This window comes from bacterium, from assembly GCA_028821235.1.
In the GTDB taxonomy this organism is placed as follows: domain Bacteria; phylum Actinomycetota; class Acidimicrobiia; order Spongiisociales; family Spongiisociaceae; genus Spongiisocius.
Genome location: JAPPGV010000120.1, coordinates 1 through 56,479 on the forward strand (window position 1 = coordinate 1; position 56,479 = coordinate 56,479).

Consider the following 56,479-nt stretch of genomic DNA (forward strand, 5'->3'; position numbering starts at 1 on the left):
CCGAACCCGCCAACTCGCCCCGTCCCCGACTTGACAACCGTAGGAGCATCCTTGGATATGGCATGAGACCGCTCCTTCCGGGTCAGCACACCACCAACTCAAGTATCCCCTCCCACTCCGGAAAACTGGGGTATCCCCTCCGCGCTTGTCATCTACCTAGATGGGTAAACCCTCCGAGAAGACCATCCTCATCTCCTAAGTGATCATGGGATCGCGTGGGTGTAGGCTGTCGTATGACGAGAGGGTTGATGGTTCGGACTCGCAGTTATGTTGGTGAGCTTGTCCCGCCGATACAGGCCTTGGAGTTCTATCTGCAAAGGGGCGGGACCACGATCCTGAAGGCGGCTTTCAACTATTCGTTCTTCGTGGATCCCACCCGAGTGAGACAGCGGACTCCCTATTTCCCGGACCGGGCTCGGTTCAGCCGAAAGTTCTACCGGGGCAAAGGTCGTGGCGATGAGGCTACCTGGGAGGGGCGGACCGTCATCCTTGGTGACAACGCCTACGCTCAGCAGGCCTGGCAGAGGTACAGCGGCCGGAGTATCTACCGTGGCTCTGGGTACAGCGTTCGCCACATCTGGGGTCATCCATGGAACCCCGACGCATTCACAGCCGGGTGGAACCTCTGCTACATGCCGTTCTGGGCAGGCATGTTGACAGAGAGACAGCACCCTCATCCAGAGCTGCAACAGGCCGTACGCCAAGCTTCTTGGGACTTGTTCTTCCGGAACGATCCTGTATGCGAACCTCCGGAGTTCGTGTCAGACCCCGGAGTTGAACTGGATTCTCTCCTAGGGGATCAGCCGCTACTCCTTCTCACAGACGAAACCGACACCAGACCCTCCACCCGTAGACCCTCGCCGGACTCTCCTACACAAGATGTCTGGGACGGGGTGAAGCGCATCAGGACTCACACACATCAGAGTTGGTCGAACATCTGCAAAGCTGTCCTAGCGCTCCAAGAAAAACCACATCCACAGTTCGGGACTCCGAACGTGGAAGCCAGTTCCAAGAGCACCGTCCGACGCATTCAACGCGAGACAGGTCTCAGCTTGGCACAGCTCGAAGCGCTCCTGAAGAAGCAGGCCGTCTGGAAGTGAGCCAGATCAGGATCCGGCCACTCCTCATTTCCTTGCGGGCGATCCGCCTCATCCACCACGGTCTTGTGGAAAGCGAGACCAGTGACATGAGGACCGAGACAGGGCATCCGGCAAATAGGCACGCCGCAGATGGCTGACAGCGGCCTAGTCACCGTCATGGTGTGGCTGTTCATCATAGGCTTCGTAATCTATGCGATAGGCGGGCTGGCTGCCATCATCGGCGGGTGGGCATCTGCAATGAGAGCACTTAGCAAGGATCAACCAAGAAAGGCGAGGACACCTGACCGTCCGAGAACTCACAACAACCCAACTGGCCCGGGAACGCCCGCTCCGCAGCGTCAGGACGACCCCAATCTCCCTCAGACTGCCCCCTCGCTGCCATCCGACTCTCCTACGCTGGATGCCTGGGAGGGAGTAAAGCGGATCAGGACCCGCGCACATCAGAGTTGGTCGAACATCTGCAAAGCTGTCCTAGCGCTCCAAGAAAAACCACATCCACAGTTCGGGACTCCGAACGTGGAAGCCAGTTCCAAGAGCACCGTCCGACGTATCCTGCGCGAGACAGGCCTCAGCCTGGCACAGCTCGAATGGCTCCTGAAGAAACAGGCCGTCTGGAAGTGAGCCGACCCCCGATTGCCTCCCGCCCGACACTCGCAACGTGCCCACCTATCGCACAACCAGCCAAACCCCCGAGACTGCCACGAACCAACTCGACTGGGCGTTCGCGTCACGCCGCTTCCACCGTAACGTCAAAGTGCCCGTCCTCAACGAAGTCGACGAATGGGGACCGAGCGACCAATGCCGGCTACTCATCGAAATCGTCGGCGACTAGCCGTACTGTCCAGGGACGTTCCTGGTCAGCGTGAGTGCCGTGTGCGTCGCCATATCCAGCGCATCACGCCGACACAGGTCACAACCAGCGTCGCCACGAACAGCGCGGTCTTGACCGCGGTGAACACCGTGGCCGGCCATGCCAGCGGAGACGGCGCGCCGTTATGGCTTAGGGCCAGTAACGCGACGGTGATGTTCTCCAGCCCGTCCGCCAGGGCGACTGCCAGCGGCAGCAGGTACAGCGGCGCTCCGCCTCGGAACAGCCGGAACAGCAGGACTGCGAGCAGCAGGCCGTAGGAGGCCGGGAAGACAATGTCGATGGTGAGTGCGGTCGTCGCGTAGACGGCCCTTGCGCTCGCGTCGAGCCGGTCGAGGGCCTCGAACAGGGTTGCCGCTTCGTCCGGCGTGTACCAGCCCCGACTGTCCAGCAGGTCCAGTCCCGCCAGCCGCGCCTGGCGCCAAGCGAGACCACCCACGCACCCGACGACGCCGACCGAAGCTGCGACCGATATTCGCCAGGTCGCGCATCGCTCCACTGCCACGCCGATCGATGACGCCAGGCCCCGTCCCAGCCGACCTCCTGGCACGCCGTCGGGCATCCCTACGGCTCGGTTCTATCCACCGTGCGGGCGGTCCACCATCCTGCTACCAGGCCAGGCCTAGAGCGGCTGTGAGGAAACCGGTGAAGGGCGCGGCTACCCGGCAGGTGTCGGTGTAGAGGTCGATGAAGTCCGGGGCACACGTTTCCTCTTCCGAGAAGCTGGTGGTGGCCACGAACGACTTCAGCTTCAGGTAGTCGATCAGGGGATGGTCGGGGTCGAAGCCCCTCGGGGCGCGCTTCAGCGACTCGCCTTCAAGCGTGAAGGTGGAGGCGAAGTCCGGCTCCTCCACGATCCGAAGCCATTCATCCGGGTCCTCGACGATGGCCTCCCGGATCTTTCCGGCTGTGGCCGCGTTCGGCCTCCATATGCCGGCGCCGGCGAACACCGTGCCGGGTTCGAGGTGCAGGTAGAGCCCCGGCCCGTGTACATCCCGCCCAGCCTCGTGGCGGAAGTGGACACCGGCATTGGTCTTGTAAGGGGTTTTGTCCTTCGAGAAGCGGACGTCGCGGTAAATGCGGAACACCGACCCGCCGGACCTCCGGGCGTCGGCCACCATATGGGGGCTGATGCTCTCGAGCGGATCCTCGAAGTCGGTCACGAACCCGAGGAGGGGATCCTGGACGTCGGTCCGGTATCGCTGCCTGTTGGCCTGGAACCAGTCGCGCCGGTTGTTGACAGCCAGTTCCTCCAGGAAGTCGAACAGGGCCGGCGTGAAGTGGGACATGATGCTTCACGCTAGCGCTGGCCGGAGCAAGCTCATGATCCGGTCCAACACGGAGAAGGGAACTGTTCTCAGCGCTGCTCGGCGACGCCTGCAATGCAAGGGCGATGAGTTCAGAGGGTTTCACCCAGGAGTCGTCGCTCGACCGTTGTGTCGACTCCGCGAGCCTGTTTCCACTCCAGCCGTTGTTCGTTGTCACGGGGCGGAATACCGCGTTCGGCCAACCGTCGGGCGCCATCGGCCATCCTGGCCTGCGCCTCGGCGAGCGTGAGAACGGCCGGATCAGAGACCACCAACTCCACTCCCAGAGCGCGTGCTATCCGCGCCAGTGTGGAATACCTCGCATCCACCTTCCCCGCCTCGATACGGGACAGGTTCGGTTGCGCGATGCCAGTCATGGCCGAAAGCTGGGAATGGGTGATTCCCTTGGCCAACCGGGTCTCTCGTAACTGGTTGTACATGGTACTCCAATATAGCGCATGTGATATAACAGCCAGGCGGCTTGACGAACCCTGACGGACTCAGGAGGCCGACCAGGAGCGGATGCGTTCTACAGTGATCGCTATGGCGGGGCCGGGAGGGGGTTGGTCGGCATACACGGGATACTTCTCCGCCAGGATCTCGAGGGCGGTATCGCGGAGGGGGCCGTCGATCACGATCCGGGCCACCCCGTCCAGCCGGATCCACCAGAGCCGGTCCCAGTCGTCCTCGTAGTGATCCACCAGCACGGACACTTGCGGGTTGCTCTCGATGTTGCGGATCCGGCGCAGGCGCAGGGTGGTCTTCGGCTTGGCGTCAATAGCGGTGTAGATGAGGCCCTCCCGGTATGCGAACACGATGGGAACCAAGTGGGGCCGGCCGGCCCCATGGGTGGTTCCAAGAGTGGCCGACCGGGCATCGGAGAGGCGCTGCTTTATCCCTTCCGGTGAGAGGCGCATTGTTCCACCGGCCTTCGTGTAGAGGAAACCGTCCCCGAACAGTTTGCTGCGGCTCTCCGCACCCGGCAATTCCGTTTCCGGACTGCTCCCGAGTCGCTATCGTTCCCCCTTAGTCGTCACGGAGGCGGGAGAGGGTGTCCGAGGAATTCTTGTGGAAGGGCCGGCTCGGCCCGATGAACCTCCAGATTTCGGACACCACGTTCCGTCCTTCCACCATCTCGGCCTTGATCGCTCGCGAGCTTCGTATCCAGGAGGGCGAGGTGGCCATCGATGTCGGATGCGGATCGGGGGTGCTGTCGATCATCGCCGCCAAGCTCGGCGCCCGCCACGTACACGCCATCGACAAGAGCCCGGACGTGATCGAGGTGGGCCGCGCCAACGCCGAAGCCAACGACGTGGCCGATCGCATCACGTTCTACCAGGGCGACCTGTTCGAGCCCCTTGCCGACGATGTTCGAGCAGACGTGATCATCGGCGATGTGTCCGGTATCCCCGACACCCTGGCGGATGAGAGCGGATGGTTCCCGACCAGGGGCGGGGGCGGCACCCGGGGGAGCGAGCTTCCCATTCGCATGCTCGAGGAGGCAAGGCGCCGACTGAGCGCCGGCGGGCGCCTATTCCTGCCGACCGGATCCCTGCAGGATGAATCCTCCATCATCGAGGCCGCCAGGCGTCTCTACACCAAGGTGAGGAAGCTCACCGAGCGGGCCATACCCCTCCCGAGCAAGCTCGCCACCAGCCAGGTGCTTTCCGAGTTGGTGGAGCGCGGAGTGGTCCGGGTCAGCACCCGCGGCTCGCGGTCCATCTGGGAGGCCCGGGTGTGGGAGGTCTCGGGCGTCGCCTGAGGTCGTGGGCTCCCCGCCGGCCGCCGGTACCGGTCTCCCCCGCACGGTTGTCCGGCCGGCATCATGAGCCTCCGTGTCGGTGAGATCCTTGCCGCAATCGACCGGCGAGCGCCGTTCTCCTCCGCCGCCGAATGGGACGCGGTGGGTCTCCAGATCGGCGATCCGGAGCGGGAGGTCTCGACCATGGCGGTGGTCCATGAGCTCACCGGCAGGATCCTGGATGGGATCCTCTCATCCGGGGCGGAGCTGGTGGTCACCTATCACCCGCTGCTATTCCGCCCCCTCAGCTCGGTGACCGCCGTGCCCGGTGCGGAGGGACGGGTACTCGCCCTCGCGGAAGGGCGGGTGGCCGTCATTTCGGTCCACACCAACTGGGACGCGGCTGCCGGGGGAAGTTCGGATTCGCTGGCCGCTGCCCTGGAGATCCGGGACCCGGAGGGCTTCGCCTCCTCGATGACCGGCGCCGGGCACGAGATCTGGTTGGGCCGCTTCGGATCCTTCGGTGGCTCGGTGGGGGATCTTGCCGACCTCGTGCAAGCACGGCTCGGCGCCCGGCCCCGCCTCTCAGGCCCGCTCGACCGGGTCGTGCGCCGTGTGGCGGTGCTGCCCGGCTCTGGTGGCTCCCGAGTCGAGGACGCCGCCTGCGCCGGCGCTGATGCCTACGTCACCGGCGACGTCTCGCATCATGAGGCTCGGCGGGCGGCAGACTCGGGGATGGTGATGGTGGATGCAGGGCATGCCCCCACGGAGCGTCCCGGGGTACGAGCGCTCTACGATCTGGTGGCCGGAATAGCGCACATGCCCGTCGAATTGGTCGGGGGCGACGACAATCCGTGGGGACTCTGATGGAACGGCTGACCAGCTTCTCGGATCTGCTCGAACTGCAACAGGTGGATTCGCTCATCGACAAGCTACGGATTGACCGCCGCACGCTGCCCGAACTGGCCGAGCTCCGGGAGGCTGCGGTGGAGGCCGCGGCCACTGCCGCCGCCCACTCGGATGTGAACGACCGGCTGCGGGCCGTCGAGAGATCCACGGCCCGTGTCGAGGACGAGCTCACCATGACGGAGCAACGCGTTCGGGAGCAGGAGCGGCGCCTCTTCGCAGGGGCCATGAGCGCCCGGGAGGCAGACCATCTGCGCCATGAGGTCGGCAACCTCCGCAAACGGGTCTCCGTGATGGAGGACGAGTTGCTCGAGTTGCTCGAAGAGCGCGAGCGCCTGGACGCGGAAGAGGAGGCGGCGAGAGAGACGGCTACGGAGGCATCGGGGGTCGAGCGCCGCTTGGCAGCCCGGGTCGCCGAGCTCGAGGCGGCAATCGACGCGTCGCTGGCGCGGTACCGGCAACGGCAGGCCGAAATCGCGCCTGAGATCGACCGGGGGCTGCTCCGGAAGTACGTTCAGCTGAGGAAGCGTCGGGGTGGGGTGGTCGTAGGGGAGGTGGACGGAAGGGTCTGCGGCGCCTGCCATCTTCAGATGTCGGTGGCCGAGTACGAAGAGGTGGCGTCGGACAGCATCCCCCAATGCATCCACTGCGCCGCCATCCTGTGCCTCTGAAGCTCTGCTAGCGGGGCGATGATCTTCTGGCACCTGGGCGGAGCTGTATTCCTTTTCCGGCTGGCTTTCAAGGACTCTGACGCGGACCTCCGCTTCCTGGCGATCGGAGCGCTCCTGCCCGACGCAATCGAGTGGATGGCGGGCTGGTGGGTTCCGGCTGAGGGGATGGGTGCAGGCCGGCTCATCGGCCACTCTGTCGCGTTTTGCCTCGGATTGCTGGTGGCGGCCCTGGTGCTCACTAGCCGCCGCAGCCGGGGCCGGAAGCGGGCTGTGGTGGTGGCGGCCGGAGCGATCATGCACCTGGTGCTGGACCTGGGGTGGATCGACCCGCAGCTGCTGCTGTGGCCCATGCTGGGCTACGAGCTTCCCACCGGTATCGAATCCGATTGGTCGGGACTGGCGAGCTTGTCCAGCGCCGACCTGCTACCGATCGGCCAGGAGATCGTCGCGATCGCCTACCTGGCGTGGCTGGCTCGGAAGGCTCGGCTCGGCGACCCCAGGCGTCGTTCTCTGCTGTGGAGGTCGGGGACGCTCCGCACTTAGAAGTGCTGGACCGAGGTGTTCCGAGCGGCGGAGCCGCTCTTCAAGTGCGGCTGTCGCTGGGCTCCGCGGCGGCCTCGGGATCGGCCACTTTCGCGATCAGCGAGTGCGCCTGCTCGGTCAGGCCGCCGAGGTCTCGCAGCGTCATGTTCTCGGTCGAGATCGGATCCAGGATCGTCACGGTTACATGTCCCGGACGGATGATCTTTGACCCCGGGCTCCAGGCCTGGCGGCTGCCCGTGATCGCGGTGGGCACGATGGGCACGCCCAGGTTGCGGGCGATGGCGAAGGCCCCCTTCTTGAACGGCAACATCGCACCGTCGCGTGATCGGGTGCCTTCCGGATAGATCATGAGGGAGCGTCCTAGGGCCATGTTTCGGGCAGCGCCCCGGTTGACGGCCTGGTGGGTGGCCCGGCCGGCGCCCCGGTCGACCTCCACGATCCCCATCCTGCGCATGGCCGTTCCGAAGACGGGGATCTTGAACAGCTCCTGCTTGGCCAGGAAGCGGATCGGAACCGGCAAGGCTGCGAAGTGGGCGAAGATGTCGAAGGCCGACTGATGGTTGGAGATCACCACGTACGCCTGTTTCGGGTCAATACGTTCCAAGCCCTCCACGGTGAGCTTCACGCCGGCGGCCCGGCACCACGTCCGGCCCCAGAAGCCGGGGACCCGCTCCAGCAGTCCCCCAGGGGGTCTAAACAGGGTGTGCAGGATGACCACCACCGCGCAGAACGCGGTAAGGGGAATGCCGACGGCGAAGGTCAAGCTCGATCGGAGGCCGCGGGCCAGTGTTCCCATGGCCGGGCAGGTTACCTGGCGCGGCGGCCCGATCCCCGGTCAGGGGGGCATAGCTGATCCCGGAGGCGAGAGAACAGCTAACTTCACCCGGATGGAACCTCCTTGTTTCCAGGAGTTGCCGCCGGGCCGCGCCGGACCGCCTTCGACTTCCCGAGGCATCCGGCCTGCAAGGCCACGATGAGGAACCGGGAGTCTCATGGCGCGCCGCCTCCGCCGTCCGGTGGGGGTAAGGAGGAGTTTCGGCGCTGGGCTCGGCGGATACGCCGGCCGGGCATCCCTGATGATGAGGCCGCCGCGGCCGTCGACGGGATCGTCGAGTGGTTGGCCGGGGCCGGAATTCCGGCCGGGAGCGTGGTCATGTACCTCCCGCTCCCCGACGAGGTCGACGTGACGGCGGTACCGGACCGGGTGAGCCGGACGTTCGCGGTCACCCGCACCCCGCCCAGCGGGCCCCTGACCCTCCACCCGGTGGACGCGCCCCGCGAGCGGCACCGGTTCGGGTTCGAGCAGCCGGTGGCCACTGCTCCCCTCGTCGATCCGTCGACCGTGGCGGTGGTGCTCACGCCGGGCCTGGCGTTCGGGCCGGATGGCGAGCGTCTGGGCCGCGGCGGCGGCTATTACGACCGGTTCCTGCTGACGGTGCCCGAAGGCGCGGCGAGGGTCGGAGTGACGGTCTCGGCGCTGGTGGTCGACGGACTTCCCACCGATTCCCACGATGTGCCGATGACCCACCTGGCGACTGAGAATGGAGTCAGACCGGTCGGTTGCCACCTAGGGGGCTAGGTCGGCGGGCGGGCCGGTTCGATAATGTCTACGATTGCCGCATGACCGATCCCGCCTACTCCGTCCGATGCCGCGAATACGCCGAGGCCATCTGGGAACTAGAGGAAGCCGGCATTCCGGTTCTCCAGGCCCGCATCGCGCGCTGGCTGGGAGTGAGTCCGGCGAGTGTGTCCGAGATGGTCCGCCGGATGACGGCGGAGGGCCTGGTCGAGGTCTCTGACGAGGTTCGTCTCACCGAGGAGGGTCGCCACCTCGCCGCGGTCGTGGTGCGCAGGCACCGCCTCGCCGAGAGGTTTCTCTCCGAGGTGCTGAAGCTTCCATGGGCGAAGGTGCACGAGGAGGCCGAGGTGTGGGAGACCATGATCTCGGACGACGTCGAGAAGGCCATGTGGGCCGCCATGGATGATCCGAAGACCTGTCCGCACGGCAATCCCATTCCGGGCGCCGGCTACCAGCCTCCCCGGATGAAGCCGATCGCCGAAATGGAGAGGGGCGAGACGCTGGCTCTGGAGCGGATCTCGGAGGAGCTGGAGCTCGATGCGGAGATGATGCGGTTTCTCGACGAGAACCACATCCGGCCGGACGCCCGGATCAGCCTGGTACAGAAGGACCCCTATGGGGGTATCACCGTAGAAGTGCTTGATCAGCCGGTCGGCATCAGCGTCTTCGCCTCGGAACGGCTGTTCGTAGCCATCGATTAGTTGCTAGTTGCTAGTTGCTAGTTGCTAGTTGCTAGTTGCTGTTAGATGATATTGATCCCTGATGGCAGTGGTCGGCCTGTGAAGTTGCTTGGCGTGTTCTGCTTGCCTTCGGCGGTCCCGTCGCTGCGTTTCGCTCCTTGACAGACCGCTGCGGGTACGCCTTCGTCAGCGGGCCTTGCGAAGAGGCCGCCGGCCGGCGCACATCACAGCGCCAATTCACTAGTAGTCATAAGAACGTATACAGTTAGATCCTGTCATCCGTTCCATCTGAGAGTTGAATACCGGTCCAAAAACAACGCGGAAGACCCAGAACGCGGAAAATTCGTCAGTGAAGCCGGATCATCTCTCCACCGGTGGAGATACTCTTGGACGCGAGCATCGTTTGCCGTTGCGAAGCCAGTGTGGGAGAGCATCTGTGTATGGAAACGATCCTTTCGACTCGGGACTGCACCGGCGTATGGAGACACACATCCGGCAGGAGTTCGAGGTAGCCGAGTCCGAGGCGATGATCCTGGCGGCCCGCCAGAAGAGAATGCCCGACGTGGCGTGGGAGGCTTCCCAAGCGGGTCGTATGGTGCGCATCCTGGTCGGTAGGCGCCGTCTGGACGGCCTGCCCGTGTACGTCCGTAACGACCTAATGACCATGGAGACGCGGAACGGGCGGGCCGAGGTCTGCCTGCCAGGTGTGGATGCTCTGGCGGTGTTGCCGACAATTGGCGAAGGGCAGCCCGAGAGCCATACGGTTGAGACCTTTCTCGCCCGGATAGGCATGCTCCAGCTCATCGAAGCGGACTTCGAGGTGGTTTGCCGGGGCGGAGAATCCGGCTTCACAGGGAAGATCGAGTGGGTGGCGAGGGATCATGTTGCGATGAGCACCGCGGTCGGGCGGATCCATGTTGCCCTCGACCGGGTGGCCTATGTGATGCGGCGCACCAAGCCGAGATAGAGGGGTCACAGCACCGCCTCTCAACCTTCCGACAAGAGGCCGGACCGGCCGGATAGGAAACACTCCGAACCCTTCATTGTTCTTGGAATTCGATGCTTCTGTCGGTTTATTCATAATCATTCATACTTATTTAAAGTGCTAAAAATTATTTCAACACCATCGCATCCTCTGAAACTATGGGATATAGTCATCCCGCTACGGCTGACAGCAGAGGAGGAGTGTGAACATGGTCGACCCCGGAACACCACCATGGACGGCGGTGACCCCACGGCGTCCGACGAGCCGCAGGCGGAATCCCTTCAGTCGCCTCTCCTTCGGCCACGCGGTGATGATCACCGCCGGCCTGCTGGCGTTCCTGCTCAATGTGCTGATCCTCCGGGACGAGGGAGAAGGGGTCGAAGTCCCCGTGGCCGCCCATGCCATACCGGCCGGCAGCCGGTTGGGCACAGCCGATGTCTCCTACCGGTACGTGGATGCCGACGGCCCGTTCGTGGATCGCGCGCTCTCCCGGGAACGCCTCGCCAACCTCTTCGGGCAGGTGGTGGTACGCGATGTGGAAGCGGGCGGCCCGCTGATGGCGGACGACCTGAGGCCGGTCGCCGCTCCGGACGGGCAGCGGGCGATGAGCATTCCGATCTCGCCTGATCGAGCCGTCGGCGCGGCCCTCCATGTCGGTGATCGCATCGACGTGGTGCTGGTCCAGGGGAGTAGGAGCCGCTTCGTAGCCTCCGGCATCGAAGTCCTGGCCGTGACAGCCGCCGGTCGGGGCCTGTCCGGGTCAGGCTTCGGTCTGACCGTGTCGGTGAGTCCGGTGCAGGCCCTCCTGCTCTCCTCGGCCCTCGACTCCGGCTCGATCCACCTGCTCAGATCGACCGGTCTTCCCGCCTACCGTGGCTATCCGGCCATCCGGGAATCCCGGCTGCCCGCGCTCGGGCCGGGCTCGTGATCGGATTCGAGCCCGTCATCGCCATCGCCGGGTCGCAACGGGGTTGGGCCTCCGAGCTGGTGCGGTTCCTCAGCGATTTCGGCGGTGCCCGCCTCAAGGGAACGGTGCTCACCGCAACGGAGGCGCTGCAGACGGAATACGAGGTCCTGCTGATTGACGACATCACCAGCTTCCTGAGCCCGCGTCTGGTAGATCGGATCCAGAAGGCAGGCCGCAAAGTGGTGGGAATCTTCGACCCCGACTCGGGCGAACTGGGCAGGGAACGCCTCCTGGCGCTCGGTGTGGACGGCATGGCTCCGGCCGGCGGCGGCCCGGAGACGATCCTGGAGATAGTCGCCACCGTGGCCTTCGACGGCCTGCCTCGATCACGTGTGGGGGCCGCCACGATCCGCGAGCAGACTCGGTTGGGCCGTATCACGATGGTTGCCGGCGGTGACGTGGCCGCTGACGTGGCCGTCATACTGGCGGGAGCGTTCCAAGCCCGCCAGCGTGTAGCGATGGTGATCGAGGTGGACACCATCACCCCGATGCTTGCGCAGCGGTTTTCCCTACCAATCGTTCCGAATCTGCTGACGGCCCTCGACGCCCATCTGTTGCTCCGTGGTGACGTGAGGGATTCATTCTTGGCCGGGCCCTACGGTGTAACGCTTCTGACCGGCCTGCCCGACCCCACCGACTGGCACACGGTTCAGGCGGAGGAGATGGTGGACCTGGTCGAGACCATCTCGGCGCTGCAAGACGAGGTGATCCTCAAGGCCTCTCCGTATCTGGAGGAACCTGGTCCGGCCAAGGCCCGTGAAGGGCGCTTCGATGTGAGCCGGGCCTTGCTCGGACTGGCGGGGGAGGTGGTTTGCCTGGCCGAGCCCACCCCGGTCGGGTTGTCGAGAACCCTTGCCTGGTCCGCCAGGGCACGCACCATCACGGCTGCGCCTCTACACATCGTGTTCGAGTCCCGCGCCCTCACCAAGTTCCAGCGGGGCGAGCTGAGCGATGAGCTACTGAGGAGCCTCGTTCCCGACTCCATAACCTGGCTACCGGTCGACACCGGTCTGGATCGCGCCGTGTGGAACGGAACGCCCGCGCCGAAGGGTTCCTTCATCAGGACCGTGGAAAAGCTCGGCGGCGCCATGGTGAGCAGTGGCGACCGGGAAGCGTTGTGAGCACCGGCCCGTACGAGACCCTGCGAAGGCGAGCGGCGGAACGCATCGGTGAGCTGGAGTTGGATCCCCTCGAGGACGGTGAGACCATCCGGGCCGAGGTGGACCATCTGGTATCTGCCTACCAGAGGAGGGCCTTCGGCGGAGGGGGTGTCCGCCCGTTCCGTGATCCTTGCCGAGATCGGCGCGAGGCTGGTCGACTCTCTGGTCGGCTACGGACCGCTGACGCCGGTGATCGACCGTAACGACATAGAAGAGGTCTTCATCGAGGGTGAGCGGGTGACGTTCATCGATTCATCCGGGCGCTTGCAGGCCCTCGACACCCCCACCTCCGAGGAGGAGAACCGCCAGATCGTCACCCGGATTCTGGCTGGGACCAACCGGAGACTCGATGTCTCCAACCCGATCGAGCAGGCGCGCGTGCTCGGGGGACGGGCTCGCCTCACCGCGGTCATCCCGCCGGTGGCGGACCGCCTGTCGGTCACCCTCCGGAAGTACACGGTCAAGAACTATGACTTCAGCTTTCTGGTGGAGGGCGGCGTGCTGTCCAGGCCTGCGGCGGCCTTCCTTTGGGTGGCGGCCCGAGCCAACACCACCATCCTGTTCAGCGGACCGCCGGGGGCGGGCAAGACCACCCTCCTGAGCGCCTATCTGAGGTCGGTTCCTGCCGATCTTTGTGTCCGGGTATGCGAGGAGGTCAGGGAGCTCGACATGCCCTTGCTCCACGGGAGTTTCTACGAGGCGAGCCCGCCCAACCTTGACGGTAGCCGGCGCTACACGCTTCGGGATCTGGTGAAGGTGGTGCTGGCACAGCGTCCTGACCTCATCTGCGTCGGCGAGGTACGGGGATCGGAAGCATTCGAGCTCACCCGGGCGGTCAACGCCGGGTGCGGGTTCGCCTGCACCATCCACGCCGATTCTGCTTCTGCGGCTCTGGTTGCGCTGGTGAACGCAGCCTTGATGGCCGGTGAGAATGTGACCGAGGCAATCCTGACCCGCGTGTTCGGTACGGCCATCGACTTCGTGGTACACCTGCAGCGGGACCAGCCGACCGGCGCGACGGGCATCCGGCGCCGGGTCATGGAGATACTGGTCCTCGACCCCCGTCACCGGCGCGGCGGGCTCGCGACCGAGCCCCTGTTCCGCCGGAACGATGTCGCCGCAACCCTCGAGTGGACCGGCGTACTCCCGCCGCCCGGCGTCCGGCAGCGGCTGGAACGGTCCCTTCCCGACGGCGCCGGCATCGAAGCCGTGCTGTCCGAGTGCTGGGAGCCGCCGCTGTGAGGCTGCTGGCGTCCCTGGCCACGGGAGTGGCCGTCTACATGGCGGCCGGCCTGTTCACGGGTTACACGGCCGCCGTGCGCCGCAGGGCTTCCGCCCGGCGCGACCTGTCCCGCTATCACCTCTGGCTGGTACAGGCAGGAAGCGACCTGAGCCCGCTCCAGTTCTTGGCCGGCTCCGGTGCCTTGGGTTTGGCGACGCTGGCCGTCATGACCGTAGTCACAGCCGCTTGGTGGTTGGCGATCATGCCGGCCGTCGTCATGGCGCTCGCGCCGTATGCCTTCTACACGCGCCGCCGCCGTGAACGGCTCCGCCAGATCCGCCAGGCCTGGCCGGATGCTCTCCGGGACGCGCTTGCGGCCATCTCGGCAGGGTCGACGTTGACACTCGCTCTGGGCGACCTGGCCGAACGGGGGCCGGCGCCGCTCCGACCCGCGTTCGGTCGGTTCCGACTCATGGCCCGCATGATGGGGGTGATCCCCGGCTTGGAGATGATGAAGGAGGAACTGGGCGATCCCAACTCCGATCGGATCCTGGAGGTCTTGGTGCTGGCGCACGAGCACGGCGGTGGTCTCGTCGCGGAGGTGCTCCGCGATCTGATCGGAGAGATAACGGAGGATCTCCGCCTCGAGGCCGAAATCCGGGCCGACGGAACCGAGCAACGCATCGAGAGTTGGGTGGTGGTGCTTATTCCGTGGCTCCTGCTGCTGTTTCTCACGCAGACCTCGGACCAGTACCAGGCCTTCTATCGCTCCGGTTCCGGTTTGGTCGTGGTCCTGGCGGCGGTGGTGTGGTCGGCGATCGGGGTGGCGCTCCTGAAGTACATCGGCCGGTCGACCGGTGAGCCTCGTGTGCTGGCCGGCGCCCGGGAAGTCGAGAAGGGAGTGTGGCGATGAGAACCGGCTTGTCGGTCCTGGCGGTTGCCTCTTCGGTGGTCTTTGCCGTATCCGGGGTTGCGCTCTGGATAAAGCCGCCTCGGCGCCTGCGGTCGCGGGTGCGACCCTACTCCAACGCCCCCGGGTTCGAGTTCCGTCCGAGCGCCGACGCCGCGGGCCGGATGGATCCGGGACGGACGTTCGGCGAGGGTGCCATTCGCCGCTTGGTTGGACCGATGTTGGCCGGGGTGGTGTATCCGTTGGCGCGGCTCCTGATGCCGATGGACGATCGGGAGCTGGCCGTCCGCCTGCGCCAGGGGGGTCTGTTTCCGGATCTGGATGAAGCCGCACGACCCCGGGCATACCGGATGCGGTCCCTCGGCCTGATGGTCCTGTACGCCACCGGTCTGGCAGGAGTCGCGTTGCTGAGTGGCGGGTCCGCCATGAGGGTGATCCTGTTCATGGCGGCCGGTGCAACCTTGGGCGGTCTCCAGGTTCGTACCCGGTTGTCCGAGGCTGTCCGCCGTCGCCGGGAGGCCATCCGCTCGGAGCTCTACACCATCAACCAGCTGGTGGCCATGTACACCCGGGTGGGAGGTGGACCCATCCAGGGTCTTCGGTACGTGGTGAGCCGCGCCCGCGGGATCGCGGTGGAGGAGATCGCCGAGGTGCTCCACCTGCACGAGCGGGGTTGGGTCTTCGCCGAGGCCATGGCCCGGGCGGAGAGGCTGACGCCGGAGCCGGAGGCGGCCCGGACCTACCGCGTCATGGCGAGATCCCAGGAGCAGGGATCCGATCTCTCCCATGCGCTGCTCGGGCTGTCGAAGGACCTGAGGGCGATGCGGCGGGATGCGCTCAGGAGGGCGGCGGCGCGGCGGCGGATCCTGATGGTCATTCCGGTGGTGGTGGTCCTCGCGCCCATCACGATGCTGTTCATGGCCGCCCCGATCCCATCGATCGTGTTCGGGGGATGAGCAGATTGGGGGAGCAGGGGTTCGGCGGGTCAGGTGGCTCTGCTGGTTCGTTGGTCGGGTCGTATCGAGCAATTCCGAGATAGGAAGGGAGCAAAGGTGAAGATCAAGATCGGCGCCAGGACGATGGCGCGGGTTCATGCCCGTACGCTGTGGATTCGGGAGGAGAAGGGAGCAGCCGAGACCTCGACGATCCTGGCCTGGATAGTGGTCGGCGTGCTGGTGGTGTTCGCCCTCCGGACGGGGCTTACAAATGCGGGGACAACCGTGATCACCTGGGTGACGGACCAGATCACAAACGTGACCGTCGCTCCTGCCAACCCCTGACAATGGAGCGGGACTTGCGATTCGCGCGCGACGACTGGGCGACGGCATGATCTACCCATCGGATGCCGGCAGCGATCCCCGGCTCTTCCCCCCGGTCCTCGATGTGCCCGGGGTGGCCGACCTGCTCGGTCTCTCCATAGAGGAGACCCGCCGGCTCATCGGAGAGGGCTGGATCGACTGCGCCCGCGTGAAGGGGCGCCTCCTGTTCCATCGTGACCGGGTCATCGAGTGGCTCCGGAGCCAGCGCGTGGACCCCGACGATTGGTAGTGGTCTGTCTGTGGAACCGCTAGGCGTACTCTGGCGGTCATCGGCGCCCCTCGCTGCGTTCCGCTTCCTCACCGTGCCGCTGCGGGCACGCCTTCGTCAGCGGGCCTTGCGAGGAACACCGCTGCCGACGCCATACCACGCCGCCATTCCACAGACAGACCACTGGCAAGACGTTTGGCAGGCCGGAAAGAGCCGGAACCGTGCCTAGCCTCGGCTAGGCTAGAACGTATGTTCGCATCACCGGTACCGGCCCCGGAAACGCCGTGCTCGTGATCGGTATCGATCCCGGGCTGACGACCACCGGGTTCGGTGCGGTCCGCAGGGGCGCCGGCTCGCCGGCCGTCCGGGCCGCGGGCGTGATCAGGACGGAAGCCGGCCTGCCCACCGCCACCCGGCTGGACGTCCTGTACCAGGACATCACGGAGCTGATCGAGGAGGTCCGGCCGGAGGTGATGGCCATCGAGCGGGTCTTCGTCAACCGGAACCGTCTCACCGCCACCCAGGTGAGCCAGGCTTCGGGGGTGATAATGCTGGCGGCGGCACGGGCAGGGCTCGAGGTGTTCGAGTACTCCCCTTCGGCTGTCAAGGCGATCGTCACCGGCGACGGCCGGGCTTCCAAGGCGCAGGTCCAGCAGATGGTGGCGCGGCGTCTCGGCATGCGGGAGGCGCCCCGACCGGCCGACGCCGCCGATGCCCTGGCCATCGCCCTCTGCCACATGCAGAGCACGGGCAACCGGCTGGGCCGCGTCGAGGCGGCGGCTCGGAGGGCTGCCGGATGATCGGCCGGCTCCGGGGCATGCTGGTCGCCAAGGGCGAGTCGGGTGTCGTGATCGAGGCCGGCGGCGTCGGTTACGAGGTGAACGTGACGCCTCGGGATCTGACGTCTCTGCCCGGCCTGGGCGAGGAGGTGGTGCTGCATACCCACCTGGCGGTGCGGGAGGACAACATGGCTCTCTACGGCTTCGACGGGCAGGCCAGCCGCGACATGTTCAGGATCCTCCTGGGCGCCAGCGGCGTGGGGCCGGCCCTGGCCATGGCCATCCTGGCGACAATGCGCCCGGCCGATCTCCGCCAGGCCGTAGCCACGGATGATGTCGCGGCGCTGGTGGCGGCCCCCGGGATCGGTAAGCGCAAGGCCGAGAAGCTGATCCTCGACCTCCGGCCCAAGCTGGGCTCCATGGTGGTGGGCATGGCATCTACCTCGGAGGTGGCGAGGGTCAGGGAGGCCCTCGAGTCCCTGGGCTACCTGCCGGTCGAGGTTCGTGCGGCCCTGGAGGAGATTTCGCTCGACGGACCGGTGGAGGAGATGGTCAGGAGCGCGCTCAAGGTGATGGGCCGGAACAGGGGCCTCTCCGGTGCGTGAGGACGGCCTCCTGGCCACCCACCCCACCGAGGAGGACCACGCCGGCGAGGTGCTGCTCCGTCCCAAGACGCTGGACGAGTTCGTGGGGCAGCGGAAGATCAAGCAGCGCCTCTCCGTCTCCATGGACGCCTCGATCAAGCTGGGCCGCCCCCTCGATCACCTGCTGCTCTCGGGTCCGCCCGGCCTGGGCAAGACCACCCTGGCCCGCATCATCGCCGCCGAGATGGGGGCGCAGCTCCGCTCGACCTCGGGCCCGGCGGTGGAACGCCCCGGAGACCTGGCCGCCATCCTGTCGGGGCTGGAGTACGGGGACGTGCTGTTCATCGACGAGATCCACCGCCTGCAGCGGGTCATAGAGGAGGTCCTGTACTCGGCGATGGAGGACTTCGCCCTCGACATCGTGGTCGGCAAGGGCCCGACCGCCCAATCGCTCCGCCTGAGCCTGCCCCGGTTCACCCTGGTCGGCGCCACCACCAGGATCGGAACGGTGACCGCCCCCCTGCGGGATCGTTTCGGCATGGTGGACCGGCTCGACTACTACGAGGACGATGAACTGAAGCGGATCGTGACTAGGTCGGCGACCATCATCGGCGTCCCGGTGACCGACCATGCCGCCGGCTACGTGGCGGTCCGGAGCCGGGGCACGCCGCGCATTGCCAACCGCCTGCTGACCAGGATGAGCGAGTACGCGGTGGCGCGGGCGGACGGGCGCATAGACGAGGCCGTCGCCGCGGCCGGTATGGCGCTCTGGGAGGTGGACGATCTGGGACTGGACAAGGTGGACCGAATGATCCTCGACGCCATCGTGTCCAAGTTCGGCGGCGGCCCCGTGGGGCTCACCACCCTGGCGATCGCCGTTGGGGAGGAGCCGGAGACGGTGGAGTCGGCCTACGAGCCGTTTCTCGTCCAGCGGGGACTGGTGGCGCGCACCCCGCGCGGGCGGATGGCCACGGCGCTCAGCTACGAGCACATGGGCGTGCCGGCGCCCGGATCGGCCCAGACTTCCTTCCTAGGCTAGGCGGCCACCGGCCACTGACGCCTGCCTAATGTCCACCAGCTTGCTCCCTTGAAAACCTCCGGCTTCGCCTACCGGCTTCCCGATCACCTGATCGCCCAGTCCCCGGTCGAGCCCCGCGACTCGGCTCGGCTGATCCGGGCGTCCGACCTGACCGATTGGACGGTCCGGGACCTGCCGGAGCTCCTGCATCCCGGCGACCTCGTGGTGGTCAACGACACCAGGGTGCGGGCTGCCCGCCTGATCGGCCGGCGGGAACCCACCGGTGGACGGGTGGAACTACTGCTCCTGGGACGCAGGGGTGATCGCTGGCAGGCGCTGGCCCGGCCCGCCCGCCGCCTTAGAGCGGGCTCCATGGTCCGAACCGGCGGGCTGGTGGCCCGTGTCGAGACCGATCCGGTGGAAGGCCAGGTCGACCTGACACTCCGGACCGCAACGGGCGAAGCAGGGGAGGAGGTCGTGGAGCGCGCCATCGCGGAGGCGGGCCTGGTCCCGCTCCCTCCCTACATCCACCGGACACTCGACGACCCGGAGCGGTACCAGACGGTGTTCGCGGACCGGGTGGGCTCGGCCGCCGCCCCCACCGCAGGCCTCCACCTCACCTCCCGTATCCTGGGCGGCCTGGCGGAACGGGGGATCGGCCTGGCGCGTATCGAGCTCCGGATCGGCCTGGACACCTTTCGCCCGATCACCACCGAGGAGATCGCCGATCACCGCATGCACTCTGAATGGATGGACGTGCCCGAAGCCACAGTGGACCGGATGATGGAGACCCGCCGAACCGGAGGCCGGGTGGTGGCGGTGGGGACCACGGTGGTGCGGGCCCTCGAGACGGCCTGGCGTGACGGACGGCCGGCCCCGTACCGGGGCTCGACCAGCCTCTACATCACGCCCGGCCACCGCTTCGGAGCCGTGGATGTGCTCCTGACCAACTTCCACATGCCGGGGTCCTCGCTGCTGGTCCTGGTGGCGGCCTTCGTAGGGGGATCATGGCGGTCGGTCTACGAGACGGCCCGCGACCGCGGCTACCGCTTCCTCTCCTTCGGCGATGCCATGCTCCTGGAGCGGGCACCGACCCCGGCCGGTTCCCGATGACGCGCGCCCGCCCGGTCACCTACCGGTGCCAGGCCGAGGATGGCGCGGCCCGCCGGGGCCTTCTCTCAACCCCACACGGCGCCGTCGAGACCCCCGCCTTCATGCCGGTCGCCACCAGGGCTTCGGTGAAGGGCCTCGACTCCCGCGACCTGCGCGCCGTCGGCACCGGGATGGTGCTGGCCAACACCTACCACCTGATGCTCCGGCCCGGCGCCGGGCGCATCTCCGCCCTGGGCGGGCTCCACACGTTCATGGGTTGGGACGGTCCGATCCTGACCGACTCCGGCGGCTACCAGGCCTTCTCGCTGCGAGCCTCCATAACCGAGGAGGGATGCGGCTTCAAGTCCGTCTACGACGGCTCGCCTCAGTTCCTGACTCCCGAGCAGGCCGTGTTCATCCAGGAGGAGTTGGGCCCCGACATCGCCATGGTGCTCGACGTCTGCATCGGCCTGCCGGCGCCCACAGACGCCGTGGCGGAGGCCATGGAGCGCACCTTGCGGTGGGCCGAACGCTCGGTTGGCGTCCGCAGCAGGGAGGACCAGGCGCTGTTCGGCATCGTCCAGGGCGGCGCCGATCCCGACCTGCGTTACGAGAGCGCCCGGCGTACCGCCCAGCTGGATGTGGACGGGTTCGGGATCGGAGGCCTCTCCGTCGGTGAGGACCTCGGACGCCGGAACGAGTCCGTGGAGGCTGCGGTGGCCGGCCTTCCTGCCGAGGCGCCCCGCTACTTCATGGGCCTCGGAGACACGGAGGGGCTGCTCGAAGCCATCGCCAGGGGAGTGGACCTGTTCGACTGCGTGTGGCCGACGCGGCTGGCCCGTCACGGCAAGGTCATCAGCAGCCGGGGCGACTACAACATCCGGCTGGCCCGGTTCGCCGGAGACGAAGCGCCCCTCGATCCCGAGTGCCCGTGCTCGACCTGCCGTACCTATTCGCGCGCCTATCTGCGGCATCTGGCCAACACCCGCGAGCTGTCGTTGCCCCGGCTTCTCTCCATACACAACCTGGCCGCCACGCACCGGCTGCTGGAGGAGGTCCGGGAGGCAATCGCGGCCGGCGCCTTCGCCCGGCTCCATAGACGCGTGGTGGCCCGGCGTGGGCAAGGGCCCTAGAGCATGTCCCGTAACCTCAACTTCCCCTCTTCGTCATGACCGCTACCATCGACCCACCCTCATACAGGTGGGTCCGTATCCGAGGCGGTCCCAAGCAAAACCGATCCGAAAGAGGTGTGAAAAGGTGTCCGTTGCCTACATAGCCCAGACAGACGCCGGTGGCGGTCTCAGCGTCCTGTGGCCGCTGTTGCTGCTCGGCGCGCTCATGTACTTCCTCATCATCCGGCCGCAGCGCAAGCGGACCCGGAAGCAGCAAGCTCTGTCGGCCGCCCTGGAGGTCGGCGATCAGGTTCGCACCATCGGTGGCCTGATGGGAGTGATCGTCGGGTTGGGCGACGACTGGGTGACCCTCGGCATCGAGGAAGGGCGCATCAGGGTGCTGCGCAGCGCCGTGGCATCCCGCATGAACGCCGACTCCTCCTAGGAGTAGAACTCTCCCGTGTTTCGCCGCTGGCTCGCGGTCGTCATCCTGGCTGGTCTCGCCTGGGGTGGGCTGGTTGCGATCTTCGCTCTCGGCTGGACCCCCCGGCTGGGCCTTGACCTGCAGGGCGGAACCTCGGTCATCCTGGAGGGGCCGGAAGGCACCGACGAGAGAGTGATCGAGACCGCGGTCGAGGTCATGAGGCGGCGGATCGAGGACTTCGGGAGCGTCCAGGAGCCGGAGATCTCCATCACCGGAGGAACTTCGATACTGGTCCAGTTGCCCGGCGTGACCGATCAGGAGCGGGCGCTGAACGCGGTGGGGAGAACCGGGCTGCTGTCCTTCCGGCCGGTCCTGTCCATCTCACCGTATCTGGGGGCGGGGGAGCAGGGTGAAGGCTTCGTGTTCCCCGACGGCGTCGACCCCGAGACCGGGCTCACCGTCGAAGACGACATCAACGCGGACAGATCGTTCCTGCCCGAGTACGACGACCTGGGGAACATCGCCGCGGTCTACGAGGTGGGCCCGGCGGACATCGCCGCCCATCGCCAGGGCATCTGTAACCACGGGCTGGACTGTTCCCGATTGCCCACCGTGCCGAGCCTCCTGACCGGCGCGGAGGTGGCTTCGGCCCTAGCCCTCTTCGGGCAGTATGCCGATAGCGCATGGACGGTGCAGCTCAACATGACCGGGGAGGGCGCCGGCCGGTTCGCGGCGGTCACCGGGCTGCTCGCCCAGTATCCCATGGGAACCCCCAACCGCCGGTTGGCGATAGTGCTGGACGGAGCGGTTGTTTCGGCGCCGGAGATCTCGGCCGGCGTCGGTCCGGACGGAATCAGCGGGGGTACCGCGGTCATAACCCTGGGCGCGTCGGAGGACCAACAGGAGGAAGCCGAGGATCTGACCACCGTTTTGCGGTACGGGTCGTTGCCGGTGGCCTTCGAGCGATCAGCGGTCCAGAAGGTCTCGGCAACCCTCGGCGAGGACTCCCTACGAGCGGGACTGATCGCGGGCGTGGGGGCCTTGGTGCTGGTGGTGTTCTTCCTGATGGTCTACTACCGCTCCCTCGGATTGGTGACCCTGCTGGGGTTGACCGTGTTCGGCAGCCTGCTGATCGTCATCTTCGGGGTGCTCGGAGCCTGGCAGGGCCTTACCCTGACCCTTTCCGGGGTGGCCGGGGTGATCGTGTCGATCGGGATCACCACCGACTCTTACATCGTCCTGTTCGAGCGGACCAAAGAGGAGATCCGCAACGGCCGGACTGTCGTCGACGCCAATAGGGAGGCCTACCGGCGGGCCTTCCGGACCATCCTCACCGCCGACTTCGTGTCGTTCGTCGGCGCGGTGCTCTTGTGGGCGCTGGCGATCGGTCCGGTCAAGGGCTTCGCCCAGGCACTGGGCATCGCCACGGTGCTCGACGTGATCGTGTTCGTAGTGTTCACGCGCAACGCGTCGGCGATCATGGCCCGGAGCCGGCTCGGCGACGGCGGGTTCTTCAGCATCCGGGGCACGACCGGACAGCAGCTGCCCCAGGGGGCCTCGCGATGAGCGCGATCGGCCGTCTCTACCGGGCCGAGACCTCGATCGACTTCGTCGGCCAGGCCCGCCGGTGGTTCATCGTCTCGGGCGTCGCGATCGCGCTCTGCCTGCTGAGCCTGGGCATCCGCAACCTCAACCTCAGCCTGGACTTCACCGGTGGTACCTCCATCAGCATGCCCAACCCGGCCGGCGCGGGTATCGGTGAGATCCGCTCGGCCTTGGGATCGATGGGCGCCGCGGCCCGCGTGCAGCTGGTGGACGACGGCACTTCGATCCGGATCCAGACCGAAGCGGTCGACCTCGACACCGAGCGCTCGATGGTGGTGTCACTCGTAGAGGTGGCCGGGACCACGATCGAAGTGACCGACGTGGAGTCGGTGGGCCCCACGTTCGGGCGCCAGATCGCCGGGCGGGCGATGCAGGCGTTGCTGGTGTTCCTGGGCGTGGTGGTGGTCTTCATCAGCATCCGGTTCGAGTGGAAGATGGCGATCGGCGCCATAGCGGCCCTGTTGCACGACCTGATCCTGACGGCGGGGGCGTATTCGCTGCTGGGCTTCGAGGTCACCCCGGCCACGGTGGTGGCGGTGCTCACGATCCTCGGGTACTCCCTCTACGACACCGTGGTCGTCTACGACAAGATCAAGGAGAACGTGGAGTCCGACCGGGACCGGCGTACCTACACCGACCTGGTGAACCGGTCCATGAACCAGGTGTTGATGCGATCCATCAACACCTCGCTCACCAGCCTGCTCCCGGTTGGTTCCCTGCTGTTCATCGGCTCGTTGCTGCTGGGAGCCGGCACGCTCCGCGACTTCGCGCTGGCGCTGTTCGTAGGGATCGCTGCCGGTACCTACTCGTCGATATTCGTGGCCGCGCCGCTGCTCGCCCTGTGGAAGGAACGCGAGACGGAGTGGTCGAGGCGCCGCTACCGGTCGGAACGCAAGGCCGGTGGCTCGAGACCCGCCGGTCACCGTCTCAGTTCCAGAGGCCAGCAGACCGCTCGAAGGCAGAAGTAGATGAGACCCGCGTCCCTCCCGCCCGGCTCTATCCGACCACCCTCCTAGGATGACGGTGATGGATGTCGGTCGGTTGAGCACGCTGGTCCGTGACGTCCCCGGCTTCCCGGTTCCGGAGGTGACGTTCAAGGACATCACGCCGCTGCTGGCCGATCCCGACGCCCTCCGGTTGGCCACAGACCTGCTCGCTGCTCCGTTCGAAGATGCGAGTGTGACCACGGTGGCGGGGATCGAGGCCCGGGGTTTCGTGCTGGCGCCGGCTGTCGCCCTCGTCCTCGGCTGCGGCTTCGTACCGCTGCGGAAGCCGGGAAAGTTGCCCTACCACACCCGTAAGGAGGAGTACCAACTCGAGTACGGGCTAGACGCGCTGGAGGTTCATGTCGACGGCGTCGGCCCGGACGACCGGGTGCTGCTAGTGGACGACGTGATAGCCACCGGCGGCACGGCCCGGGCGGCTACCAACCTGATCCGGGGGCTGGACGCGGAACTGGTCGGCATGGGGGTACTCATCGAGCTGGCCTTTCTGGGTGGAAGGGAAACGCTGGACGGAGTCGATCTGCATTCGATCCTGACCTATGACAGCTGAGCCATGACAGACCTTGCGGTAGCGCGCGGTCGCCACGATGCCGCCCAAGCCGAGCTGGAACCGATCCTCTCCGCCCTTAGAGGTCACTTCCCGGATGCCGACGACGACATCGTCATCCATGCCTACGACCTGGCTCAGAGCTACCACGCCGGCCAGTTCCGGCTGTCCGGCGATCCCTTCATCACCCATCCCATCGCGGTCGCGCAGATACTGGCCGAGTACGGGCTCGATGCCGAGACGATCGCCGCCGGACTGCTCCACGACACCGTGGAGGACACCGACCTGACCCTCCGCGAAGTCGAGGACCTGTTCGGTGAGAACGTGGCCCGCATAACCGACGGGGTCACCAAGCTGGACGGAGTGGAGTTCGACATCACGCGGGAGGAGGCCCAGGCAGAGACCATCCGCAAGATGGTGGTATCCATGGCTCAGGATGTGCGCGTGCTGATCATCAAGCTCGCCGACCGGCTCCACAACCTCAGGACCATCCATCCGCTGCCGGTGGAGCGCCAGCAAATCAAGGCGCGGGAGAGTCTGGAGATCTACGCGCCGCTGGCTCATCGGATGGGCTTCCAGGAGGTCAAGCATGAGATGGAAAACCTCTGCTTCGAGATCCTGTACCCGGGCCGCTACCAGGAGATCGAGGACCTCATCCGGCAGCGGGCGCCCGAGCGGGAGGCCGTGATCCGCCAGGTCATGTCGGAGGCGAGTGAGATACTGGCCCGAGCCGGGATAGACGCGGTGCTCAAGGGACGCCCGAAGCACCACTATTCCATCTACCGCAAGATGGTCGACAGCAGGTTGTCGTTCGAGGACATCCACGACCTGATCGGTATCCGGATCCTGGTGGAGATAGTCAAGGACTGCTACGGCGCGCTGGGGCTGGTCCACTCCCGGTGGACTCCGGTCCAGGGGCGGTTCAAGGACTATATAGCCCTTCCCAAGTTCAATCTCTACCAGAGCCTGCACACCACCGTGATCGGTCCCGACGGCAAGCCGCTGGAGGTTCAGATCCGCACTCACGAGATGGATCTGCGCGCGGAGTTCGGCATCGCCGCCCACTGGAGATACAAGGAAGGCGGGACGAGCACCGACCTGGCGTGGATGGTGGATCTCCGCAACCTGCCGGCCGACTACGAGGACCCGGCCGAGTTCCTGGCCAACCTCAAGCTCGACCTGTACGAGGACCTGGTGTTCGTGCTCACCCCGCAGGGGGACGTGAAGACCCTGCCGCGCGGCGCCACTCCTGTGGACTTCGCCTACTCGGTCCACACCGAGGTGGGCCACCGGTGCGTGGGAGCCAAGGTGAACGGACGGCTGGTGACCCTGGCCACCGAGCTCCAATCGGGCGACATCGTGGAGATCATCACCACCAAGTCCGACGACTCCGGACCCACCAGGGACTGGCTCGGCTTCGTCCGCACCTCCAAGGCCCGCTCCAAGATCAAGCAGTGGTTCTCACGGGCTCGCCGCAAGGAGTCCCTCCAGTCGGGACGGGACGCCGTCCAGGACCTGATCAGGCGGGACCGGGTCCACATCATCAAGAACGAGCGGACCAGGGTGCTTCACGACGTGGCCCTCACGCTCGGCTACCGCGACACGGAGACGATGTACATAGCGGTCGGGGACGGTGCGGTAGCCCCGCAGACGGTCGTCAGCCGGATCAAGCGGGTGCTCTCGACTCCGGTGGTGGGGGAGGATCTCGGGACGTTAGACCCGGTGCGGCGGAGGACGGACCGACCGGCCGGCGAGGGTGTCATAGTGGAGGGATTCGATGACGTCTGGGTCCGGATCGCCCGGTGCTGCAGTCCGGTACCCGGCGATGATCTGGTGGGGTTCGTCACAGTCGGTCGAGGAGTGTCGATCCATCGCACCGAATGCAGCAATATGCAGCGCCTGGCCGGCCAGGAGGAGCGCATGATCGAGGCGAGTTGGGCGCCGGGCCAGCTCAGCAGCTTCAGTGCGTGGATACAGGTGGAGGCTCTCGACCGGCCCAACCTGCTTCGGGACATCACCTCGGTCATATCGGATGCGGGCGCCAACATCGTGGGGGCGTCCTCGCGGACCGACCGCGACCGGGTCGCGGTCCTCCGATACGAGGTGGAGCTATCGGATCCCGGCCAGTTGGACCGGTTGCTGGCAGGCGTGCGCCGGGTTGCCAGCGTCTACGAAGCCTTCCGCCTGCGGCCGGGTTGATGCCAGCAAGCGCCCGGTGGGGCGCCATCCGTCGACTCTAACCTGGCCGCCGTATGCTCATCCGTCGACTCGAGTTGTGGCTGGCCGCCACCAACACCTACGTGGTCGCCCCCGAGACCGGCGGGCCGGCTGTCGTCATCGATGCTCCACCGGACTGCCTCGACCCCGTCGCCGGTCTGCTGGCGGCGCATGACCTGGTCCCGACGGCCCTACTGGTCACCCATGGCCATGTCGATCACCTGGGAGGCGCCGGTAGCTTCGTGGCCGGAACCGGGGTCTCCGTCTACCTCCACCCTGATGATGACTTCCTGGCCCGTCGTCCGGAGGAGCAGCTCCGCACCTTGATGGGGACCGTTCCGCCGGGGGACTACCGGTCGCCCGAGAGCTATCGGGAGCTCTCCGACGGCCTGTCTCTCGATCTGGCCGGACTCCGGCTCGACGTAGTGGCTACGCCCGGACATACTCCCGGGCACTGTTGTTTCTATCTGTCCGAAGAGGCGATACTCTTCTCGGGCGACCAGCTGTTCGCCGGCTCGATCGGCCGAACCGACCTCCCCGGCGGGGATTACCAGACCCTCATGAAGAGCATGAGGGAGAAAGTGATCCCCCTCGACGACGGGGTAACCGTCATGCCGGGCCATGGTCCCTCGACCACGATCGGCCGCGAGCGGCGTTCCAATCCCTTTCTGGGAGGGTACTGAAAAATGTCCAGTTGGCCTGGAGGCCTAGAATGAAACCCCTGGTCAAGATGTGCGGCCAACCAAGATCCCCGTCTTCTTCAGCACCCTCCCGGGTGTGTGCATGAGCTTCCGGGCGCCCAAGGGCACCGACGACGTATTGCCCCCGGAGTCCCGGCGCTGGCGCGAGCTGCTCCGTTCCTGGGACTTGCTGGCCGAACAGTACGGGTATGCCTACGTCGCCACCCCCATATTCGAGGCCACCGACCTGTTCGCACGGGGGGTGGGCGAGGCTACCGAGGTGGTCGAGAAGCAGATGTACAGCTTCCGGGACAAGGGAGGGCGGCATCTCACTCTCCGTCCCGAGGTCACCGCCAGTGTTCTGAGGGCCTACATCCAGGGGGGCCTGTCGGGCGAGTTCAAGGGCGCCTACTCGGGGCCGTGCTTCCGGTATGAACGCCCGCAGGAGGGCCGTCGCCGGCAGTTCTGGCAATTGGGGGTCGAGTACCTGGGCGCCCCTGACGCCGAGGCCGACCTGGAGGTGATCGAACTCGGCTATCGCTACCTGCTGGATTGCGGCCTCGGCGACGTGGTCGTGCACGTGAACTCCATCGGTGACGCCCCGGATCGGGTGGCCTACCACGCCCGGCTGTCGGGCTGGCTTGCCGAGCGAAGCCACCTGTTCTCCAAGGATGCCCGCCGGCGGATCCATACCAACCCCTTGCGGGTGCTCGATTCCAAAGCCGACCAGGAAGTGGTGGCTGACGCTCCCGTTCCCGTCGACTATCTGGAAGGGGAGGCGGCCGCCCATCACAGCCAGCTCCTCGCCGGTCTCCAGGAGCGGGGAATCGCGCACCGCCACGCCCCCCGGTTGGTGCGGGGGCTGGACTACTACAACCGCACCGTGTTCGAGTACATCCCGCCAAGCTATGCCGCGGCCCATAACGCGGTCGGTGGCGGCGGCCGTTACGACGGATTGTCCCGGCTGCTCGGCGGCGGCGATCTACCGGGCGTAGGTCTGGCGCTGGGGCTCGACCGGATACTGTCGGCGGCCGGGCAGAGCCCGCCGGCGAGGGCGCTGGACGTGTTCCTGGTGGTGGCCGACCAGGAGCGCCGCAGCCTCGCCCATGCCTTCGCCCGTCGCCTCAGGGCGGCGGGGGTCCGGTGTGACCTGGTGGCGGGCCGCCGATCCGTCAAGGCGCAGTTCCGGGCGGCCAATCGACGTGATGCGGCGGCAGCGGTGGTGATCGGCGCCGAGTGGGACGACGGGTTGGTGACCGTCAAGGACCTCAGCTCGGGCGATGAGCGCACCATACCGGCCGGCGAGGTGGCGGCTTGGGTCATCGGCGGTCCCGCGGGAGGCGGGTCATGACCGCTTACCGTTCGCATTTCGCCGACGAGCTGGGACCCGATCAGCTGGATCAGCATGTGAGGGTGGCCGGCTGGGTGGCTCGGGTCAGGGACCTGGGCGGTATCTCGTTCTTCGACCTGAGGGACGGGCGGGGGATAGTGCAAGTGGTGGTCGATCCGGCTGTGGTCCCGTCCGCATCGGACCTCCGCATGGAGTACTGCGTCCGCGTGGAGGGTACGCTCCGCCGGCGCCCGGCCGGGACCGAGAACCCTGACCTCCCCACCGGGGACTTCGAGGTCGAAGCCGGTGTGCTCGAGGTGTTGAGCAGGGCGGCGCCACTCCCGTTCATGATCGACGACCGTTCCCACTCGGAGGAGCGGGTCCGGCTCGAGTATCGCTATCTGGATCTGCGCCGCCCCCGCATGGCCGCCAATCTGCGAGCCCGTTCCCGGTGCATCAGCGCCATACGGCGCACTCTCGACGGCCTGGGCTTCCTGGATGTGGAGACCCCCACGCTCGTCAACTCGACGCCCGAGGGAGCCCGGGACTTCCTGGTACCGAGCCGGCTGCGGCTCGGCCGGTTCTACGCCCTACCCCAGAGTCCTCAGCTCTTCAAGCAGTTGCTCATGATTGCCGGGGTGGAGCGCTACTACCAGATCGCCCGCTGCTACCGGGACGAGGACACCCGGGCCGATCGCCAGATCGAGTTCACCCAGCTGGACCTGGAGGGATCGTTCTGGGAGCGGGAGGACGTCTTCGCCGCCATCGAGCAGGTGGTGGCGGCCGTGGTGCGAGACCTGCGCGGCGCCGAGCTCCCACTACCACTACCCAGGATCACTTACGACGAGGCGCTGGCCCGCTACGGCACCGACAAGCCGGATCTACGTTTCGGCATGGAGGTGACCGAGCTGTCGGATGCGTTCTCGGGCACCGGCTTCCGCGGCTTCGCCGGCGCTCTCGCCTCGGGGGGCGTGGTCCGGGGCATCAACGCCGGGCCGATGAGTCCCTCCCGGGCAGAGTTGGACGGTCTGGTGGGCCGGGCCAGGGAATTGGGCGCCGCCGGCCTGGTCTGGGCCGTGGTCAAGGATGGCGGCGGTTGGCGGTCGCCCGTGGCCAAGTTCCTCGACGCCGCCGAGATAGCGGAGGCGACCCGGAGTCTCGATGCATCGCCCGGCGACTTGTTGTTGCTGGTGGCCGGCGAGGCCGCCATGGCCTCCTCGGTGCTGGGGGCGATCCGCCTGGATCTGGGACGGCCCGGTAGTCATGAGGAATTGTGTTTCGCCTGGATAGTGGACTTTCCGGTCTTCGAGACGACCGAGGGTGGTGACCTGGTTCCCTCACACCATCCCTTTACCGCACCGGTCTCGGTGGAGGAGATGCGGGAGCGGCCGGAGACGGCCGTGGCTCAGGCATACGACCTGGTGCTCAACGGGTCCGAGCTGGGCTCCGGGTCTGTGCGGATCCATGACCCCGATACCCAGCGGGCCGTGTTCGAGACCCTGGGCATCTCCGATGAGGAGGCTGAGTCACGTTTCGGCTGGTTCCTCGAGGCCCTTGCCTACGGGACGCCACCCCATGCCGGCTTCGCGGTGGGGATCGATCGCCTGGTGGCCATCCTCCAGAACGAGATCAGTATCAGGGAGGTGATCCCGTTCCCCAAGACCCAGAGCGGCGCCGATCCGCTCACCACCGCTCCGACCCGGGTGGTCGATGACCACCTGGAGGAACTCGGCCTGGACCTCACGGCCACCGCCAAGGCGGCCCTGGCCGCCACGGACCAACCCCCGACGGGGCCTTCCGAGCCCGCCGGATCCTGACCGGTAACCGGGATGCCGTCCGAACCCGACCTGTTCTCCGCCGGCCGGGAGAGACGCCGGCGCCGGGTGGCCCCGCTGGCCGACCGCATGCGTCCCCGGTCCTTGCAAGAGGTGGTGGGCCAGCCCGATCTTCTCGGGAAGGGCGCCGCATTCCGCGCCATGGTCGAATCCGGCCGCCTGGTGTCGGTCCTGCTGTTCGGACCGCCGGGTACCGGTAAGACGACCCTGGCCCGGCTCATGGCCTCCGAGAGCGACGCGGTATTCGAGCAGCTGACCGCGTCCGCTCACGGGGTGCGTGACGTCCGCCGGGTCCTGGAGGGAGCGGAGCGCCGGCTCGGGGAGCAAGGGACTCGAACGGTGCTCTTCCTGGACGAGATCCATCGCTTCAACAAGGCCCAGCAGGACGCCCTGCTGCCCGGGGTCGAGAACGGCACCGTCATACTGGTCGGCGCTACCACCGAGAACCCGTTCTTCGAGGTCAACTCCCCCCTGATCAGCCGATGCACCCTGCTCCGTCTGGTTCCGCTGTCCGCTGCCGAAGTGGTCGAGCTTCTCGAGCGGGCCCTGACCGACCGCGAGAGGGGGCTGGGTTCCGCAGCGATGGCGATCGACCCGTCGGCCGCCGAGGCCCTGGCCCGTCGGGCGGGAGGGGACGCCCGGCTATCGCTCAACGTCTTGGAACTGGCCGCCATCGTGGCCGGCGGCGGCGGACGGACCACCATCACCTACCGGGATGTGGAGGAGGCCCTCCAGCGCCGCATCATCCGCTACGACAAGAAGGGCGACCAGCACTACGACGTCATCTCGGCCTTCATAAAGTCGATGCGGGGCTCCGACCCCGACGCCGCCCTCTACTGGCTCCACACCATGCTGTCGGCAGGCGAGGATCCGGAGTTCGTGGCACGACGGATGGTCATCTTCGCCTCCGAGGACGTGGGCATGGCCGACCCGGACGCTCTGGTCCAGGCGGTGGCCGCCGCTCAGGCCCTGGCGATGGTCGGCCTGCCCGAGGCGGCCTACAACCTGTCGCAGGCCGCGATCTACCTGGCCACCGCTCCCAAGTCCGACTCGGTGAAGAGATCGATGGGCGCGACCCGCCGGGCGGTCGAGGAGACACCCGCCGCCACCGTTCCCGCCCATCTCCGCTCCACCGGCGGGCGGCTGGTGTCGTCGCAGGTAGACGGCACGCCGGCGGGATATGTTGATCCCCACACGGGACCGGGACATCTCGTTCAGCAGCCTCACCTTCCGGAGCAGATGGAGGGGAGGATCCTCTATCGACCCACCCGCCAGGGCAGGGAGGCGGGCGTTGCCGACCGGCTCGAGGAATGGGACCGGGTACTGGGCCGTCCTACCAGGGCAGGCGATTAGCACCGATAGGACGGTCGTGGCTCGGGTTCGCACCGTGGATGAGTGAATTCGCGCTCCTGATCCGGGGTCACCGGCAACCTGCCGCTCAGGGCTAACCTGCAACGGATGCGAGCCAATGCCATCCGGCGCGCCTTCACCGACTTCTTTGCCGAACGCAATCACGTAGTTCGGCCGTCCGCGTCGCTGATCCCCACCGACCCGACGCTGCTCGTGACCAACGCCGGCATGGTCCCGTTCAAGCCCTATTTCCTCGGGGAGGAGGAGCCGCCCTGGCCCCGGGCGGTCAGCATCCAGAAGTGCGTGCGAACGGTCGACATCGACATCATCGGCACCACTGCCCGCCATCTCACCATGTTCGAGATGCTCGGCAACTTCTCCTTCGGTGACTACTTCAAGGAACTGGCCATCCGCTACGCCTTCGATTTCGTCACCGGACCGCTCGGCCTGGATCCCGAACGTCTCTGGTACACGGTGTACGAGACCGACGACGAGGCCGAGGAGATCTGGATCGACTCGATCGGGGTTCCACCTGATCGGGTGCAGCGGGGCGGTAAGGACAACTTCTGGCAGATGGGCATTCCCGGTCCGTGCGGTCCGTGCTCGGAGATCTTCATCGACCGGGGCCCTGCCTACGGGCCTGACGGGGGCCCGATCGGTGGTGGCGAGGACCGGTTCGTGGAGCTCTGGAACCTGGTCTTCATGCAGAACATCCAGGATGAGCCCTATCACGTTGTCGGCGACATCCCTGCCAAGGGGATTGATACTGGCACCGGGCTGGAGCGTCTGGCCATGATCCTCCAGGGAGTCGACACTCTTTTCGAGGCCGACTGCGTCCATGACGTGCTGGCGGCCGCCTCCGGGGCCCTGGGCCGGACCTATGGCGAGGACGAACGGGTCGACGTGGCGCTTCGCCTGCTGGCCGACCACGCCCGCGCCTCCACGTTCCTCATCGGCGACCTCGCCCTGCCCGGAAACGAAGGCCGGGGTTACGTGGTGAGGCGCCTGATCCGTCGAGCGGTGCGCCACGCCTGGCAACTGGGTAGCGAGAGCCTCATCATGCCCCGGCTGGCCGAGGTGACCGCCGACATCATGGAGGATGCCTACCCGGAACTCAAGGCCAACCTCGACTTCATCCGGCACGTCTTCGAGCGTGAGGAGTCCCGATTCCGGCGCACCCTCGCCGCCGGGACCCAGATGCTGGACGAGGCACTGGTGGGTTCGGAGCCGGGTGCCGTTGTGTCGGGCGCCCTGGCCTTCAAGCTGCATGACACGTACGGCTTCCCGATCGACCTCACCCGGGAGATCGTGGAGGAGCAGCGGCGCGAGGTGGACCTGGACGGGTTCGAGGCCGAGATGGCCGCCCAGAGGGCCCGCGCCAAGGCCGCTTGGAAGGGGGGAGCCGAGGCGGTCCGCGTGGACTCCTACAAGCGAATCCTCGACACCGTAGGCCCCACCGAGTTCCTGGGTTACGTCAGGGACGACTCGCCCGCCCTGGTCCTGGCCATACTCCGGGAGGGGGAGTTGGTGGAGAGGGCCGAGAAGGGTCAGGAGGTGGAGGTCTTCCTGAACAGGTCACCGTTCTACGCCGAGGCCGGTGGGCAGGTGGGTGATGTCGGGTTGATCGCGTCGGTGACCGGACAGATCGAGGTAGGCGACACGCAAGCGGCCGTGACCGGCTTGCACGGCCACCACGGCAAGGTGAAGAGCGGGTTCGTCCAGACCGGCCAGGAAGTGGATGCCCGTGTCGACAGCCCCCGGCGCGACCGCATCCGCAAGTCCCACACCGGTACTCACCTCCTCCATTGGGCGCTCCGGGAGGTGATAGGGGAGCACGCCAACCAGGCCGGTTCCCTGGTCCAGGACGGGCGGCTCCGCTTCGACTTCAGCCACTACACGGCGGTGGCCGCCGAAGAGCTCGGCGAGGTGGAGCAGTTGGTCAACCAGCGGGTCGTGGACAACCATCATGTGGGCCTGCTCGAGACGTCCAAGGACGAGGCCGAGGCGATGGGGGCGCTGGCCTTCTTCGGTGACAAGTACGGTGAGCGGGTGCGGGTGGTCTCGGTGGGGGACTTCTCGGTCGAGTTCTGCGGTGGCACCCATGTGGGCAGTTCCGCGGAGGTAGGACCGCTGCTGGTCACCTCCGAATCCTCTATCGGATCGAACGTGCGCCGGGTGGAGGCTCTGACCGGTATGGCCGCCTATTCCTATGCCAGGGAAGCGAGGGAGCAACTGACCGACGTAGGTCGCTTCCTTGGCCTGTCGATGTCGGAGGTCCCGGCGGGAGTGCGCCGGCTCGCCGAGCGGGCCGACGCCATCCAGAGCGAATTGGACCAGCGCCGCCGGCAGGAGAGGACTGCGATCGCCGCCGACCTGGCCGGTGCCGCCCGGCGTACCGGCGATACCTCGTGGCTGGTGGCCGAACTCGACGATCACGCCCCGGTGGCGTTGCGCCAGGTGGGGGCGCAGGTCCGGGACCGGCTCGGGTCCGGCGTCGTGGTGCTGGGGAGCCGGGCGGGCGGAAAGGGGGCGCTGGTCGGCCTGGCGACCCGTGACCTGGTCGACAGGGGTGTCTCGGTGGCCGATCTGGTGCTGGTGGGCGCCAAGCTCCTCGGAGGAGGCGGCAGTCGCGATCCCGAGTTGTCACAGGCGGGCGGACCCAGGGGCGACAAGGTAGGCGAGGCTCTGGACGCGATCCGGGAGGCGGTGGCGCGCCGTCTGAGTGCCTGATGAGCGCCGGACCGGGAGGAGCCAGCCGCATCATGGGCATCGACTACGGAAGCCGGCGCGTGGGTGTTGCTCTCTCCGACCGTCTCGGTATCGCCGCCCATCCCTTCGTAGTACTCGAGGCTGGCCCGGGCCTCGGCCGCCGGCTGGCCGACATGGTCGGTGCGGAGGATGTGGCCAAGGTGGTGGTGGGGCTGCCGGTTTCCCTCGATGGAAGCGAGCACGCTGCTGCCCGCAGGACCCGCCGGTTCGTCGATCGGCTCCGCCCCCTCGTCGGGGTGGAGGTGGTCCTGTACGACGAGCGCCTGACCACCCGGATCGCCGAGAGCGTCCTGGTGGCGGCTGGGACATCGCGGGCCAAGCGCCGCCGACGGGTCGACAAGGTGGCGGCCGCGGTGATGCTGCAGGGTTATCTCGATAGCCAAGCCCGCCCGAGGGTCGAATGAGTGCCTACCGGCGACCGGACGTTCCACCGGAGGGTCACAACGGAGGTGACGATCGATGGCTGATCCGCGCCCGCGGCGCCATCACCGGCCTGCTGGTGGCTGCTGTCGTCACCTACGCGCTGATGGTGGGGGGCGCGGGCCTGGGCAACTGGGTCAGCAGGCTGGGCGGGCTCGGTGGAGGAGATCAGACCGCCGAGGTCGAGCCGGGCCGCACCGTGGTGGTGGAGATACCGTCGGGGTCCAGCGCCCGCAGCATCGCCGGCATCCTGGTGGGCAACGGTGTGGTGCCGTCGGCCATCGAGTTCGAGTCCTTGGTCCGGACGCGCGAGGCAGGCAGCCTCCTCAAGGCTGGTACCTACGAGCTGGTCACCGGGACCGACCTCGACGAGATCGTCGACCTTCTCATAGCAGGGCCGCCTCTCGATGTGTTCCGGGTGACGGTGGTCGAAGGACTCCGCCTCCACGAGGTCCTGGACGTCCTGGCCCTGGCCACCCGCAACTACTCGGAAGAGGACTTCACGGCTGCCCTCACGAGCGGGGACGTGACATCCCCCTACCTGCCCGCGGGTCTCGAGCGATCGGTATGGGAGGGGCTTCTCTTCCCGGCTACCTACGAGTTCTTCGGCGACGCCACCCCGTCGGAGATGCTGCAACGGCTGGCGACCGAGATGGAGCGACGGCTGGAGGCGTACGACTGGTCCACTGTTACCACGCGAGGCTTCTCGGTGTACGAAGGGCTCGTAATGGCCTCTCTGGTCGAGGCCGAGGCCGGAACGGATGAGGACCGGCCGCTGATCGCCAGCGTTATCAACAACCGGCTGGAGCGAGGCATGCCGCTCCAGATCGACGCCACCGTTCTCTACGCCATGGAAGACCGGGGCCGGTCGCCCACGCTCGAGGACCTCCAGTTCGAGTCCCCCTACAACACCTACCTGATAGCCGGTCTCCCGCCGACGCCCATCGGTGCGCCGGGCGCCAAGTCCATCGAAGCGGTCATCGAGCCGGCCGATACCGAGTTCCTCTATTACGTTCTCACCTCGGAGGATGGATCCCACTCCTTCTTCGCCGACTACGACGACTTCCTGGTGGCCAAGCAGCAGGCGGACGCCCTGGGGATCGGTTGATCCCGATGGCGTTCCTGCGTCTGGCCGTCCTAGGCGATCCGGTGGCCCATTCGCTCTCGCCGGTCATCCACGCCGCCGCCCTGGAGTTCGCGGGACTCGAGGGGGTATACCGGAGGCGTCAGGTCGATCACATCGGCATGAGACGGGCGGCAGACGACCTCCGGTCCGGGCGCCTGACCGGCGCCAACGTGACGATGCCCCATAAGGCCCTGGCCGCCGGGTTGGCCGACAGGCGCTCGGAGGCGGTGATCCGCTCGGGCGGCGCCAATACCCTCTGGATCGAGAAGGGCGGGCTCCACGCCGACTCCACCGACCCGGCGGGAGTGCGCTTCGCCTGGCAGCATGCCCGACTCCCCGACGATGCTCCCGTGTTGCTGCTGGGCGCGGGCTCGGCTGCCGCGGCGGCGCTCCTGGCGCTGGCCGATCGCGACGTCCGGGTGGCGGCGCGACGGCCGGACGCGGCCCACCAGCTGGTAGCCCGCGTGGGCGCCAAGGCCGTGGTCGCGCCGTGGGGCCGGCCGGTGGCCGGGGCGGTACTGGTCAATGCGACCCCGCTCGGCATGCGCGGCGAGGCCCTCCCGGCCGGCGTGCTGGACGAGGCGGCGGGCCTGCTGGAACTGGCCTACGGCCGCGGGCAGACCCCGGCCGAGGCGGCGCTGGCGGCGCGGGACCTGCCGGTGGCGTCCGGGGAGTTGGTGCTGGTCGGCCAGGGGGCCGCCTCGTTCGCCATCTGGACCGGCGTGGAGGTGCCTCCGACCGTGATGCTGGAGGCGCTCACCGGACACCGGGATCCGCCCACCGCGTAGGCGATAATGCTCTACCTGGTCACGGGATTTCTGGGCCTATGGGTGGGCCGACTCCTGCTGCCAATGATCCGAGCCGAGTTGGATCGGGCGCCGGTCCGGTCGGTCATGGCCCGCCGACCGAGCTGCGACTGTCCTGTGCGCCCGGCGGATTACGTGCCCCTCTGGTGGTGGGCGGGAAGCCGGGGCTCCTGTTCCCGATGCAACCGGTCCGCCGGGGCGTTCTACCGGCTGGTGGAGCCGGTGACCGCGGCTGCCTGGGCCGGTACGGTCGGTTTGGCAGGCGCGCAGTGGGCCCTCGCATCGTTTCTGTGGATGGTGGCGGTGACCGTGGTTATGAGCTTCGTCGACCTGCGGAGCTACCGCCTTCCCAACCGGGTGCTAGTACCCGGCGTCGTGGTGGGTCTGCTGCTGCTCTCCGGTGGCGCCCTTCTGGACGGTCGTATCGGCGACCTGCCGGAAGCGCTGGCCGGCGGCCTCGGTTACTCGGTCGCGCTGCTGATCCCGGCCCTGCTGACCCGGGGCGCTATCGGGATGGGCGATGTCAAGCTGGCCCTCCTGCTGGGACTGTTCACCGGCTACCACGGCTGGGAAACCACCGTCGCGGCCTTGGCCGGCGGGTTCCTGCTGGCCGGAGCGGTGGGTGTTCTGCTACTGGCCCTGCGTCGCATCACCCGCCACGATCACCTACCGTTCGGTCCCTTCATGGTCGCCGGTGCCTGGTTCGCCATCGCTCGGGCGCTGGTAGGAAGTCCGGGGATCGTCTGAGAGCCGCTCACCACTTATCGCGTGGTTTCCGGGCCCGGGTCTATCCTGCCGGGTTCGTATGAGCCTTCTCTCGGATCTGACCAGGATCGTTGCGGCCGGTTTCGAATCCGCCGGTCTGGACGCCTCGTTCGGAGCCGTCCAGGTCTCGGATCGTCCCGACCTAGGACAGTTCCAGTGCAACGGCGCGCTGGCTGCCGCTCGAAGCGCCGCTCGCGACCCGCGTTCCATAGCCGGGCAGGTGGTGACACAGATCGAAGGCGACCGCAGGCTCGCCTCGGTGTCGATCGCCGGGCCGGGTTTCATCAACCTGACCGTGACCGGCCGGACCCTGGCCGGCTACGTGGACGCCATGGCGGGGGACGGGAGGTTGGGCGTGCCCGCGGTCGGACTCCCCCTCAATGTGATAGTGGACTATGCGGGGCCGAATGTCGCCAAGGCGATGCATGTCGGGCACCTTCGGGCCACGATCATCGGAGACACGATCAAGCGCCTCTTCCGTTTCGCGGGACACGAGGTGTTGGGAGACGCCCACTTCGGTGACTGGGGCCTCCAGATGGGCATGCTCATCGTGGCCACCCGCCGGCGACATCCGGACCTGGCCCACTTCGACGGAACCTACGAGGGTCCCTACGAAGAGCCCCTCTCCATCACGCTGGCCGATCTCCAGGAGTGGTATCCGGACATGGCCCGCCAGGTGGCGGAGGACGAGGAGGTGGCCACCGAAGCCCGGCGGGCCACCACCGATCTCCAGTCGGGCCGGCCCGGGTACGTGGCCCTCTGGGAACACTTCGTCCGGGTGTCCCGCGCCTCCCAGGAGCAGGACTTCTCCGACCTGGGGGTGGAGTTCGACCTCTGGTACGGGGAGAGCACGGTCCGGGACCTGCTCCGACCGATGGTGGATGGGACCCTCGCCCGGGGGATTGCGGTCCGGTCGGCTGGAGCGGTGGTGATCGAAGTGAGCCGGCCTGACGACAAGGCCGAGATCACGCCCCTCGTGCTGGAGACCTCCCACGGGGCCTTCCTATACGGCACCACCGACGTGGCCACCATCCAGATGAGGGTCTCGGAACTGGGGGCGGACCTAATCCTCTACGTGGTCGACTCTCGCCAGTCCTACCACCTCGAGCAGGTGTTCCGGGCCGCCCGCCGGGCCGGCCTGTCCGGAGGGGCAGCCATGGAGCACATCGGATTCGGAACCATGAACGGGCCTGATGGCACACCCTTCAAGACACGGGAGGGCGGTGTGCTCAGGTTGGGAGACCTGATCGACATGGTCACGAACGCCGCGGCGGCCCGTCTGGAAGAGTCGGATCTGGCAGCCCTCTATCCCGGGGCCGAACGAGCGGTGATAGCGCGTCAGGTCGGGATCGCCGCCCTCAAGTTCGGCGACCTGGTCAACAACCGTACGTCCAACTACGTCTTCGACGTGCGCCGCTTCACCGCGCTGGAAGGTAAGACCGGTCCCTACCTGCAGATGGCGGCCGTGCGCATGGATTCGATCCTTGCCCGGGCCGCTCGCCGGGGATTGGCGCCGGGCGCCATCCTGGCGCCGCAGCACGAGACGGAGACCAGGCTCCTGCTACGGCTCCTCCAGCTACCCGAGGTGATCGACCGGGCCATGGACCTGCGCGCCCCCAACCACCTGGCTGAGTTCGCCTACGAGGTTGCCGCCGACTTCAGTCGCTTCTACGAGGCCTGCCACATCCTGACCGAGCCCGACCCCCGACTGCAGTCCTCGTGGTTGGGGACGGTCCGGACCTCCCGCCGCGTGCTGGATCTCCTGCTCGACCTGCTGGGTATCGAAGTTCCGGCTCGCATGTAGGTGCGGCCGGGCGCCGGCCGCGGCTCAGCCGCTCCGGTATTCCAGGATTACGAGGAGCATCCAGGGCGCGTAGAGGAGGGAGGGAACGTTGGCGGCGATCCACGGGTAGCGAGGTGCTCCGTACTGGAGGGCCGGCCAGGCCAGCGCCAGGGCGATCAGACCTGCCGGCCAGGCCCGGCTGCCCACCACGCCCAGATACGCCGGCACGAGGTCGAACAATTCGGAGAAGCGGGCCAGGCTGGAGGTCGCCAGGCCTGCCAGCGGGCCGGTCACCCAGATACCGACCAGAATGGCCGGCACCCAGGTAAGCAACGTCTCCCACGGCTCGGCCGCCACCCGCAGGCCGGAGGGCCCGAATCCCCACTCGGTGGCCAGGCCGATAGCCGCCGCGCCGAGCATCAACACCGCTACCCCGACCGCCAGGACTTCGGACTCCGGCGGTGCCAGGTCGAGCGTGAGCAGTCCGAACCCACCCAGGGCCAGCCCGATCCCCATCCCGGCGAGTCCGGTGCCGATGACGGCCAGGACCACGCCGAGCGCCATCCGCAGCGACTGCATGCCGATGATCCCCCACCGCCAGAGCTCGGAACCGGGCTGGAGGATCGGGGGGAGCAGTTCGAGTAGGTTCCGGCGCCGCCGGTCATATGGTCGGTAGTCGGTCACCGGACGGCTGCCCGTCTCTCCGCCCGCTGCAGAGCCTCCCAGTAGAGCTCCACCGGATGAGCCACCCGGGCCTCATGCCCGAGTTGGCTCAAGTAGGTGCGCAGTTGGATCTCGCATCCCGGATTGGCACTGGCTACGAGAGAAGCTCCCGTCGCCTCCACCTGTTCCGCCTTCGAGGAGCCCAGGCGGCGTGACATCTCAGGTTCCAGCAGGCTGTAGATGCCAGCCGCGCCACAACACAGGCCGTTCGGGTCGATCTCGACAGCGGTCAGCCCGGCCGCGGCCAGGATTGTCCGGGGCTGGTCGGTAATCCGCTGCACGTGCCGGAGATGGCATGGGTCCTGTACCGCCACCAGGCCGCCATCGGTGCTCAGTCGGGGAAGCCTCCCGTCGGCGATCGCCTCCGCCACCACCTCGTTCACATCGGCCACCCTGGCGGCAAGTTGCTCCCCGTCGTCAACCCAATGGTCGTACTCCTTCATATGGGCCCCGCATCCGGCCGAATTGACGACCACCAGATCCACATCCCGGAAGGCCGCCATGTTCACGGAGGCCATCTTCCGGGTGTCATCCGCCCAGCCGTCATGCGCGGCGAGCGCCCCGCAACAGGTCTGGCCCCTGGGCGAGACGACCTCCCACCCCGCCGCCGCCAGCAGCTCGAGGGTGGCGGTGTGGACGTCTCCGAACCAGGCGTCCATGACGCAACCGGCCAACAGAGCGGCCACCCCCCGTTTCTCCCCCTCCGCGGTCCTGGTCCTCCCCACGATCGAGGGAGGCCTCCCCTTGAGCGGTCGGAGCCCCGCCACGTTGCCCCGGATCCGGCGCGGCGCCAGCCTGGTGAGCCGGAGTGACTGGGCGATCGAAGCGGCCAGCGTCCCGAATCGAACCGCCATCCGGCTACGCAGCAGGCGGGCCGTCACCAGCCGCCGGAGCCGGCGGTCGATTCCCGAGGTCTGGGCGGCTATCTCGGCCCTGGCGCCCTCCATGGCCCGGCCGAACGGCACGAACGATGGGCACACGACCTCGCAGGCACGGCACTGCAGGCATGCCCCCATGATCTCCTCGAAGCGGCCGTCCACGGGTCTTCCGGCGGCCACCGCCGACATGGCGGTCAGCCGTCCCCGCGGCGAGGCGGTCTCGAGTCCGGTCAGCCGGAAGGTAGGGCAGCTGGGCAGGCACAGCCCGCACTGGATGCATGAGGAGAGTTCGTCCGGGCGTGGCGCGTGAGGGGTGACCCAGCTCATCTCAGATCCGGCCCGGCAGGATGCCCCGGTTGATCCTGCGGCCGGGATCGAACAGGTTGACGACTCGCCGCTGGATCTCGATCGATGGGGGCGGCGTTCCCCACGGGTCGAACGCCCCGGCTACCGATTGGGGCGCGTCCAGCATCAACAGAGCCCCTCCGAGGGACTCGGCCCGGCCCCTCAACTCGCCGAGTTCCTCGAGGTCGACCTCGTCGGCGCCAACCGTTACCTCGCCGACTCCGAATTGAGCCAGGTACGTCCAGCCCGGGTCGAGCCCATCGACGATGCCACGCAGGGACGAAGGCGGGGTCCGCACCGAGAAGCGAACCGCTCCGGACGGATGGTCCGGCCAGTTGAGCCCCGGGGTGGGTATGGCGCCCAGCGCGGCAGCCTGGCCTGACACCTCCTCGGGGGTGCCTCCGAGGAATACGGCGGTGCCCTCCCGGGTCTCCAATACGGCCAGAGGCCGATAGGCCACCTCGAGCGCCTCTTCGGGGGACTCCACGGGCACGGTCGCGGATGCCTGTGGGACCGGCCATAACTTGAGGCAGACCCGGGCGATCAGGCCCATGGCTCCGAGCGAGCCGGTGGCGAGGCGGGGAATGTCGTACCCGGTCACGTTCTTCACCACCCGGCCGCCGGCGGTGACCACCCGCCCATCGCTGGACACCAGGGTCGTCTCCAGCACCCGGTCCCGGATCGGGCCGTACCGGTAACGCCGCCATCCGGATATGGCGGTGGCGATCGCGCCGCCCACCGTGCCGGTTCCAGGTTGCTCGGGCAGCAGGGCGGTCTGGCCCTTCGACGCCAGCATCTGCTCGAGTTCCTCGACCAGCACCCCGGCCTCCACCACCACGGTCAGGTCGTCCGGCTCCCACGCCACCACGCGATCCAGCCGGGACGTGGAAAGGACCACGTCGGAGGTCACCGGGTATCCGATGCCCCGGTGGGAGCCACCGCCGTGGATCCGGATGCGGTCTCCTCCGGCCGGCAGGTTGGCCATCAGGCCGGCCGCCTCCTCGATGGTCTCGGGCGTGGCGGTCGGTAGGCCCGAGACCCCGTCCGTCGAGCTGGCGAGGCTCAAACCCAGACCCCCACCGGTGGCGGACGGCCGAAGTCGAAGCATCGTGAGCCCTGTGGCACGATCTTGCCGGGGTTCAGCCTTCCGTCGGGATCGAAAGCCTCGCGGATGCGCGCCTGGGCATCGAGGCCCATCTCGTCGAAGACCAGGGGCATGTAATCCCGCTTCTCCATGCCGATGCCGTGCTCACCGGACAGCGAACCGCCGATGGCTACGCACATCTCGATGAGGTCTCTCCCGGCAGCGTCCACCCGCTCCATGACCCCTGGCACGGAAGCATCGAACGACATGAGCGGGTGCAGGTTGCCGTCACCGGCATGGAAGACGTTCAGCATCGGGATGCCGTGACGCTTCGAGATGGCATAGGTCTCTTCTATGGCTTCCACAAGCCGGGTCCGGGGTACCACCGTGTCGTGCAGGTAATAGTCGGGATTCATCTGGGCGATGGCGCCGAAGGCCGACTTGCGACCCAACCAGATCCGCTTCCGTTCGGCCTCGTCGGAGGCTATCCGGGTCAGGGTGGCCCGATGGGAGACGGCCAGCCGGCGCACCAGCTCGGCCTCGGCGTCCACCGCTGACGGATGTCCGGTCACCTCGGCGATCAGCACGGCCGCCGACTCGGTTGGAAAGCCGGCATTCGCAAAACGCTCCACCGCGATCGTCATCGGCTGGTCCATCATCTCGAGGGCTGCCGGGATCAGCCCGTTGGCGATGATTCCCGACACGGTGGCGGCCGCGTTCTGCACCTCGGGAAAGGCCAGCAGGATGGTGCGGGACGCGGGCGGGTTCGGCAGCAGGTTCACCAGGACGTCGGTGACGATGCCCAGCGTGCCCTCGGAGCCCACCATCAACCCTCGTATGTCGAGTCCGGTCGGATCCGGCGCCGGCCCGCCTATCGGCACGATGTCGCCGTCCGGCGTCACTATCTCCATCGCCAGCACGTGGTTGACGGTGGTTCCCTCGGCCAGGCAGTGCGGTCCCCCCGAGTTGTTGGCCACGTTGCCCCCGATCGTGCAGACCGACTGGGATGAGGGATCGGGCGCGTAGTGGAGGCCGAACGGGGTGGTGTGGATGCTGAGGTCCAGGTTGATGACCCCGGGCTGTACCCAGACGCACCTGTTCTCGACATCGACGGGGCCGATACGGTTCATGCGGGTTGTGACCAGCAGCACGTGGGGCCCGGTGGTGACCGCTCCACCTGCCAGGCCGGTTCCCGAGCCGCGCGGCACCACCGGCACGCCGTGACGCCCGGCCAGGCGCATGATCGTGGCTACCTCGCCGGTACTGCGGGGGAAGACCACCAGTCCCGGCTCGCCGCGTACCAGTCCGGAATCCTTGCCGAAGACGTACAGGTCGAGCGGATCGGAGGCCACCTGCTCGTCACCGAGCCGGCGACGGAGCTCGAGTTCGAGGGATCGCACAAGGTGATGGTAGTGGTTACGGGGTTGTGCACACGGGACGGGATTAGCATCTCCGGCAAAGGAGGTCCGGTGCCGATCGTCCCCCAATACACCCCCAATCCCAACGCGCTGAAGTTCGGCGTCGGGGTGGAGGTGGGCGGTCCCCGCAGCTACGTAGCGGCCAACGCCGGAGACGACCCCGTGGCCGGCGAGCTGTTCGGGATCGAGGGGGTGATGAGCGTCTTCATGACCGCCGACTTCGTCACCGTCACCAAGGCACCGGACGCCGACTGGTCCGGCATCGAACCCGCGGTCGTGGTCATTCTCGAGAGGCACTTTCCGGACTAGACAGACCACAAGTACGATTCTGGTGTGGAGTCATGCGCAACACGTCCGGGCCAGGAGGATCGGCTGCTCTGCGCTCTTCGAGCCATTCGATCCGGCGACGCGGACGGGCTTCGAGCGGCTCTCGACACCGACCCGGAGGCGGTGACCCTCGCGGTGGGTGGCAACACGTTGCTTGAATTGATGACGCAACCCGAAGCCGGACCTGCTTCACCCGAACTAGTCGACGTGCTGATCGACGCCGGCTCCGAACTGGATCGGGCCTTGAATCTCGCTGCCTGCTGGAACCTGGCGGATCTGTGCTCCCAACTCCTAGCGGCCGGCGCCGACCCTACCGCCCGAGCCGACGCCGGCATCACGCCGCTGGAGTCGGCCGCCATGCACAGTTCCACCCAGGCCGCCGACGTGCTGGTCCAGCATGGACTCCACCGGCAAACGCTGTGGCTGGCCGCGGCTGCGGGCCTGCTGCCGATGGTCAGGGAGTGGGTGGCGACCGACGGTTCGTTGCTGGCGGACCCGGGCCCCTACCGGCCGGACTGGGCCGACGTGGGCAGACCCGTGGGCTGTCCGCCGACCGATGACCCGGCCGAAGTCGTGAATGAGGCCTTGGTGCTCGCCGCGGCCAACGACCGGAAGGAGGTCGTCGACTACCTCCTGGGAACGGGGGTGGATGTCGACGCGCGCCCGTACCGGAATACGACCGCGTTGCACTTCGCCATCCAATTCGGCCGACTCGATATGGTGCGGCATCTTCTCCGTCAGGGGGCATCCGTCACCATCGAGGATGACACGTACCGTTCGGACGCCGCCGGTTGGGCGCAGGCGTGCGAGAGTGGTAGCGAGGACGGGACCGAGATCCACCGACTGGTCAGCGCGGCCCGTTCAATCCGCCCGTAGCCGACTGCGCCGTCTTGAAGGCATAGCGTCATGGGGAACCGTCGATCAACGTGTCACCGGCCAACCGATACCGGCCGAGTCCACCACCCACGTCAGCTCGGTCTCCGGCAGCGGGAGTAACTCCGTCTCGGTCGGAGCGGAGATCTCGGGCAGCGAAAGGGCTCGTACCTCACCATCCGGCTCTACCCGGAGGTCGACTTCCACCCGCTCCACCGGAAGCCGCTGGAATGCGGCTCCGTCCGGCGCCACCAATCGGCGGATCAGGACGGCGGCTCGGTAGGTATCCGGTCCGGTCTGGGTCACGGATCGGGTCCGGGTCCATTCCACATAGGACACGGTTTCGGCGCTGGACGGCTCAGGCGCCACTCCGTCGGGCAATCGGAGGCCCGAAGCGGCCTGCACCCGATCGGTCCACACTTCCGATGGATCGATGGTGAAGAACTCCAACACCAGCCACTCGGCGGTGCCCGCGAGAGTCCTCTCCGTACCTTGCCGGTCGACCGCCATGAGGTCGGCCTCCGAGATCCGGGTGGTGACCTCCGGCTCGGCCAGGGCCACGGTAGCCGGGCCCGGTCCCTGCCGGTCAGCCACGGGTGGGAGGGTGGAGGTCGTGGCCAGCGGTTCGGATGCGACGGCGATCGGCGTGACCGGCATCAGATCCGGTGCCGATGGCCGGTTGATCTGGCGGAAGACCACCATGCCCAGCACCACCACGACCAGGCCGGCTGCGATGCCGTAGATCAGTATCTTGCGGTCGGGTTGGGCAGGGATGGTGAGCTGTTCCCACGGGATGTGCTCGCTCACCTGGTCGTCGGTTGGAGGTGGAAGGTTTGGCACGGGCGGACCCTTTCGCTCCTCCCGGTGCCGACGAACATCGCGCCTCCGGACAACATACCCCGAATATGGCCTCGTTTCCAGCACGGTCGCATGCCCCGCCGGGCAGGGATAACCGGAAACCGGTCGCGTGCGGACTAACGTTGTTCGCTATGGTGTCCAACCCCGACCCCAGGCCCGGCCGGTGGGTATTGCCCTTGGTAGTGCTGGGAATGATCCTGTTCACCTGGGTCTGGGTGAACCGTCTGGAGCCGCCTGCCGTCGAGATTACTTCCGGTGCAACGGGCACTACTCGGCCCACGACCGCAACCTCGGCGGCCGTTGAGGACACATCCGCCGGTGATGGCGGGACCGAGACGACCGAAGACACCACTCCTACGACCCTCCTGCCGCCCGAGATCGAGGTGTACCTCACCAACCTGGCCGAGGACAAGACGGCGCTGGCGGCGCTGGTCGAGGAGTTGAACGCTGTCAACGACGCCTGGGAGAACCGGGATGAGACCGGTGTTACCTTCGCCGAGACGGAGGCCGGCATGGTCGCTGCCTCCGAGCGCGCCGTGGTCTTCAGCGAGGCGGTGGAGCTCCACCGGCCCCCAGAGGACGTGGCCGGGTTGACCGACGCTCACCAGCGGGTCTACGAGTCGGCGGCCGCAGTCGCAGAAGCAGCAGCCGCCGCCCTGACCGGATTGAGAGCGCCCGACACCGGCGAGGACCGCCGAGCGGCCATGGTGGAGTTCCGGGCCGCAGCGGCCAGCTTCGAACAACAGGTCGACCAGATCAGCGAGATCGTCCGGCAGGGCTTCGGCGCCGCCTGACAGTTCCGGGCACGTTCCCGATGACTCCTTGCCTGTCCCGACACGCTGGCTACTACTGAGGCTTCGCCGACCAGCCCCCTTGAAACCATCATCGGATAGCGATATATGGAGTGTGGGATGACTAGAAGCAGGGTGTGTAGCTCAACATCCATCCCGTGCTCTGGGCTACACTGGCAGCAATGGAGTTAAGCAATATGGACTATGCAGTGGTCGTCGGATTGTTCGGCATCTCGGTCGCTTTCTTCTGGCGGGTCGTGTTCGTGCTGGCCCGAAGCATCGAGAGAAGCCTCGATGAGTTCAAGGCCCTTACCAACGAGCGCTTCGACCGCCAAGATGCGGCGATCAGGGAAGGCTTCGCCAAGCAGGATGAGCGGTTCGACCGGCAGGACGGGCGGCTGGACCGACAGGATGAGCGCCTGGAGAGGCACGGCGCTTTGCTACTCCAGTTGGTCAGGGACGTCGGTCTGCTGACCGGCGCGCTGATCGGAATACCGGGCAAGGAGAGAGAGAAGGTCGGCTCCCGCGAGTAGGCCTTACCGGCCGCCGGCGAGGGTGCGAAAGAGTAAAGGCCCGATGCGCGCATTGCTGCACGCATCGGGCCTCAGACCACAGGGTCGGTTGGTTCAGGAGGAGGCCGCTCCGCAGATGGTCTCCATGATCAGGCGGGTAACCAGGTAGGGATCGCAGTTCGAGTTGGGACGGCGATCCTCGATGTAGCCCCTCTGGTTCTTGTAGGTGGTCCAGGGGATCCTCACGGATGCGCCCCGGTCGGACACCGCGTAGTTGAACTGGTCGTAGCGCTGGGTCTCGTGGGCCCCGGTCAACCGCATCTCGATGTCGGCGCCGTAGTTCTTGACGTGCTCCTGCGCGTTGGCGCCCAGAGCCTCGCAAGCGGCGATGACGGCGTCGTAGTTCTCCATCATCTGGCGAGTCGAGACGTTGGTGTGGCATCCGGCGCCGTTCCAGTCACCCAGTACCGGCTTCGGATGCAGGGTCACCTGGAGGCCGTAGTCCTCGGCGATCCGCTCGATCATCCAGCGGGCGATCAGGATCTGGTCGGATACCTCGACGGGCGGCAGCGGCCCGATCTGGTATTCCCACTGCCCCGGCATCACTTCGGCGTTGGTGCCCTCGATCGACAGGCCGGCGTCGATGCAGGCCTGGCTGTGCGCATCCACCACGGGCCTCCCGAAGGCGCGATTGGCGCCCACGGAGCAGTAGTACGGGCCCTGGGGGGCCGGATACCCGCCGAGCGGGAACCCCGGCGGGGGTCCGTAGTACTGGCTGGCCGTCGGATCCATCATCGTGATGAAGGTGTATTCCTGCTCCAATCCGAAGATCGGGTTGAAGTCGGCGTACTTCTCGTAGGCTGCCACGCAGGCGGCCCGGGTATTGGTGGGGTGGGGTTCGAGGTCGGGCGTCAGGCACTCGGAGAGCACGAGAATGTCGTCGCCGCCCCTGATCGGGTCGGGAACGGTCTTCACCGGCCTGAGCACCACATCCGAGTCGCCTCCGGGCGCCTGGTTGGTGCTTGATCCGTCGAAGCCCCAGATGCCCGGCTCTTCGCCGTCCTTGAGCACGTTGGTCTTCGACCGCAGGAGCGGGGTCGGATCGGTCCCGTCCGACCAGATATACATCGCTCTGTAAGCCATTCCATCATCCTCTCATCAGCGGAATCCCCCATGCCGCAGTGAGTCGACCGCCTGGCGAGTGGTCGCCTCTACCCGTTGCGATCAACGCACCCGGGCCTCGTGGGGCGTGGCGTCGCAAGGCTAGTCCGCCCGAGCATGAATCGGAAACGCATGCGTGTTCCGGTCGTCTGCCGATCAGGCGTGGCCGCGCCCCGTTCTGGTGGCGGGATGGTGCCGGACCACCTCGACTCGATTCATCCGTCCGGTCGTGCGGCTTTGGTGGCTACCAGCAGGATGTCGTGGGCCACCCGCACCACGCCGTCCTCGCCCTCCACTTCACGGAAGACCTTCTCGTTCCGCAACAACTCCAACTGGCCGAAATCGGCGGCGAGAGCCTTCTCGTCGAACAACACCTCCGGATGCTGGGGTCCTCCGAACCCGTCCGTGATGTTGTCGGAGTGATGGGCGATCAGCCAGACCGTCCCCCCGGGAGCCACGGCTTCCGCGGCCTTGGCATGAGCCACCCGGCGGTCATGTGGCGCGAGCTGCAGGTACGAGAGAACCACCAGGTCGAAGGCGCCCGGCGGCGGCGTCCAGTCCTCCACCACGTCCGCCACCTCGAAGAGCACATCCACCGTGCGGTCTCCCGCCATCCGGCGGGCCTGTTCCACGGCCACCGGGGATAGGTCGACCCCGGTGACCCGATGGCCTTGGGTGGCCAGCCACACGGCGTTGCGTCCCTGCCCACACCCGAGGTCAAGGACCCGGCGAGGGGTGAGCCCGGTTGCGTAAGCGGCGAGGAACCGGTTGGGCTCGGTTCCCCACACCATGCCTCTGCTCGCGTAGCGCTCGTTCCACGCCTCCACGGTGCCGCTCTCGCGATAGGAAGCGGTTGGCGCCCGACCCGATGATTCGACATGGTCGCCGGGCCGCATGGAGCCGACCTCAGGCCTGGTTCCCGCTCCGGGTGGCCACGATCTCGATCTCGACCAGGAACCCGCCGGGCAGGGCCGACACCTCCACCGCCGACCGGGCCGGGGCATCACCCTCGAAATACTCCGCGTACACCGCGTTGATAGCGGCGTAGTCCCCGATGTCAACCATGAAGATGGTGGTCTTGACGATGTCGGAGTAACCCAGGCCGATGTCGCCCAGCATGGCGCCGATGTTGTTCATCACCTGACGCGTCTGCGCAGAGACGTCGCCGTCTTCCCGTCCACCCTCCGGTATGAGTGCCACTTGACCCGACAGGAACACCAGGCCGGCGGCCTCGACCGCCACCGTGTACGGACCTATGGCAGGTGGGGCACTGGGGGTCTCGAGGGTCTTTCTTGCCATGGCGATGCCTCCGTTGGCTGAGGATCAGAGGCTACCGCGCGTTGTGGCGAGCTCGGGCGCCCGACTGCGGCGACCGATGAGTTCGCAGCATTTACTGCGCGTTGTCATTGATAACTAGCAACTAGTAACTAGCAACTAGCTAAAGCTATTGCCGCAACCGCACGACCTGCTGACGTTCGGGTTGTTGATGGCGAAACCCGCCCCCATGAGGCCGTCCTGGTAGTCCAGGGTCGAGCCGCGCAACAGGTCCACGCTCTGGCGGTCCACCACCACGTAGAGGCCCTCGAACTCCTCGACTACGTCGGCCTCGGATCTGTCAGAGTCGAAGAACATCTCGTAGGAGAAGCCGGAACACCCTCCGGGGCGGACGGCCATGCGCAGGGCTAGGGCCGGGTCCCCCTCGGAGACCAGCAGTTCACGCACCTTGGCGACCGCTCCATCGGTCAGCGTGACCGCCCTCATCGGTCGGCGCGTGGTGATGTTGACGAACTGTTCCATCCGGGTACTCCCGATCGACCGCCCGGGCCATCCGAGGAATCGCGGGCCCGGCGCTGGCATTATACAGGTGGACGGCATCCAACCGTGAGATCGAGCGCAGGAAGTATGCGGATCCGTGCGGCGCGGTTGTTGCCATTGTGATCGGTTCGCTGCCGGAGGTCGGGGAGAGCCGGCGTGCCGAGAACGGCGCCATTGCCGATAAGGTGGGCCGATCCGACGGATGCGCGGAGACGACCATGCCACAGACCCTCACCGAAGACCGGATCATGGATGCCCTACGAGGGGTGATGGATCCTGAGTTGGGTTCGGACGTGGTCGATCTGGGGATGGTGCGCGAGGTCGTACTCGATGAAGGCGTTGTGACCATCGGCCTGGCTCTGACCATCGCGGAGTGCCCGATGCGGGGTCAGATCGAGAACGACACAGTCCGCCGGATCGAGGCCATCCCCGGCGTGCGAAAGGCGGTGGTCGAGACCCGGGCCATGACCAGGAAACAGCGTTCGGAGCTCATGGAGGTGGCACGCCGCCGCGCCCGCGAGAACGCAGCACCCACCCGCGTGCCGCCCACTACCAGGACGATCGCGGTCGGGAGCGGTAAGGGCGGAGTCGGCAAGAGCTCGGTCTCCGTCAACCTGGCCCTGGCGCTCGGCCGGCTGGGGTACCGGGTCGGGTTGCTCGATGCTGACATCTGGGGGTTCTCGATCCCCAGGATGCTGGGGACCGAGGCCCGGATCGAGGCCGATCCGGCTACCAGGCTCATGCAACCGGTAGAGGCCTACGGGATCGAGGTGGTGTCCACGGGCCTGATCGTGGAGACGGAGGAGACCGCCCTCATGTGGCGGGGCCTGATGCTCTCCAAGGCGCTGGAGCAGTTCCTCCAGCAGGTCGCCTGGGGCAAACTCGACTACCTCGTCATCGATCTGCCTCCCGGCACGGGCGACATCCAGATGGCCCTGGCGCGCCTCCTGCCCCAGTCGGAGATGGTCGTGGTGACCACCCCCTCGCGGACTGCCCAGAAGGTGGCGATCAGGGTGGCCGACATGGCCCGCCGCTCCGCCATGCCATTGGTGGCGGTGATCGAGAACATGTCTTACTTCGAAACGCCGGACGGGCAGCGGTTCGAGTTGTTCGGCCAAGGAGGGGGCGAGGCGTTGGCGGACTCGCTGAACATCCCGCTCATCGGAGAGATACCCCTGGATCCGGCCCTGGGCTCAGGCGCCGACCGGGGCGAGCCGGTGGTGGTCGTCCGGCCCGACAGGCCTGCCGCCCAGGTCTTCATGGAGATGGCCGATCGGCTGGTCACTCTGGTTCCCCCGGCTGCCGCCGAGACCTGCACGGGCCGGATCGCCAAGCTGATGGCGGCGCTCTCCTCGTAGGGCTCGATTCCTCGGATTACTTCGGGGGGAGGTTCCATGTTCCGCGCCGGCCGTGGCACAATTCCCACCATGCTCTACCTCGACCATGCCGCCTCCTCGCCTCTGCGCCCCGAGGCTTGGGCCGCCATGGAACCCTTCCGTCTCTACGTCTACGGCAATCCGTCGGGCAGCCACACCATCTCCCGCAGAGCCAAGAACACCCTCGAGGACTGCCGCGACCTGGTCGCCTCGCTGATCAACGCCGACCCGAAGGAGATCGTGTTCACAGGGGGTGGATCGGAGGCCGACAACCTGGCCATCAAGGGCAGGGCGTTCGCGGGCAGCCGCCGCGGCGCCATCGTCACGTCGCCCACGGAACACGACGCCGTCCTCATGAGCGCCGAGCACTGCAGCTCCTTCGGATCCGTGGTCAGCTACGCGAAGGTGACCGCCGATGGCCTCGTCGACCCGGCCGAGGTCGCCTCCCATGTGTCAGCGGACACCGCGGTGGTCTCGATCATGATGGGCAACAACGAAACCGGCGTGCGGTTGCCGGTCGAGGAGGTGGTGACAGGGGTCAAGGCGGCCCATCCCGCGGCCATCGTCCACACCGATGCCGTGCAGGGGTACGTGTCGGAACGGGTGGATGTGGACGTTCTGGGTGTCGACCTGTTGTCTCTCGCCGCGCACAAGTTCGGAGGTCCCAAGGGCGTTGGCCTTCTCTACGTCCGGTCCGGAACGCCCCTCGTTCCCCTGGTCCATGGTGGCGGGCAGGAGCTGGGCCGGCGCTCCGGCACCCATAACGTGATGGCCGTGGTCGGGATGGCGGCGGCCATGGCCGCTCTTGAGGAAGAGCGGGGTGCCTTCGGCGCCCGGGTCATGGGCGAACGCGACGCCTTCGAATCCACGTTGAACGAGCTGATGCCGGACCTGGTCGTCACCGGTGCCGGCGCACCCCGGATGGTCCAGACCGCCCACGTCCGCATTCCCGGTGTTCGCAACGAGATGCTGCTCGTCCGGCTCGACCGGGCCGGGCTGGCCGCGTCGGCGGCCTCCGCCTGCCAATCGGGCGCGGCCGCGGTCTCCCACGTGCTCGAGGCCATGGGCATGAGCCCCGCCCTGGCCAGGGAGTGCCTCCGGTTCTCGTTCGGGTGGTCGACCGGGGAAGGTGAAGGAGCCCGCGCGGCCAGACTGGTCGCCGGCGAAGCAGGCGCCCTGCGATGAGAGCGTTGGTGGCCATGTCGGGCGGGGTCGACTCCTCTGTTGCCGCCGCCTTGATGAAGGAACAGGGCTGGGAGGTCATGGGTGTGACCATGAAGCTCTGGCAGGGTCCCGACGGCGAGGCGCCCACCGCCGGATGCTGCACCGTCTCCGATGCCGAGGACGCCCGCCGGGTGGCGGCCCGTCTCGACATCCCCTATTACGTCTGGGACTACACCGAGGAGTTCATGTCCGGCGTGGTGGGCGGCTTCATCGACGATTACCTCACGGGTCGTACTCCCAATCCGTGCGTGGAGTGCAATCGGACGATCAAGTTCTCACGCCTCCTGGCCCATGCCGACGCCCTCGACTACGACGTGGTGGTAACCGGGCACTACGCCCGGGTCACCTCCGATGGCGGGCGCTACCGCCTGTGGCGGGGAGTCGATCCCGACAAGGACCAGTCGTACGTGCTGTCGATGTTGGGTCAGGACCAGCTGGCCCGGCTCTGTTTCCCGGTGGGCGATCTGACCAAGGACCAGACCCGCAGCATGGCGGACCGCCTCGGGTTGCGTACCGCACGCAAGCCCGACAGCCAGGACATATGCTTCGTCGGGCAGGGAAACTACCGCGAGTTCCTCGCCGGACAGGGCGTGGCGCCGACCCAGGGCCCGATCATCCACCAGGATGGCCGGCTGCTCGGCGTACATCACGGCATCGCCAACTTCACGATCGGGCAGCGGCGCGGTCTCGGAGTGGCTGTGGGCGAGCCTCTTTACGTGAACGACATCGATCCCGACGCCGGAGTCGTGACCGTGGGTAACCGGTCGGACCTGGCGGTGGACGAGGTGACGGTGGAGGACATGAGCTGGGTGGACCGGCCGGTTGCGGGTTCTCTGCTGGCGCAGTACCGAGCCCACGGCCGGGCCGTACCGTCCGAGGTCTCGCTGGAGGACGGAGTGGCGATCGTGCGTTTTGCCGAGTCCCAGGAGGCCTTGGCTAGAGGACAGATTCTGGCTCTCTACCTCGACGAAGAGGTGGTCGGCGGGGGAATCATCAGGACTACTGCCTGACCGGTGCGGCGGGCGGCATGAGCGAGAGGGATCCGGCCAGCCTGATAGCCGACCTGGTCGCGGACATTCGCCACCACGATCACCGCTACTACGTGCTGGACGATCCGGAGCTTCCCGATGCCGACTACGACGACCTGCGCGGCCGACTGCTTGCGCTGGAGGAGGCGCATCCCCACCTGGTCACGGCCGACTCGCCGAGCCGGCGCATCGGGGCGCCGCCGGCCGAGATCTTCGCTCCGGTCGCCCATCGCGAGCGCATGTTCTCCCTCGACAACGCCGAGAGCCCCGCCGAGGTAGCGGAGTGGCTGGCCCGCGCCGAACGCCACCTGGATGGGCCTCCTGGAGACTTGGTGTGCGAGTTGAAGATCGACGGCGTGGCCGTCTCCCTGACCTACGAGCACGGGGTCCTGACCCGCGGCGCCACCCGCGGGGACGGCGCGACCGGCGAGGACATCACCGCCAACGTCCGGACCCTCGCGTCCGTCCCGCTCCGGCTGCTGGGGGACCCTCCCGCCTACATGGAGGTGAGGGGGGAGGTGTACCTACCGCTGGATGAGTTCGATCGCCTCAACGCCCGCCAGGCCGAGGCGGGAGACCGGTTGTATGCCAACGCCCGCAACGCCGCGGCCGGCTCGGTGCGCCAGAAGGATCCGGCGGTCACCGCTTCCCGGAACCTGGCCATCTGGGTCTACCAGGTGGGTTACCTGGAGGGCGGGCCGGCCTTGGCCACCCACTTCGAGACGATGGAGTGGCTCCGCGGGCTGGGACTGCGGGTCCATCCGGGGACCGAGACCGTGACAGGTGTGACAGAGGTGACCGCATACGTTGAGCGTGTCAAGGCGGCGCGCAACGACCTCCCGTACCAGACCGACGGAGTGGTCATCAAAGTGAACGGGCTCGCCGAACAGGCTGAACTCGGCTCCACCGCCAGGGCGCCGCGCTGGGCGATCGCCTACAAGTTCCCGGCAGAGGAGCGGGTCACGCGGCTGCTCGGCATCGAGATCAACATCGGACGCACCGGAGCGGCGACGCCTTTTGCGGTGCTGGAGCCGGTGTTCGTGGGGGGCGCCAACGTCGAGCGGGCCACGCTCCACAACGAGGACGAGGTTCACCGCAAGGATGTGAGGGTGGGTGACCAGGTCGTGGTCCGGCGAGCCGGCGACGTGATCCCCGAAGTGGTCGGCCCGATTCCGTCCCGCCGGACCGGCGAGGAGAAGACGTGGTCGATGCCGTCCGACTGTCCCTTCTGCGAGGCGCCCATTGTCCGGCCTGATGACGAGAAGGTGGCCAGATGCACCCGGGGCCTGACCTGCCCATCGCGGCTCCGGGAGTGGCTGTTCCACTTCTCCGCCCGGGGCGGGATGGATATCGAGGGGATGGGTTACAAGACCATCGACCTCCTCCTGTCGGAGGGCCTGATCACCGGCCCGGCGGACATTTTCACGTTCGACGCCGGGAAACTGCTCGGATTCGAGGGCTGGGGCGAGATCTCGGTCGCCAACCTGAGGGATGCCATCGATAAGGCGCGGGACAGGCCGATCGGAAGGTTGCTGGTGAGCCTGGGAATCCGCCACGTGGGTGGGACGGTGGCACGCCTCCTGGCCCGCGAGTTCGGCAGCATGGAAGCGCTCCGGCTCGCGGATGAGGACACCCTGGCGGCCATCGAGGGCATCGGCCCGGTAATCGCCAAGTCGGTGGCCGAGTGGTTCGCTGACGAGGCCAACCAGAACCTGGTCCGAAGGCTGGGGGAGGGCGACGTCCGGCTTTCCGATCCCGACTGGGGACAAGGCCCCGACAAGACCCTCCAGGGGGTGCGGCTGGTGCTGACCGGTTCGCTGGAGTCGATGACCCGCGCGGCAGCCCGAACTGCCGTAGAGGAACGCGGCGGCAAGCTGGTGTCGTCGGTGTCGAAGGTGACGACCGCGCTCGTGGCGGGCGCATCTCCCGGATCGAAGCTCGCCAAGGCGGAGTCGCTCGGAGTGAGGGTCATCGACGAGAGCACCCTCCTCGCACTCATCGAGCGTGGGCCGAGCGCTCTCGTCAAAAAGTAACATCTAATAACTAATATTACCAACTAGCAAATAGCAACTAGAAAACCCGGAACTCCCAGCTGTATCGGCCCACGTCCGGAAGCCCGCTGAGCTTCCGCCAACTCACCAGGACGGTGTGTGGGCCGGGCGTCCAGAGGATGGTCGAGGAACGGGTCGGCGCCCATGAATGCACGCCGGTTCCTTCCACGAAACGTACCTCCGAATCGGGCACTCTGAACCCGTCTATGTATATGTCCACCCGGTAGCCGACCGGGACGTCCACCTCCACGGGAGTCTGGAGCGGTACCTGGCTGCCGGGTTGGGGCGAGATCTTCTCGAGCGTACGAGGCAGGGGCTCACGACCCGTGTCCGGTGACCCGAAGACGAACCCCATCACGACCACGAGCACCGCCGCGAGACCGAGCAACAGGAAGACGGCGAGGTAGCGCCGATCGGTCACGTGTGGGTCTCCACGGCAGGTGATTCTATGGGGTGGCCCACGCGTGGGGTTCGCCGCCTGTACCAGCGGCGCACCCGGCCGAATGCGGGTCGATGCGGGATGCCATGGCCATGACGCTACCCTGACGCCGTGCGCGTGAATCCGGTGCTGGACCAGATCGGCTCCCACGCCATTACGGCCAT

At 67.1% G+C, this 56,479-nt stretch carries 58 protein-coding genes; 43 read left to right on the forward strand and 15 right to left on the reverse strand.

Annotated features, from left to right (window positions below):
- Positions 1-248 precede the first annotated feature (248 nt).
- Positions 249-1,100 carry a hypothetical protein gene (locus OXK16_12330; protein ID MDE0376729.1) on the forward strand — a complete coding sequence of 284 codons (852 nt, stop codon included), beginning with the start codon at positions 249-251 and terminating at the stop codon, positions 1,098-1,100.
- 857 nt (positions 1,101-1,957) lie between these two features.
- Here the strand turns inward: OXK16_12330 and OXK16_12335 are convergent.
- The 4 genes from OXK16_12335 to OXK16_12350 form a co-directional block, all read right to left on the reverse strand.
- Positions 1,958-2,530, reverse strand: a complete 573-nt coding sequence (locus OXK16_12335; GenBank protein MDE0376730.1) for a hypothetical protein — start codon at positions 2,528-2,530, stop codon at positions 1,958-1,960.
- A gap of 46 nt (positions 2,531-2,576) precedes the next feature.
- Positions 2,577-3,257 (reverse strand): DUF2461 domain-containing protein, encoded by a 681-nt coding sequence (locus OXK16_12340; GenBank protein MDE0376731.1) that lies wholly within the window; start codon positions 3,255-3,257, stop codon positions 2,577-2,579.
- A gap of 110 nt (positions 3,258-3,367) precedes the next feature.
- On the reverse strand, positions 3,368-3,715 hold the full coding sequence (locus OXK16_12345) for a helix-turn-helix domain-containing protein (GenBank protein ID MDE0376732.1): 348 nt from the start codon (positions 3,713-3,715) through the stop codon (positions 3,368-3,370).
- A 60-nt stretch (positions 3,716-3,775) separates the two neighbouring features.
- The gene (locus OXK16_12350; GenBank protein ID MDE0376733.1) at positions 3,776-4,261 is read right to left on the reverse strand and encodes a TIGR03668 family PPOX class F420-dependent oxidoreductase; all 486 of its coding nucleotides are present in this window, start codon (positions 4,259-4,261) and stop codon (positions 3,776-3,778) included.
- Positions 4,262-4,326: 65 nt separating this feature from the next.
- On the opposite strand from OXK16_12350, the gene OXK16_12355 reads away from it, so the two are divergent.
- From OXK16_12355 to OXK16_12370, 4 genes are all read left to right on the forward strand, one after another.
- Positions 4,327-5,037: a 50S ribosomal protein L11 methyltransferase gene (locus OXK16_12355; GenBank protein MDE0376734.1), complete on the forward strand. Its 711-nt coding sequence runs from the start codon at positions 4,327-4,329 to the stop codon at positions 5,035-5,037.
- A 63-nt stretch (positions 5,038-5,100) separates the two neighbouring features.
- Positions 5,101-5,883 (forward strand): Nif3-like dinuclear metal center hexameric protein, encoded by a 783-nt coding sequence (locus tag OXK16_12360; protein ID MDE0376735.1) that lies wholly within the window; start codon positions 5,101-5,103, stop codon positions 5,881-5,883.
- Positions 5,883-6,593, forward strand: a complete 711-nt coding sequence (locus OXK16_12365) for a hypothetical protein (GenBank protein MDE0376736.1) — start codon at positions 5,883-5,885, stop codon at positions 6,591-6,593. Before OXK16_12360 ends, OXK16_12365 begins: the two co-directional genes overlap by 1 nt.
- A gap of 18 nt (positions 6,594-6,611) precedes the next feature.
- On the forward strand, positions 6,612-7,136 hold the full coding sequence (locus OXK16_12370) for a metal-dependent hydrolase (GenBank protein ID MDE0376737.1): 525 nt from the start codon (positions 6,612-6,614) through the stop codon (positions 7,134-7,136).
- A 40-nt stretch (positions 7,137-7,176) separates the two neighbouring features.
- Here the strand turns inward: OXK16_12370 and OXK16_12375 are convergent, their stop codons facing one another.
- Positions 7,177-7,899 (reverse strand): lysophospholipid acyltransferase family protein, encoded by a 723-nt coding sequence (locus OXK16_12375; GenBank protein MDE0376738.1) that lies wholly within the window; start codon positions 7,897-7,899, stop codon positions 7,177-7,179.
- Between the two features lie 135 nt (positions 7,900-8,034).
- Here OXK16_12375 and OXK16_12380 point away from each other — a divergent pair, with 135 nt between their 5' ends.
- From OXK16_12380 to argS, 30 genes are all read left to right on the forward strand, one after another.
- Positions 8,035-8,715, forward strand: coding sequence for a 5-formyltetrahydrofolate cyclo-ligase (locus OXK16_12380; GenBank protein ID MDE0376739.1), 681 nt, complete (start codon positions 8,035-8,037; stop codon positions 8,713-8,715).
- Positions 8,716-8,756: 41 nt separating this feature from the next.
- Positions 8,757-9,416 (forward strand): metal-dependent transcriptional regulator, encoded by a 660-nt coding sequence (locus OXK16_12385; protein ID MDE0376740.1) that lies wholly within the window; start codon positions 8,757-8,759, stop codon positions 9,414-9,416.
- A 457-nt stretch (positions 9,417-9,873) separates the two neighbouring features.
- Positions 9,874-10,362: a hypothetical protein gene (locus tag OXK16_12390; protein ID MDE0376741.1), complete on the forward strand. Its 489-nt coding sequence runs from the start codon at positions 9,874-9,876 to the stop codon at positions 10,360-10,362.
- A gap of 226 nt (positions 10,363-10,588) precedes the next feature.
- Complete coding sequence (locus OXK16_12395) at positions 10,589-11,308, forward strand: RcpC/CpaB family pilus assembly protein (protein ID MDE0376742.1); 720 nt, start codon at positions 10,589-10,591, stop codon at positions 11,306-11,308.
- Entirely contained in the window at positions 11,305-12,468 is a 1,164-nt protein-coding gene (locus OXK16_12400; protein ID MDE0376743.1) for a hypothetical protein, read from the forward strand. Before OXK16_12395 ends, OXK16_12400 begins: the two co-directional genes overlap by 4 nt.
- Positions 12,469-12,615: 147 nt before the next feature.
- The gene (locus OXK16_12405; protein MDE0376744.1) at positions 12,616-13,749 is read left to right on the forward strand and encodes an ATPase, T2SS/T4P/T4SS family; all 1,134 of its coding nucleotides are present in this window, start codon (positions 12,616-12,618) and stop codon (positions 13,747-13,749) included.
- Positions 13,746-14,642 (forward strand): type II secretion system F family protein, encoded by an 897-nt coding sequence (locus OXK16_12410; GenBank protein ID MDE0376745.1) that lies wholly within the window; start codon positions 13,746-13,748, stop codon positions 14,640-14,642. The genes OXK16_12405 and OXK16_12410 overlap by 4 nt, the downstream gene beginning before the upstream one ends.
- Positions 14,639-15,595, forward strand: coding sequence for a type II secretion system F family protein (locus OXK16_12415; protein MDE0376746.1), 957 nt, complete (start codon positions 14,639-14,641; stop codon positions 15,593-15,595). The genes OXK16_12410 and OXK16_12415 overlap by 4 nt, the downstream gene beginning before the upstream one ends.
- 96 nt (positions 15,596-15,691) lie before the next feature.
- Positions 15,692-15,919, forward strand: a complete 228-nt coding sequence (locus OXK16_12420; GenBank protein ID MDE0376747.1) for a hypothetical protein — start codon at positions 15,692-15,694, stop codon at positions 15,917-15,919.
- Positions 15,920-15,965: 46 nt separating this feature from the next.
- On the forward strand, positions 15,966-16,187 hold the full coding sequence (locus tag OXK16_12425; protein MDE0376748.1) for a helix-turn-helix domain-containing protein: 222 nt from the start codon (positions 15,966-15,968) through the stop codon (positions 16,185-16,187).
- A gap of 263 nt (positions 16,188-16,450) precedes the next feature.
- Complete coding sequence (gene ruvC, locus OXK16_12430; protein MDE0376749.1) at positions 16,451-16,966, forward strand: crossover junction endodeoxyribonuclease RuvC; 516 nt, start codon at positions 16,451-16,453, stop codon at positions 16,964-16,966.
- Positions 16,963-17,550, forward strand: a complete 588-nt coding sequence (gene ruvA / locus OXK16_12435) for a Holliday junction branch migration protein RuvA (GenBank protein MDE0376750.1) — start codon at positions 16,963-16,965, stop codon at positions 17,548-17,550. Before ruvC ends, ruvA begins: the two co-directional genes overlap by 4 nt.
- Complete coding sequence (gene ruvB, locus OXK16_12440) at positions 17,543-18,568, forward strand: Holliday junction branch migration DNA helicase RuvB (GenBank protein MDE0376751.1); 1,026 nt, start codon at positions 17,543-17,545, stop codon at positions 18,566-18,568. Before ruvA ends, ruvB begins: the two co-directional genes overlap by 8 nt.
- Before the next feature lie 48 nt (positions 18,569-18,616).
- Entirely contained in the window at positions 18,617-19,660 is a 1,044-nt protein-coding gene (gene queA / locus OXK16_12445; protein MDE0376752.1) for a tRNA preQ1(34) S-adenosylmethionine ribosyltransferase-isomerase QueA, read from the forward strand.
- A complete protein-coding gene (tgt, locus tag OXK16_12450; GenBank protein ID MDE0376753.1) occupies positions 19,657-20,772 on the forward strand; it encodes a tRNA guanosine(34) transglycosylase Tgt in 1,116 nt (371 codons plus the stop codon). Before queA ends, tgt begins: the two co-directional genes overlap by 4 nt.
- Positions 20,773-20,896: 124 nt before the next feature.
- Positions 20,897-21,196: a preprotein translocase subunit YajC gene (gene yajC / locus OXK16_12455; protein MDE0376754.1), complete on the forward strand. Its 300-nt coding sequence runs from the start codon at positions 20,897-20,899 to the stop codon at positions 21,194-21,196.
- Positions 21,197-21,211: 15 nt separating this feature from the next.
- Positions 21,212-22,741, forward strand: coding sequence for a protein translocase subunit SecD (gene secD / locus OXK16_12460; GenBank protein MDE0376755.1), 1,530 nt, complete (start codon positions 21,212-21,214; stop codon positions 22,739-22,741).
- Complete coding sequence (secF, locus tag OXK16_12465) at positions 22,738-23,748, forward strand: protein translocase subunit SecF (protein MDE0376756.1); 1,011 nt, start codon at positions 22,738-22,740, stop codon at positions 23,746-23,748. The genes secD and secF overlap by 4 nt, the downstream gene beginning before the upstream one ends.
- A 49-nt stretch (positions 23,749-23,797) precedes the next feature.
- Complete coding sequence (locus OXK16_12470) at positions 23,798-24,334, forward strand: adenine phosphoribosyltransferase (GenBank protein ID MDE0376757.1); 537 nt, start codon at positions 23,798-23,800, stop codon at positions 24,332-24,334.
- A gap of 3 nt (positions 24,335-24,337) precedes the next feature.
- On the forward strand, positions 24,338-26,530 hold the full coding sequence (locus OXK16_12475; protein ID MDE0376758.1) for a bifunctional (p)ppGpp synthetase/guanosine-3',5'-bis(diphosphate) 3'-pyrophosphohydrolase: 2,193 nt from the start codon (positions 24,338-24,340) through the stop codon (positions 26,528-26,530).
- 53 nt (positions 26,531-26,583) lie between these two features.
- Positions 26,584-27,231, forward strand: coding sequence for an MBL fold metallo-hydrolase (locus OXK16_12480; GenBank protein ID MDE0376759.1), 648 nt, complete (start codon positions 26,584-26,586; stop codon positions 27,229-27,231).
- Positions 27,232-27,331: 100 nt separating this feature from the next.
- Entirely contained in the window at positions 27,332-28,579 is a 1,248-nt protein-coding gene (gene hisS / locus OXK16_12485; protein MDE0376760.1) for a histidine--tRNA ligase, read from the forward strand.
- Entirely contained in the window at positions 28,576-30,375 is a 1,800-nt protein-coding gene (gene aspS / locus OXK16_12490) for an aspartate--tRNA ligase (protein MDE0376761.1), read from the forward strand. Before hisS ends, aspS begins: the two co-directional genes overlap by 4 nt.
- Before the next feature lie 12 nt (positions 30,376-30,387).
- Positions 30,388-31,746, forward strand: coding sequence for a replication-associated recombination protein A (locus tag OXK16_12495; GenBank protein MDE0376762.1), 1,359 nt, complete (start codon positions 30,388-30,390; stop codon positions 31,744-31,746).
- Positions 31,747-31,851: 105 nt separating this feature from the next.
- Positions 31,852-34,473, forward strand: coding sequence for an alanine--tRNA ligase (gene alaS / locus OXK16_12500; GenBank protein ID MDE0376763.1), 2,622 nt, complete (start codon positions 31,852-31,854; stop codon positions 34,471-34,473).
- Positions 34,473-34,916, forward strand: a complete 444-nt coding sequence (ruvX, locus tag OXK16_12505; GenBank protein MDE0376764.1) for a Holliday junction resolvase RuvX — start codon at positions 34,473-34,475, stop codon at positions 34,914-34,916. Before alaS ends, ruvX begins: the two co-directional genes overlap by 1 nt.
- The gene (mltG, locus tag OXK16_12510) at positions 34,913-36,040 is read left to right on the forward strand and encodes an endolytic transglycosylase MltG (protein MDE0376765.1); all 1,128 of its coding nucleotides are present in this window, start codon (positions 34,913-34,915) and stop codon (positions 36,038-36,040) included. The genes ruvX and mltG overlap by 4 nt, the downstream gene beginning before the upstream one ends.
- Before the next feature lie 5 nt (positions 36,041-36,045).
- The gene (locus OXK16_12515; protein ID MDE0376766.1) at positions 36,046-36,846 is read left to right on the forward strand and encodes a hypothetical protein; all 801 of its coding nucleotides are present in this window, start codon (positions 36,046-36,048) and stop codon (positions 36,844-36,846) included.
- 6 nt (positions 36,847-36,852) lie between these two features.
- Positions 36,853-37,611: an A24 family peptidase gene (locus tag OXK16_12520; protein ID MDE0376767.1), complete on the forward strand. Its 759-nt coding sequence runs from the start codon at positions 36,853-36,855 to the stop codon at positions 37,609-37,611.
- A gap of 58 nt (positions 37,612-37,669) precedes the next feature.
- The gene (gene argS, locus OXK16_12525) at positions 37,670-39,433 is read left to right on the forward strand and encodes an arginine--tRNA ligase (protein MDE0376768.1); all 1,764 of its coding nucleotides are present in this window, start codon (positions 37,670-37,672) and stop codon (positions 39,431-39,433) included.
- Positions 39,434-39,457: 24 nt separating this feature from the next.
- On the opposite strand, the gene OXK16_12530 is transcribed toward argS, so the two are convergent.
- From OXK16_12530 to OXK16_12545, 4 genes are read right to left on the reverse strand one after another with little or no spacing between them, the layout of a single operon-like run.
- Positions 39,458-40,096: a hypothetical protein gene (locus OXK16_12530; GenBank protein MDE0376769.1), complete on the reverse strand. Its 639-nt coding sequence runs from the start codon at positions 40,094-40,096 to the stop codon at positions 39,458-39,460.
- A complete protein-coding gene (locus tag OXK16_12535; protein MDE0376770.1) occupies positions 40,093-41,340 on the reverse strand; it encodes a (Fe-S)-binding protein in 1,248 nt (415 codons plus the stop codon). Before OXK16_12535 ends, OXK16_12530 begins: the two co-directional genes overlap by 4 nt.
- Position 41,341: 1 nt before the next feature.
- Entirely contained in the window at positions 41,342-42,424 is a 1,083-nt protein-coding gene (locus OXK16_12540; GenBank protein ID MDE0376771.1) for an FAD-binding oxidoreductase, read from the reverse strand.
- Positions 42,421-43,842, reverse strand: a complete 1,422-nt coding sequence (locus OXK16_12545; protein ID MDE0376772.1) for an FAD-binding protein — start codon at positions 43,840-43,842, stop codon at positions 42,421-42,423. The genes OXK16_12540 and OXK16_12545 overlap by 4 nt, the downstream gene beginning before the upstream one ends.
- Positions 43,843-43,911: 69 nt before the next feature.
- Here OXK16_12545 and OXK16_12550 point away from each other — a divergent pair, with 69 nt between their 5' ends.
- The gene (locus OXK16_12550) at positions 43,912-44,169 is read left to right on the forward strand and encodes a NifU N-terminal domain-containing protein (protein ID MDE0376773.1); all 258 of its coding nucleotides are present in this window, start codon (positions 43,912-43,914) and stop codon (positions 44,167-44,169) included.
- A gap of 24 nt (positions 44,170-44,193) precedes the next feature.
- Positions 44,194-45,063, forward strand: a complete 870-nt coding sequence (locus OXK16_12555; GenBank protein MDE0376774.1) for an ankyrin repeat domain-containing protein — start codon at positions 44,194-44,196, stop codon at positions 45,061-45,063.
- A gap of 45 nt (positions 45,064-45,108) precedes the next feature.
- On the opposite strand, the gene OXK16_12560 is transcribed toward OXK16_12555, so the two are convergent.
- Complete coding sequence (locus tag OXK16_12560) at positions 45,109-45,900, reverse strand: hypothetical protein (GenBank protein MDE0376775.1); 792 nt, start codon at positions 45,898-45,900, stop codon at positions 45,109-45,111.
- Positions 45,901-46,094: 194 nt separating this feature from the next.
- Here OXK16_12560 and OXK16_12565 point away from each other — a divergent pair, with 194 nt between their 5' ends.
- Both OXK16_12565 and OXK16_12570 read left to right on the forward strand, forming a co-directional pair.
- The gene (locus OXK16_12565) at positions 46,095-46,712 is read left to right on the forward strand and encodes a hypothetical protein (protein MDE0376776.1); all 618 of its coding nucleotides are present in this window, start codon (positions 46,095-46,097) and stop codon (positions 46,710-46,712) included.
- Between the two features lie 179 nt (positions 46,713-46,891).
- Positions 46,892-47,242, forward strand: a complete 351-nt coding sequence (locus tag OXK16_12570; protein MDE0376777.1) for a hypothetical protein — start codon at positions 46,892-46,894, stop codon at positions 47,240-47,242.
- 93 nt (positions 47,243-47,335) lie between these two features.
- Here OXK16_12570 and OXK16_12575 read toward each other — a convergent pair whose 3' ends face one another.
- The 4 genes from OXK16_12575 to OXK16_12590 form a co-directional block, all read right to left on the reverse strand.
- On the reverse strand, positions 47,336-48,364 hold the full coding sequence (locus OXK16_12575) for a glutamine synthetase beta-grasp domain-containing protein (GenBank protein MDE0376778.1): 1,029 nt from the start codon (positions 48,362-48,364) through the stop codon (positions 47,336-47,338).
- Between the two features lie 233 nt (positions 48,365-48,597).
- On the reverse strand, positions 48,598-49,278 hold the full coding sequence (locus tag OXK16_12580; protein ID MDE0376779.1) for a class I SAM-dependent methyltransferase: 681 nt from the start codon (positions 49,276-49,278) through the stop codon (positions 48,598-48,600).
- A 10-nt stretch (positions 49,279-49,288) separates the two neighbouring features.
- A complete protein-coding gene (locus OXK16_12585) occupies positions 49,289-49,681 on the reverse strand; it encodes a Rid family detoxifying hydrolase (GenBank protein ID MDE0376780.1) in 393 nt (130 codons plus the stop codon).
- A 135-nt stretch (positions 49,682-49,816) separates the two neighbouring features.
- On the reverse strand, positions 49,817-50,179 hold the full coding sequence (locus tag OXK16_12590) for an iron-sulfur cluster assembly accessory protein (GenBank protein ID MDE0376781.1): 363 nt from the start codon (positions 50,177-50,179) through the stop codon (positions 49,817-49,819).
- A gap of 137 nt (positions 50,180-50,316) precedes the next feature.
- Between OXK16_12590 and OXK16_12595 the strand changes: the two genes are divergently transcribed.
- Genes OXK16_12595 through ligA form a run of 4 tightly spaced genes read left to right on the forward strand, consistent with a single transcriptional unit; the run spans position 50,317 to position 55,858 of the window.
- Entirely contained in the window at positions 50,317-51,555 is a 1,239-nt protein-coding gene (locus tag OXK16_12595; protein MDE0376782.1) for an Mrp/NBP35 family ATP-binding protein, read from the forward strand.
- A gap of 36 nt (positions 51,556-51,591) precedes the next feature.
- Complete coding sequence (locus OXK16_12600) at positions 51,592-52,758, forward strand: cysteine desulfurase family protein (protein ID MDE0376783.1); 1,167 nt, start codon at positions 51,592-51,594, stop codon at positions 52,756-52,758.
- The gene (gene mnmA / locus OXK16_12605) at positions 52,755-53,807 is read left to right on the forward strand and encodes a tRNA 2-thiouridine(34) synthase MnmA (GenBank protein MDE0376784.1); all 1,053 of its coding nucleotides are present in this window, start codon (positions 52,755-52,757) and stop codon (positions 53,805-53,807) included. Before OXK16_12600 ends, mnmA begins: the two co-directional genes overlap by 4 nt.
- A 17-nt stretch (positions 53,808-53,824) precedes the next feature.
- Positions 53,825-55,858: an NAD-dependent DNA ligase LigA gene (gene ligA, locus OXK16_12610; GenBank protein MDE0376785.1), complete on the forward strand. Its 2,034-nt coding sequence runs from the start codon at positions 53,825-53,827 to the stop codon at positions 55,856-55,858.
- 37 nt (positions 55,859-55,895) lie between these two features.
- Here the strand turns inward: ligA and OXK16_12615 are convergent, their stop codons facing one another.
- Entirely contained in the window at positions 55,896-56,297 is a 402-nt protein-coding gene (locus tag OXK16_12615) for a hypothetical protein (GenBank protein ID MDE0376786.1), read from the reverse strand.
- Between the last annotated feature and the right edge of the window lie 182 nt (positions 56,298-56,479).

Excerpts from the sequence above, each read along its gene's own strand:
- OXK16_12330 (MDE0376729.1), top strand. The coding sequence starts at position 249 with ATGGTTCGGACTCGCAGTTATGTTGGTGAGCTTGTCCCGCCGATACAG.
- OXK16_12335 (MDE0376730.1), bottom strand. The coding sequence starts at position 2,530 with ATGCCCGACGGCGTGCCAGGAGGTCGGCTGGGACGGGGCCTGGCGTCA.
- OXK16_12340 (MDE0376731.1), bottom strand. The coding sequence starts at position 3,257 with ATGTCCCACTTCACGCCGGCCCTGTTCGACTTCCTGGAGGAACTGGCT.
- OXK16_12345 (MDE0376732.1), bottom strand. The coding sequence starts at position 3,715 with ATGTACAACCAGTTACGAGAGACCCGGTTGGCCAAGGGAATCACCCAT.
- OXK16_12360 (MDE0376735.1), top strand. The coding sequence starts at position 5,101 with ATGAGCCTCCGTGTCGGTGAGATCCTTGCCGCAATCGACCGGCGAGCG.
- OXK16_12365 (MDE0376736.1), top strand. The coding sequence starts at position 5,883 with ATGGAACGGCTGACCAGCTTCTCGGATCTGCTCGAACTGCAACAGGTG.
- OXK16_12370 (MDE0376737.1), top strand. The coding sequence starts at position 6,612 with ATGATCTTCTGGCACCTGGGCGGAGCTGTATTCCTTTTCCGGCTGGCT.
- OXK16_12385 (MDE0376740.1), top strand. The coding sequence starts at position 8,757 with ATGACCGATCCCGCCTACTCCGTCCGATGCCGCGAATACGCCGAGGCC.
- OXK16_12390 (MDE0376741.1), top strand. The coding sequence starts at position 9,874 with ATGGAGACACACATCCGGCAGGAGTTCGAGGTAGCCGAGTCCGAGGCG.
- OXK16_12395 (MDE0376742.1), top strand. The coding sequence starts at position 10,589 with ATGGTCGACCCCGGAACACCACCATGGACGGCGGTGACCCCACGGCGT.
- OXK16_12415 (MDE0376746.1), top strand. The coding sequence starts at position 14,639 with ATGAGAACCGGCTTGTCGGTCCTGGCGGTTGCCTCTTCGGTGGTCTTT.
- OXK16_12425 (MDE0376748.1), top strand. The coding sequence starts at position 15,966 with ATGATCTACCCATCGGATGCCGGCAGCGATCCCCGGCTCTTCCCCCCG.
- ruvA (MDE0376750.1), top strand. The coding sequence starts at position 16,963 with ATGATCGGCCGGCTCCGGGGCATGCTGGTCGCCAAGGGCGAGTCGGGT.
- tgt (MDE0376753.1), top strand. The coding sequence starts at position 19,657 with ATGACGCGCGCCCGCCCGGTCACCTACCGGTGCCAGGCCGAGGATGGC.
- secF (MDE0376756.1), top strand. The coding sequence starts at position 22,738 with ATGAGCGCGATCGGCCGTCTCTACCGGGCCGAGACCTCGATCGACTTC.
- OXK16_12470 (MDE0376757.1), top strand. The coding sequence starts at position 23,798 with ATGACGGTGATGGATGTCGGTCGGTTGAGCACGCTGGTCCGTGACGTC.
- OXK16_12475 (MDE0376758.1), top strand. The coding sequence starts at position 24,338 with ATGACAGACCTTGCGGTAGCGCGCGGTCGCCACGATGCCGCCCAAGCC.
- OXK16_12480 (MDE0376759.1), top strand. The coding sequence starts at position 26,584 with ATGCTCATCCGTCGACTCGAGTTGTGGCTGGCCGCCACCAACACCTAC.
- hisS (MDE0376760.1), top strand. The coding sequence starts at position 27,332 with ATGAGCTTCCGGGCGCCCAAGGGCACCGACGACGTATTGCCCCCGGAG.
- aspS (MDE0376761.1), top strand. The coding sequence starts at position 28,576 with ATGACCGCTTACCGTTCGCATTTCGCCGACGAGCTGGGACCCGATCAG.
- OXK16_12495 (MDE0376762.1), top strand. The coding sequence starts at position 30,388 with ATGCCGTCCGAACCCGACCTGTTCTCCGCCGGCCGGGAGAGACGCCGG.
- alaS (MDE0376763.1), top strand. The coding sequence starts at position 31,852 with ATGCGAGCCAATGCCATCCGGCGCGCCTTCACCGACTTCTTTGCCGAA.
- ruvX (MDE0376764.1), top strand. The coding sequence starts at position 34,473 with ATGAGCGCCGGACCGGGAGGAGCCAGCCGCATCATGGGCATCGACTAC.
- mltG (MDE0376765.1), top strand. The coding sequence starts at position 34,913 with ATGAGTGCCTACCGGCGACCGGACGTTCCACCGGAGGGTCACAACGGA.
- OXK16_12515 (MDE0376766.1), top strand. The coding sequence starts at position 36,046 with ATGGCGTTCCTGCGTCTGGCCGTCCTAGGCGATCCGGTGGCCCATTCG.
- OXK16_12520 (MDE0376767.1), top strand. The coding sequence starts at position 36,853 with ATGCTCTACCTGGTCACGGGATTTCTGGGCCTATGGGTGGGCCGACTC.
- argS (MDE0376768.1), top strand. The coding sequence starts at position 37,670 with ATGAGCCTTCTCTCGGATCTGACCAGGATCGTTGCGGCCGGTTTCGAA.
- OXK16_12535 (MDE0376770.1), bottom strand. The coding sequence starts at position 41,340 with ATGAGCTGGGTCACCCCTCACGCGCCACGCCCGGACGAACTCTCCTCA.
- OXK16_12570 (MDE0376777.1), top strand. The coding sequence starts at position 46,892 with ATGGAGTTAAGCAATATGGACTATGCAGTGGTCGTCGGATTGTTCGGC.
- OXK16_12575 (MDE0376778.1), bottom strand. The coding sequence starts at position 48,364 with ATGGCTTACAGAGCGATGTATATCTGGTCGGACGGGACCGATCCGACC.
- OXK16_12580 (MDE0376779.1), bottom strand. The coding sequence starts at position 49,278 with ATGCGGCCCGGCGACCATGTCGAATCATCGGGTCGGGCGCCAACCGCT.
- OXK16_12585 (MDE0376780.1), bottom strand. The coding sequence starts at position 49,681 with ATGGCAAGAAAGACCCTCGAGACCCCCAGTGCCCCACCTGCCATAGGT.
- OXK16_12590 (MDE0376781.1), bottom strand. The coding sequence starts at position 50,179 with ATGGAACAGTTCGTCAACATCACCACGCGCCGACCGATGAGGGCGGTC.
- OXK16_12600 (MDE0376783.1), top strand. The coding sequence starts at position 51,592 with ATGTTCCGCGCCGGCCGTGGCACAATTCCCACCATGCTCTACCTCGAC.
- mnmA (MDE0376784.1), top strand. The coding sequence starts at position 52,755 with ATGAGAGCGTTGGTGGCCATGTCGGGCGGGGTCGACTCCTCTGTTGCC.
- ligA (MDE0376785.1), top strand. The coding sequence starts at position 53,825 with ATGAGCGAGAGGGATCCGGCCAGCCTGATAGCCGACCTGGTCGCGGAC.